Genomic DNA, 57,671 nt, shown 5'->3' on the forward strand with positions numbered 1-57,671 from the left:
CCCGCTGTCGCCGAGCCAGTTCGGGCCGTCGACGCCGACCAGCCGCAGCAGGGCGTTGACCAGTCCGGCCTCCGGGTCGAGCACCAGCCGCCAGACCACCGCGATCGCCACGATGCTGGTCACCACCGGCAGGTAGAAGCCGACCCGGAACAGCCCGCGCAGCCGGATCAGCCCCGAGTTGAGCGCACTGGCGGCGGCGAGCCCGAGCACCATCGTCAACGGCACCCCGACCAGTACGAAGACTCCGGTGTTGAGCGCGGCCCGCAGGAACAGGTCGTCACTGAAGAGCCGGACGTAGTTCGCCAGGCCGACGAAGTCGACGCTCAGCGGCGTACGCAGATCGGTCGAGCGCAGGTCGGTCAGGCTCATCACCAGCGACGCGACCACCGGAATCGCCAGGAAGAGCCCGAACAGCACGGTGAACGGTGCGGCGAAGGCCCAGCCGGTCAACGCCCGACGTCGGCGCTGGCCCCGGGCAGTCGTCGCCGTGGCCGTCCTGCCGGTCTGGGACCTGCCGGTCGGCGCGGCCGGTCCCGTTCCCGGCGTCGTCACGGGAGCCGTCGCCATCGTCAGCCCCCGGTGCCGACGCTGCCGGCCCGCTCCTGCATCGCCTTGACCGCCGCACCCGGGTCCGTGCCGGACTTCGCCACCCGCTCCACCTCGGCGTCGATCACGGCCGCGATCTGCTCCCAGGTGGCCATCGGCGGCGGCGACTTGGCATCCTTGAGCTGCTCACCGAAGGCGGACAGGAACGGGTCACCGGCCAGGCCCGGGTCCTGCCAGCTCTGCTGCACCGCCGGCAGGTCCTTGACGGTCTGGTACCACTTGACCTGCACCTGCGGCCGGCTGAGCCAGGAGACGAACTTCCAGGCGCCGTCGCGGTTCTTCGCGTCCTTGAATACGGCGAGGTCGCTGCCGCCGATGAACGAGGTCGCCGACTTGCGGCGCGGCATCGGCAGTACGCCGAACTTCTCGGTGAAGCCGGCGCCGCCCTGTTCGGCGAGGAGCCCGATGTGCCAGGGGCCGGAAATGAACGCAGCGGTCTTGCCGTCGACGAAGCTCTGCTCCAGCGAGCCCTGTAGGCCGAGGTCGATGGTGGTGGAGAGCTTGTCGGCAAAGAACGACCGGTAGTACGCGGCTGCCTCGGTCAGCTCCGGGGTGTCCAGGGTGAGCCGGTCGCCGTCGACCAGGTTGGCCCCGTTGGACCAGGCGAACGGCAGGAACGACTGCCAGCTTCCGGTGCCACCCGGCTGGAGGTAGAGGCCCGACTCGGCGCCGGCCTTCTGCTTCATTGCCGTGGCGAAGGCGGTCAGCTCCTCCCAACTGCGTGGCAGTTCGGTGATGCCGGCCCGCTGGGCGAGGTCCTTGCGGTAGAAGATCAGCCGGGTCTCGACGTACCAGGGGACGCCGTAGGAGGTGCCGTCCACGACGGTGGTGTCCCAGGCGCCGGGGAAGAAGCTGGCCTTGTCGACCAGGTCGGTCGGGGTGGGATCGAGCGTTCCGGTCTTGGCGAACTCGCCCATCCAGGTGGTGCCGACCATCGACACGTCCGGGGTCTGCTTGCCGGCGATGGCGCTGGCGATCTTCTGGTGCGCGGCGTCCCACGGCACCGCCGTCACGGTCACCTTCGCGTCGGGGTTCTCGGCCATGAAGTCCTGGGCGAAGGCGCCGAGCTTCTCGCCCTCGGTACCCATGGCCCAGACGGTGATCTCGCCGGTGGCCTTGCCGTCGCTGACGGACCGGGCCTCGTCCTGGCCGCCGCCCGAGTCCCGGCCGCAGCCGGCGAGCGCGATCAGTGTCGCGGCCGTGACCGCCACGGCGAGCCGCCGTTGGCTTCTCATCTCGTACCTCCGGGGGGGTGGTTGCGGGTGGTGGGGGTGTCGTCTCAGGAGTCCGGGCAGCCGCAGCTGCGCCGGACGACGAGGCGGGTGGGCAGGACCCGGCGTCGGGCCGGGACGGGCGTGGCGTCCGTGGTTCGTTCGGTGATCCGCTGGTGCAGCCAGCGGGCGGCGACGGCGCCGAGGTCGCGCATCGGCTGCCGGACGGTGGTCAGGCCGGTGAACCGGGCGGCGAGCACGTCGTCCCAACCGGTCACCGCCAGATCCTCGGGTACGCGCAGCCCGGCGGCCTCGGCGGCGAGCCGCGCGCCGAGCGCCACCTCGTCGTTGGCGCAGACGATGGCGTCGGGACGATCGGGTCCGGCGAGCAGTTCGGTGGCGGTGGCCTCGCCGGCCGCCACGTCGAGCGCACACCGCACCGACGCCGGTTCGGGCAGCCCGGCGGTGCGCAGGCCGGTACGGAGCCCGGCGAACCGACCGGCGACGTCATAGGAGCGGTCCGGGTCGCCGAGGAAGGTGAGCCGCCGGTGGCCGTGCGCGGCGAGGTGCGCGGCGAGTTCGGCGGCGGTCCGGTCGTTGCGGGTCCGGATCGTGTCGACGCCCTTGACCGGCTGGCGGGCCAGCAGCACCACGGGCGGCCCGGTGGCGGCGATGTCGCTCACCACGTCGTCCGGCACCGTGTTGCCCATGATCGCCATGCCGTCGACCCGGCGGGCGAGGTCGAGCACCGCCCCGGTGGCGTCGCGACGCCCGGAGGTGGCCAGGATCAGCACGCTGCGGCCGAGTTCGGAGGCGATCTCCTCGTAGCCCAGGACCACTTCGGCGTAGTAGGGGCCGACCAGGTCCGGGAAGACGATCCCGTTGGCCGCGTGCCGGCCCTCGGCAAGGGACCGGCCGAGCTGGTTCGGGGTGAAGTTCAGCTCCTCGACCGCCGCCCTGACCCGGGCCCGGGTCGCCTCGGTGACGAGGCTGGAGTCGCGCAGCGCGCGGGAGACCGTCGCGATGGAGACGCCGGCGTGCCGGGCCACCTCGTAGATGGTGACCGACTTTGGCTTTGAAAGCGCTTTCATTGCCACGACGGCGGCGTTACCCACGCCGGATCGACCACAAACGATGGCGATCCCGCTTTTCTTCATCCGCGTCTTCGGGCATCCGACCACGGGGCAGCCGCGCGCGAGATCGAACAGTTCGATCCGTGGAGTCGGGACCGGCCAGTACGGCGGGCAGCCGTACTGGCCGGTCCCGATCCGGGTCTGACCCGGAGGTCGTCGCCCGGTGATCCGGCGCCGGGTGGTTACGGCTTGTCGGCGATGAGTACCTCGGTGGTGAGGAACAGCGCGGCGATCGAGGCGGCGTTCTGCAACGCCGAACGGGTCACCTTGGCCGGTTCGACGATGCCGGCCTTGATCATGTCGACGTACTCGCCCGTGCTGGCGTTGAGGCCGTGACCGGGGGCGAGTGAGCTGACCTTCGCCACCACCACGGCACCCTCAAGGCCGGCGTTGTCCGCGATCTGCCGCAGCGGCGCGGTCAGCGCGAGGCGCACGATGTTCGCACCGGTGGCCTCGTCATCGACGAGGTCGAGCTTGTCGAAGGCCGTGACGGCAGCGTTGGCCAGGGCCACGCCACCCCCGGGCAGGAGGCCCTCCTCGATGGCGGCCCGGGCGTTGCGGACGGCATCCTCGATGCGGTGCTTGCGCTCCTTGAGTTCCACTTCGGTCGCCGCGCCGACCTTGATCACCGCGATGCCGCCGGCCAGCTTGGCCAGCCGCTCCTGTAGCTTCTCCCGGTCGTAGTCGGAGTCGCTCTTGTCGATCTCGGTACGGAGCTGGGCGACCCGGCCGGCGATCTGCTCCGCGCCACCGGCGCCGTCGACGATGGTGGTCTCGTCCTTGGTGGCGACCACCCTGCGGGCCCGGCCGAGCATGTCGAGGGTGACGTTCTCCAGCGTGAGACCCACCGCGCTGCTGACGACCTGAGCGTCGGTGAGGACGGCGAGATCGGCCAGCATGGCCGTACGGCGGTCACCGAAGCCGGGCGCCTTGACGGCCAGCGACGTGAACGTGCCACGGACCTGGTTGACGATCAGGGTGGCGAGGGCCTCTGCCTCGACGTCCTCGGCGATGATCACCAGCGGCTTGCTCGCCTGACTGACCTTCTCCAGGATCGGGAGCAGGTCGGTCAGGTTTGAGATCTTGTTCTCGACGAGCAGGAGGTACGGATCGTCGAGGACCGTTTCCAGCCGTTCGGTGTCGGTGGCGAAGTACGGCGAGATGTAGCCCTTGTCGAAGCGCATTCCCTCGGTGAGCTCGAGCTCCAGACCGAAGGCGTTGCTCTCCTCGACGGTGACGACGCCTTCCTTACCGACCTTGTCCATCGCCTCCGCGATGAGTTCACCGACACTGGAGTCGCCGGCGGAGATGGACGCCGTGGCCGCGATCTGTTCCCTGGTCTCGACCTCCTGGGCCTGGCCGCGCAGCGCCTCGGTCACCGCGGCCACGGCCTGCTCGATGCCCCGCTTGAGCGCGATCGGGTTCGCCCCGGCGGCGACGTTGCGCAGCCCCTCGCGCACCAGGGCCTGGGCCAGGACGGTGGCGGTCGTGGTGCCGTCGCCGGCCACGTCGTCGGTCTTCTTGGCGACCTCCTTGACCAGTTCGGCACCGAGCTTCTCGTACGGGTCGTCGAGTTCGATCTCCTTGGCGATGCTGACACCGTCGTTGGTGATCGTGGGCGTGCCCCACTTGCTGTCCAGTACGACGTTGCGGCCCCTCGGGCCGAGCGTCACCTTCACCGTGTCGGCGAGGACGTTCATGCCACGCTCGAGCCCACGACGGGCGTCTTCACCGAACACGATCAATTTGGCCATCTGCGTCGTCCTCTATTCGTCGTGCCGGTGATCAGCACCGTTCGGACCGACCTGCGATGACGTACGCGTACGCCCCACCAGAGGGCTCATCCCATTCGGCTGGCACTCGCGCTAGGCGAGTGCTAACTACGGTGTAGCACCCGCCGCCGGAGAGTGCAAGAAAACGAAGATCATCCGTCCCGTCCTCCGCGCCCGGCGGCCCGTCGCCCCGGGGACCTGCCCCGATCGCGCCAGAAGTGCTATACATAGACGAAGCTCGATGAGACCGAGGTCGTGCCCACCGCCCCACCTGGATCGCACCCTCGGCCGGTACCTCGCGATCAGCCCGGTACCTCGTGATCATCTGACCGGACAGGACGGCCATGAAACAGACCACGCGCAGCGGCGCGATCCCTGTCGGGCTCGTGGCGATCCTGCTCGTCAGCGCCGGCCCGGCCCACGCCCACAGCACCGGGTCACCGAACACCGGGGCTCGCACGACCGCGGCCCAGACCGCAGCGCGGGCAGCCGAGGCCGGCAGCACCGCCCACGACACCCGGGGCGGTCCCCCGACGAGCGCGGCCGCGATCGTCCCGATCACGTTGACCGGCGCCAGTGCCACCAGCACCAGCAGCGACGTCACGATCGTCGGCGGCGCCATCACGATCACCGCACCCGGCGAGTACGAGATCACCGGCACCCTTAACGACGGTTACCTGAACGTCGACACCCCGGACCCCGGGGTCGTACGGCTGATCCTCAACGGCGCGTCCCTCGCCAACTCCACCAACTCCCCGCTCCAGGTCGCCGACGCGGAGGAGGTCGTCGTCGTACTGGCCGACGGCTCCAGCAACCGGCTGTCGGACGCGACCCGGTACGTCTACCCCGACCCGGAGACGGACGAGCCGAACGCCGCCCTGTTCAGCAAGGTCGACCTGACCATCACCGGAAACGGGTCCCTGGCCGTACGCGGTAACGCCAACGACGGCATCGCCAGCAAGGACGGCCTGGTCATCGACGCGGGCACGATCGTGGTGGACGCGGTCGACGACGGCATCCGGGGCAAGGACCAGCTGCGGGTCGACGGTGGCAACGTCACCGTGACGGCCGGCGGTGACGGCCTCAAGTCAGACGACACCGAAGCCCCCAACGGCGCGGTGTCGATCACGAACGGTTCGGTGCGGGTCGGCGCGGGCGACGACGCCATCCACGGCGAGAACGCGCTGGACATCTCGGGCGGCACCGTCACCGTCACCAACTCCTTCGAGGCCCTGGAGGCCCTGCGGGTCACGATCAGCGGCGGCACCGTCAACGTCACGGCGAGCGACGACGCGATCAACGCCGTCCAGGAGGGGATCGACGAGTTCGCCGTGGCCCCGAACGCCTCGATCGTGGTCAGCGGCGGCACCGTGCTGGTCAACTCCAGCATCGACGGCTTCGACTCCAACGGCTCGGTCACGTTCTCCGGCGGAACCGTCGTGGTCAACGGCCCGGTCAGCGGCAGTCCCGGTGAGGGTGCGATCGACTCCAACGGCCCGGTCCGGTTCAACGGCGGCACCGTCTTCGCCGCCGGTTCGACGTCGATGGCGGTGATGTCCGTGCCGCCGACCTCCGGCCAGGGCTGGGCCGCCCCCAGATTCAGTGCCAACCAGAGCGCCAACTCGATAGTCCATCTCGTCTCCAACGGCCAGGTACTCGTCTCGTACCGGGCACCGAAGGCGTTCCGGGAGATGGTCTTCTCCTCGAACCGGGTCACCAACGGCCAGAGCTACGAGGTCTACCGGGGCGGCAGCATCAGCGGAACGATCCTCGGTGGCATGTCGACCAGCGGCAGCATCTCCGGCGCGACCCGGGTCATGACCGTCCAGGCCGGTACGTACAGCGGCGGCCTGGTCGGCTGGCCTCCGCCGACCGGTGGCCCCACGCCGCCGCCGACCGGCCCGACCTCACCCCCGCCCACCGGACCTGCGCCCACCGGCGCACCGGCCCGGGGCTGTACGGCGACGTACACGGTCACCAGCCAGTGGTCCGGAGGCTTCCAGGGCGACGTCAGGATCGTGGCCGGCTCGTCGGCAATCAGCGGCTGGCGGGTGACCTGGACGTTCGCCAACGGTCAGACCGTCAGCCAGACCTGGAACGCGACCCTGACCACCAGCGGCTCGACGGTGACCGCCGGCAACGTGTCCCACAACGGCACGCTCGGCGCCGGCGCCAGCACCACCTTCGGCTTCCTCGGATCGTGGAACGGCACCAACACCGCACCCACCACCCTGACCTGCACCGCGTCCTGACGGACGCCCAGGTACGGCTTGACCAGCCGCCCTGGAGCTGATCGCGCGCCGGACCGCGTAGCCGCGGTCACCGGCGCACGGTCAGTGTCGCCCGCGCCGGGTTCCGACCCGGCTTCCGGAGGAGAAGGCCGCCGCGCCACGGGATGCCGCCGGGGCTTCGCCGCCTGCGCCGCCCTGGCCGCCCGAACGACCCGACGCGCCGCCGGCACCCGACGAGGCGGTTCCACGCCCGCCGCGTCCGCCACGGCCGCCCGCCGCCGCGGTCGCGGTACGCCGCTCGCCGGTCGCGGCACGCCGGTCACCGGTCGCCGCGTGACGCTCGCCGGTCGTGCCGCCACGACCCCCGGTCGTGGACCGCCGGCCACCGGCGGCGCGACCCGTCCCGGCGCGGCCACGCCCGTCGGTCGCGGGCGGCGTCGTCAACACCGGAGGTGCGGTGAAGGTGCGCTCGCCCGGAGCGAGTTCGGCGAGCAGCGAGTCACCGGGGCGCAACGGAGTGATCTTCGGGTTGATCCCCGCCTGCCTGGTCAGATCGCGTACGTCGGCCACCTGGTCGTCGGTCATCAGGGTGACGACGATGCCACTCGCGCCGGCCCGCGCGGTCCGCCCCGACCGGTGCAGGTAGGCCTTGTGCTCGGCCGGTGGGTCGGCGTGGATCACCAGCGCCACGTCGTCGACGTGGATTCCCCGTGCGGCGATGTCGGTCGCGACCAGCGTGCCGGCGTGACCGGACGAGAACGCCGCCAGGTTCCGGGTCCGGACGTTCTGCGCCAGGTTGCCGTGCAGTTCGACCGCGGGTACGCCGGAGGCGACCAGTTGGCTGGTCAGCTTCTTCGCACCCCGCTTGGTACGGGTGAACACCAGCGCCCGGCCGGGGGCGGCGGCCAGGTCGATCAGCACCGGCAGCCGGTCGTCGGGGCGTACCCGGAGCACGTGGTGGGTCATCGCGGCGGGCGGGGACGCCGCCGAGTCGACGCTGTGCGTGACCGGCTTGCTGAGGTAGCGACGTACCAGGACGTCGACACCGGAGTCGAGGGTCGCCGAGAAGAGCAGCCGCTGGGAGTCGGCCGGGGTCCGGTCGAGCAGCCGCTTGACCACGGGCAGGAAGCCCAGGTCGGCCATGTGGTCGGCCTCGTCGAGCACCGTGATCTCGATCGCGTCGAGCACGGCGTGGCCGGTCGACACGTGGTCGGCGAGCCGCCCCGGGCAGGCGATCAGGATGTCGACCCCGGCCCGCAGCGCGCTCACCTGTGGCCGGGCGCTCACCCCGCCGAAGACGGTCAGGGTACGCAGGGACAGCTCGGCGGCCAGCGGCGCGATCGTCGCCTCGATCTGGGTGGCCAGTTCCCGGGTGGGCGCCAGGATCAGCGCGCGCGGCCGACCGGGTCGGCGCGACGTCGGCGGGGTGGCCGCGAGCCGGGCGAGCACCGGAAGGGCGAACGCGTACGTCTTGCCCGAGCCGGTCCGGCCACGGCCGAGCAGGTCACGCCCGGCCAGCGCGTCCGGGAGCGTCGCGGCCTGGATCGGGAACGGCGCGTTGATGCCGACCCGGCCGAGCGCGGCGACGAGCGCGGCGGGTACGCCGAGATCGGCGAAACTGGCCACCGTCTGGTCCCCGGCCGCAGCCTGGTCCCCGGCCACCGGCTGGGTGGCGGAACCGTTCACCGGCGCGGTGGCGGAAGTGGTGGATGGGACAGAAGTCGTCTTGCGGGGGCGGCGTGCCGCCATCGGGTCTCCGAACCTGGAAGGGGTCGGTCCGTATCCGGCGCTGACCGTTCGGTCGCGGGCGCGGGGAGGCCGACATCAAACGCAGGCCGTGACCGGAGCCAGGGGCTGCGGAACCAAGTCTACCCGCACCCGATCTCCGCCCGTGCACCATAGTCAACCAACGGTTCGGGGTACGCTGGCGGCGCGATCGGAACCGAGGGTGTCCCGGCCACGGCCGGATCCAGCCCGGTCGCTTTCCGCCCCCGTTCGCGTCTGCCGGAGGGTGAGCGGCGCATCCGCGCAAATCCCTGAAGCAGACGCAGCCCTGGAGCAGATCTTGACCCATGTCACGGCGCCGCACTCGAACCTCTTCGTCGACCCTTCGAAGGTGGACCCGAACGAGGAAGAGCGGCCGACCACCGACGTGAGCCGGGCCGCCATGAGCCGACTCCGTACCCCGTTCGAGGTCGACAACACCGACCGGGAGACCCAACGGGGCGAATAGCGCCCACCGGTAGCCCTTTCCGGCGCCTGCCGACGGCGGCGCCGATCCGGCTCGGCCCGGCGGCCGGAGCAGCAGCACGAGCCGCCGGGCCCCGGTACGCGTACCTCGACCGGAGCCGGTCGGCCTACGGCAGGCGCACCTCGGCCGGGACCGATCAGCGAGGTCAGGTTGGCCGGAGGAGTCCCTGCTGCTCGTAGTAGCACAGCGACCGCTCGCTGACCCCGGTCCGCCGGGAGAACTCCCCGATCCGCATCTGACCTCCGAAATGACAAGCTGGCTCTGACACCGGTGTCAAGGTCTAACTTAGCCGGCATGACGACGCGATCGATCAAGGGCGATCCGGCCCCCGTGACGGTGCTCGGCCTGGGCCCGATGGGGCAGGCGCTGGCCGCCGCCTTCCTGGCCGGCGGACACGACACGACGGTGTGGAACCGGACCGCCGCCCGAGCCGAGATTCTCGCCACCCGTGGCGCGACGGCCGCGGCGACCCCGGCCGACGCGGCCGGCGCCAGCCCGCTGGTGGTCGTCTGCGTCCGCGACTACGCCGCCGTACGCGCGATCCTGGCCGACGCCGGAGACGCACTGAAGGGTCGAACCCTGGTCAACCTCACCGCCGACGCCCCGGACCGGGCTCGCGAGTTGGCGGACTGGGCCGCCGAACGGGGTGTCGACTACCTGGACGGGTCCATCATGAGTCCGGTCGAGACGATCGGCGGTCCCCAGGCGGTGGTGCTGTACAGCGGGCCGGAGCCGGTCTACCAGGCGCACCGGTCGAGCCTGGCGAGCCTCGGCGGCACCCCCAGCTACCTCGGCGCGGACCCCGGGCGGGCGGCGGCGTACGACGTGGCCCTGCTCGATCTCTTCTGGACCACCATGAGCGGCTACGCGCACGCCCTGGCGCTGGCCCGTACCCAGGGGATCGCGGCGCGGGATCTCGCGCCGTACGCCCTCGGGATCGTGGGGCTGATGGGCGGAATCATCCCCGAGTTCGCGGCCGAAGTGGACGAGAGCCGCCATCCCGGGGACGACGCCACGCTCGTCTCGGCCGTCGCCGGAATGGACCACGTCATCCACGCCGCGCGGGCCCAGCGCCTCGACGTCGGCGTGCTGGCCGCCGCCCGCGCGGTGGCCGGCCGGGCCCTCGCCGAGGGGTACGGCGAGGATTCCTTCTCCCGCCTCACCGACGTACTGCTCCGGTCGGCCGCCCACCGGTGAGCCGCCGGACGCGTCACCGGTGAGAGGTAGCCGTCGATGCGCATCGTGTTCGGTCGATGACAGGGCTACGCTGCCGTTCGTGACGGCTTCCGAGATGCCTCCCGTGGCCACCCCGAACGTCGCCGCCGGTGCCCTCTTCTTCGACGCCGAGGGCCGCGTGCTCCTCGTACGTCCCGCGTACCGGGAGCACTGGGACATCCCCGGCGGCTGCGCCGAGCCCGGCGAGTCGCCACGCGCCGCCTGCGTACGGGAGATCCAGGAGGAACTCGGCCTCACCGTCGACGTCGGCCCGATCCTGGTGGTCGACTGGGCGCCCGACGACGACAAGGAGGACTGGCTGCTCTTCGTCTTCGACGCGGGACCGCTCGACGGCGACAGTCAACGCCGGATCGCGTTCGTCGACGGCGAGATCACCGAATGGCGTTTCGTCGCCGCCGAGGACCTCGACGCGTACGGGCCCGGCCGGCTCGTCCGCCGGATTCTCACCGCCGTGGCGGCGAAGACCGGGGAGCGGTGCGCCTACGCCGAAAATGGAACAGCACCGGTCTGAATCCCGGCGGTAGGGTGCCGGCCATGCCGCTGCCACTCCGTCTGGAGAAGATCACCCCGGGCAATGTCCTCGCCGCATGCCAACTCAGGATCCGGCCCGAACAGGAAGGGCTGGCCGCTCCGGTCGCGCAGTCACTGGCCGAGGCGTACGCACAACCCGAGATCGCCTGGCCCCGGCTGATCGTCGACGGAGAAGAACCCGTCGGCTTCGTCATGGGATTCTTCATGGTCCGCCTCGATCCGGACGATCCGGCGGACCGGCTCCGCTCCGGGATCTGGCGACTGAACATCGCCGCCGACAAGCAGGGCCGGGGGTACGGCCGCTTCGCCGTACTGGCCGTGTCCGAGGAGATCCGGCGGCGTGGTCAGAGCCGTGCCACGGTGACCTGGGTCCCCGGTGAGCATGGGCCCGAACGGTTCTACCTGCGGCTCGGCTTCCGGTTGACCGGAGAGCAGATCGGCGACGAGGTCGTCGGCGAGCTGGACCTGCCCGAAGCCTGAGCGTATTCGTCGTTGGCCTGCTGTCACACCCGTTCCGGTGACGTCTCGCCGGCCGCCGCGCACTCACCCGGCCCGGGCCCTCGCCGGCAGATCAGAAGTTGAGTGCCTACGGTCACAGGAGCGATGGACGGTGGCCGGGTCACCCAGGCGCTACCCTCCGGCCACGGACCACCGGCGCGACGCCGGGCCACCCCACCGGGCTGCGCGTCGGGCCGGTCACCAGGCGTGACGCCCAGCCGCGAAACGAAAGGAACGGGCCATGCTTGTCGACTGGCCACTGGACCGGTTGCGCGACTACCTGCCCGATCGGGACGAGCCAACCGACTTCGACGACTTCTGGGCCGACACGCTGCACCAGGCACGGGACGCCGGCAGTGCCGCCGAGTTCACCCCGTACGACGCCGGGTTGTCCACAGTAGACGTGTTCGACGTCACGTTCTCCGGATTCGCCGGTCAACCCGTACGCGGCTGGTTCCTGCTCCCCCGGCACAGCACCGGCCCACTGCCCTGCGTCGTCGACTACATCGGGTACGGCGGCGGGCGCGGCCTCCCGCACGAGTGGCTGACCTGGAGCGCCGCCGGCTACGCCCATCTAGTGATGGACACCCGGGGCCAGGGCAGCAACGGTTACCTGGTCGGCGACACCCCCGATCCGGATCCCGTCGGCCTGCCCCAGACCCCCGGCTTCATGACCCGCGGGCTCACCCACCCCCGGGCGTACTACTACCGGCGGGTCTTCACCGACGCCGTCCGGGCCGTGGACACCGCCCGGGCCCATCCCCGGGTCGATCCGGACCGGGTGGTGGTGGCCGGTACCAGCCAGGGCGGCGGGATCAGCATCGCCGTCGCCGGCCTGGTCGACGGGCTCGCGGCGGTACTGCCCAACGTGCCGTTCCTCTGCCACTACCGGCGGGCCACCGAGATCACCGACGCGCTGCCGTACCAGGAACTGGTGACGTACCTGAAGACGCACCGGGGCGATGTCGAGCAGGCGTTCCGGACGCTGAGCTACTTCGACGGGGTGAACTTCGCCAGCCGGGCCACCGCCCCGGCACTCTTCTCCGTCGCCCTGATGGACGCCGTCTGCCCGCCGTCGACGGTCTTCGCCGCGTACAACCACTATGCGGTGGAGCAGAAGGAGATCACGGTGTGGCCGTACAACGGTCACGAGGGTGGCGCGGGATTCCAGTTCCCCCGGCAGGTCGAACTGCTCCGCCAACTGTTCGGCTGACCCGGCGTACGTCGGCCGCCGCCGGCCCTGTCGGCGGCGGCCGGGCAGCGGCGGCGGCGCCCGGACGGCGGCGGCCGGGCCGCACTCCGGGTCAGGGGTCGAGCCGGACTGTCAGATCCACGTCCGCCACTTCCCTCCGACCCCGGCTACGGAAACGATGGTCCAGAAGTCACGAAAGGGATTCCATGGACCAGGACAATGCCGACCCGGGGCGCCCGGCGGAGCCGCTGCCCGCCGAGTTCGGATCGGCCAAGCAGAACGCGTACGGCGGCGACCGGGCCGATCCGCTGTCGCCGGTACCCACCTCCCCCAGTCTGGTCACCGACTCGGTGATCGCCCGGCCCCTTCAGGAGCGGATGCGGGAGTCGGGCAACGAGCCGATCGGCGTGGTGATCGAGCTGCGTACCCGGCATCCGGGCGGGGTGCCACGGGCCCAGTCCCGGGTCCGCGAACTCATCGTGCAGGTCGCCGGCGCCAGCACTCCGGTCTGGCCGATCGGCTCGTACGTCAGCAGCGCCCTCACCGCCACCCAGATTCGGGCCCTGGTGGCCGCCGACGCCACCGACGCGGCCGACGCGGACGCCGATGCCGAGGCGGAGGCCGAAGTGGACGGTGGGACCGGCACCCGCCCGGGTCGGACCGTCGAGGAGGTGGCACCGCCGGCCGTCAGCGGTCCCGCCCAGCGCTGGTCCATCCACCGGATCTGGCCCAACTTCGAGGTCCAGCCGCTGATCCACCGCTCGGTGGTGACCACCAAGTGCCAGGCGGCGCACCGCGCCTTCAACGCGTACGGCCAGGACCTGGTCTGGGCGGTGCTCGACTCCGGCATCGACGCCGCCCATCCGCACTTCCACCGGCACGACAACCTGGGTCTGGCCGCGCCGCTGGCCCACCGGTCCTTCATCTTCGGTACCAGCGATGACCAGGCGGTCGTCGATCTCGCCGGTCACGGCACCCACGTGGCCGGGATCCTGGCCGGTGAGCAGATCGTCGACGACTCCGCCCCGCCGCTGACGGCGGCCACCTGGTACCAACCGGACGCCGGGGACACCCGCTGCGAGCGGGTCCACCTGCGGACGATCAGCGGGATGGCACCGCGCTGCAAGCTGCTCTCCTGCAAGATCCTCCGGGACGACGGCTCCGGGGACATGGCCGCCGTGCTGGCGGCACTGGAGTACATCCAGGAACTCAACGATCATGGCCGTGAGCTGCTCGTACACGGGGTGAACCTGTCGGTCGGCTACCCGTTCGACCCGACCTGGTTCGCCACCGGACTCAGCCCGATCTGCCGCGAGGTCGACCGGTTGGTGCAGTCCGGCGTCGTCGTGGTGGTCGCGGCCGGCAACACCGGGTACGGCTACGTCATCGACGCCGGCGGACGGCGGATGCGGACGGCGTTCGACCTGACCATCAACGATCCGGGCAACGCCGAACTGGCCATCACGGTGGGCGCGACGTCCTGCCGGCCACACGCCTCGGGCGTCTCCTACTTCTCCTCGAAGGGGCCCACCGGCGACGGCCGGGCCAAGCCGGACCTGGTGGCGCCGGGCGAGCGGGTGATCAGCGCCGGTACCGGCAGGTTGCTGGAGCGTGCGCTGGCCGGTGTCCCCGAGGCGACGTACGTGGAGAACTCCGGCACCTCGATGGCCGCTCCGCACGTGTCCGGGGTCGCGGCGGCCTTCATGTCGGTGCACCAGGAGTTCATCGGACAACCACACCGGGTCAAACGCGCACTGCTCGAGTCCGCGACCAGCCTCGGCCGGGACCGCTCGTTCCAGGGCTACGGACTCGTCGACGCGATGCGCGCCCTGCAATCGGTCTGATCCATTCGGGATGGAGTACTGAGATGCAGTTTCCGTACGCGGAGGTGGAGATCGAGTCCACCGGAGCGATCCATGACGAGAACCAGCGGCGGGCGGCGTTGGACCTGGTCGCCGCCGCGGGGGTGACCGACGTCCTCGTCCTCTGCCACGGCTGGAACAACGACATACCGCAGGCCCGACGGCTCTACGTCCGGCTGACCGACAACATGGCGGCGGTACGCTCCGCGGTCCCGTCGGCGGCGTCCCGGTCCCTGGCCGTGATCGGCGTACTCTGGCCGTCGATCCGCTGGTCCGACGAGGACGAGGTGGCCGGCGGCGGTGCCGGGTTCGGCGACGAGGCCGCCGCGCTGACCGGGGCGATCGCGGAACGGATCGAGGATCCGGCCAGGGCGGCACTGCTCAGCCGGCTCGTGCCGAAGCTGAGCGAATCCGCCCAGGCCCGGCGGGAGTTCCTCGACGCCCTGCGCGAGCAGCTGCCGAGCGCGGCGGCCACCCCGAGCACCGGAGGCGGTGCCGAGGTGGACGAGGATCCGCCGCCGGAAGCGTTCCTCGACGGCGACCCGGAGGAGGTCTTCGCGGAGGCGGGCGGCCCCGAGGTCGACTTCGGCCTGCCCGAGCGGTCCGGCGGGGCGGCCGGGTTCGACGTCGTACCGGGCGGGGTCGACGTCGTACCGGGCGGGGTCGACGTCGTACCGGGCGGGGTCGGGGTGCCGTCCGGTGGGGCGGCCGGGTTCGACTTCGGCCTCGACGACATGCTGCGTCGGGCGCGCGGCCTGCTGAACATCACCACCTACTACACGATGAAGGACAGGGCCGGGCAGGTCGGCTCCGGCGGCATCGCCGCACTGCTGTCCGCGCTGGCCGCGGCGGCTCCGCAGGCCCGGCTGCACCTGGCCGGCCATTCGTTCGGCGCCCGGGCGGTCTCGGCCGCCGCCGTACGGCACCCGAGCCTGCACTCGTGCACCCTGTTGCAGGGCGCGTTCAGCCACCACGGCTTCGCCGTCAACTTCAACGGCCGGGGCGAGAACGGCTTCTTCCGGCCGCTGCTGGCCAGCGGAAAGTTGACCGGGCCGCTGCTGATCACGCACACCGTCAACGACCGCGCGATCGGCCTGGCGTACGCCGCCGCCTCCCGGCTGGCCCGGCACGCGGGTGCCGGGCTGGGTGACGCGAACGACCCGTACGGCGGGCTGGGCCGCAACGGTGCGCTGAAGACACCGGAGGTGGTCCAGCCGCAGGGTGAACTCCTGGACGTCGGGGGCGCCTACCATTTCCAGGCCGGCCGGGTGCACAACCTGCGGGCGGACTCCTTCGTCCGGTCGCACGGCGATGTCAGCGGCCGACAGACTGCTTACGCACTGTTGAGTGCTATTAACACTGCGTAGTCATCGGCGTCGGTGACCGGTCACCGAGGGTGGGAATCGGTCGCCGACCCAGGATGGCCCGGCCGTACGCGGTTGACATCGCCGCCGCTGGGTACCGTCCGCTGTACCCTGACGGGTCCGGTGACCTTGGAGGCGCCATGACGGACGGTCCGTTGCACGATCAACGGACGGATACTCAGCATGGCCCGATGTTGTTCCAGGACGACTTTGACGGCGTGCGGGTCGCCGACGTACGCCGGACACTCACCGAGTGTCTCCACGCGGCCGGATTGGGCGGGCCCCGGCTCGACGACTTCGTGACCGCGATCAACGAGGCGATGACCAACGCCGTACGGCATGGCGGCGGCTGGGGCGAGGTGCGGCTGTGGCGGGCGGAGCACCTGGTGTGCGAGGTCCGGGACCGTGGCCCCGGCCTCGCCGATCCGTTGACCGTTCCCCGCGCCCGTCCCCGGCCGTCCGCGAACGGCGGGATGGGGCTCTGGCTGGCCCGGGAACTCGCCGACTCGATCGATGTCCGGAGCGATGCCGAGGGCGTCCGGGTACGCCTCACCATGACTCCCGAGCCCAGCACCGACGCCGACCCGAGCTGACCGGTACGGACGGGGTCGGGTAACCGGGCGGCCAGCCGATGTTCGTTTGACCTCGATCATCTCCGGCGGAAGTCTGACGGGTGTTTCCCGTTCCGTCCCGTCCGGAGGCGATGGCCTTGCTGTTCCAGATGAATCGTTCGAAGCGACCCCGTCGAGCCCTGGCCTCGTCGGCGCTCGGCCTGGTACTGGCCGTCCTGACGACGGCGAACCCGGCGGTTGCGGCGCCGAACCCGACCGGCACGGCCACGAACCCGGCGACAGCGGCAGCTCCCGGTGCCCTGGTGCCCGGTGCTCTCGCGCCCGGGGTGACGTACCGGGAGTTCAGCCGGGCCACTGCCGGCGGCACCGTACCCGGTCATCTCGTCGAGGTCGACCTGCGCAATCCCCTGGTGACCGTGGACCTGCTGACGCCGGGCGCGGTCGCGGCCCGGGCGCCGATCTCCCAGCAGGCGAACAACCGGCGGGCGGTCGCGGCGGTCAACGGCGACTTCTTCAACATCAGCAACGTCCAGGCCGGGGTCGAGGTGACCGGGTCCGCCGTCGGGCCGGCGATCGCCGGGCGCGACGACCTGAAGGCCGCCGTACCGAACGGGCAGCGGTTCGGGCCGGGGCTGCCGCCGGGTACGTCCACCTCCGACGTACTCGGTGTCGGGGTGGACCGGCGGGGTCGACTCGCCCGGGTGGACCTGCGCGGCAAGATCTCCGCCGGCCGGGACAAGTTCGCGGTCACCGGATTCAACCAGTACGCGCTGCCGGTGAACGGGCTCGGGGTGTTCGACAGCGACTGGGGCACGGTGTCCCGTAAGCGCCCCACCTGCGGCACCGACACCGACCGGGCCGCCGCCTGTAGCACCGACACCTACGAGGTGAGCGTGCGGCACGGCCGGGTCACCACGGTCGGCACCGAACCAGGAACCGGCGCGATCGCCCGGGACACGGTGGTGCTGGTCGGCCGGGAGCAGGGTGCCGAGACACTGCGCCAGTTCGAGGTCGGCGAGCGGGTACGCGTCGACTACGACCTCGTCCCCGACACCCGGATGCCGTTCACGTTCGCGGTCGGCGGGTTCCCGATCCTCCGCGACGGTGCGCCGCTGGCCGGGCTGGACGCGAGGACGGCTGCCGTCCGTACCGCGGCCGGGGTCAGCGCCGACGGCCGGCGACTGTATCTGGTGGCCGTCGACGGCGCCGGGCCCGGCCTCACGATTCTCGACCTCGCGCTGACGCTGCGGGATCTCGGCGCGGCCAGCGCGGTCAACCTCGACGGCGGTGGATCGTCGACCCTGGTCACCCGGACCGTCGCGGATCCCGCCGTCCAGGTACGCAACCATCCGTCCGGTGGCGCCGAGCGCCCGGTGCCGAACGGCATCGGGGTGTTCTCCCGACTCGGCTGACCGACGCCGCCAGGGTGGTGTTAAGAAGGGCCCCTTCCTATGCAAAAAGCGATAGGAAGGGGCCCTTCCTTACATCTCAGCTCGGCGCGGGGGTGTAGCCGGTGGCCCGGGTGGTGAAGGTGCCCCGGCCCTGGGTCCGGCTACGCAACCGGGTCGCGTAGCCGAACAGCTCGGCCAGCGGCACGGTCGCGGTGACCACGACGGTGCCGGCCCGGGTGGTCGAGCCGGAGACCCGGCCGCGTCGGGCCGCCAGGTCGCCCAGCACCCCGCCGACGGCGTCGTCGGGCACGGTCACCGTCACCTCGACCACCGGTTCCAGCAGAACCATCTCGCTGGCCCGGAGCGCCTCCCGGAGCGCGAGCCGGCCCGCCGTCCGGAACGCCAGCTCCGAGGAGTCCTTCGGATGCGTGGCGCCGTCGGCGAGGTTGACCCGCAGGCCGATCACCCGATGACCGCCGAGTGGACCCTCGGCGAGCGCGTCCCGGCAGCCGGCCTCGACCGCCCGGACGTACTCCTTGGGCACCCGGCCGCCGACGACGGTCGAGCCGAACGCGAAGTCCCGCGCGTCGCCGCCGCCGGAGCCGTTGCCGGTTCCGCCGTCGCCGGCCGGGTCCGGGTCGCTGGGTGCCAGCGGTTCCACATCGAGTACGACGTGCGCGTACTGGCCGGCGCCGCCGTCCTGCTTGACGTGCCGGTACAGCAGCCCGGTCACCCCGCGTACCACGGTCTCCCGGTAGGCCACCTGTGGCCGACCGACGTTCACCTCCAGCCCGTGGGCTCGACGGATCTTCTCCACCGCCACCTCCAGATGCAGTTCTCCCATCCCGGACAGCACGGTCTGGCCGGTCTCGGAGTCGGTCCGGATGGCCAGCGAGGGATCCTCCTCGACCAGCCGGGCCAACGCCGACGTCAGGCGCTCGCTGTCGGTGCCCCGCCGGGGCTCGACCGCCACCGAGACCACCGGATCGGCCACGCTCGGCGGTTCGAGGAGCAGCGGCGCCCCGGGCAGACACAGGGTCGCCCCGGTACGGGCGGCCTTGAGCCCGACCACCGCGACGATGTCGCCGGCCTCCGCCCGGTCCACCTCGGTGTGCCGGTCTGCCTGGACCCGCAGGATCCGCCCGATCCGTTCGGTACGCCGCGCGCCGGTGTCCAGCACCACGCCTCCCTTCCGGATCGTTCCCGAGTACACCCGCAGGTAGGTCAGTCGCCCGGTCGCGGTGGAGTTCACCTTGAACACCAGCGCGGCGAACGGCGCCGCCGGGTCGGCGGCCCGTTCCTGCGGCACGCCGTCCCGTACGCCGCGCACCGCCGGCACGTCCAGCGGCGAGGGCAGGTACGCCACCGCCGCGTCGAGCAGCGGTTCCACGCCCCGGTTCCGGTACGCCGAGCCGCAGAGCACGACCAGGCCGTCGCCGGTACGGGTCAGGTCCCGCAACGCGGCGGCCAGCGTCGCCGCGGACAGTGTCGAGTGGGCACAGAACTCCTCCAGCGCGGTCGGATGCAGTTCGGCCACCGCCTCCTCCAGTACCCGGCGCCGTCGTTCCGCCTCCGGCCGCAGGTCGTCCGGTACCGGCCCCTCGGTGAACGTGTCGCCGTCGGCCCAGACCAGCGCGCGCATCCGGAGCAGGTCGACCACGCCGGTGAAGTCGTCCTCCCGCCCGATCGGCAGTTGGACCACCAGCGGCGTCACCCGGAGCCGTTCCCGGATCGACCGGACCGCGTCGTCCAGGTCGGCGCCGGCCCGGTCCAGCTTGTTGACGAAGGCGATCCGGGGTACCCGGTGCCGGTCGGCCTGCCGCCAGACCGACTCGCTCTGCGGTTCGACGCCCGCGACGCCGTCGAAGACCGCGATCGCGCCGTCGAGCACCCGCAGGGCCCGTTCGACCTCGTCGGCGAAGTCGACGTGTCCCGGGGTGTCGATCAGGTTGATCCGGTGACCGGCCCAGTCGCAGCTGACGGCGGCGGCGAAAATGGTGATGCCACGGTCACGCTCCTGGGAGTCGAAGTCGGTGACGGTCGTCCCGTCGTGCACCTCGCCGCGCTTGTAGGTGGCGCCGGTGACGTACAGGATTCGTTCGGTGGTGGTGGTCTTGCCGGCATCGACGTGGGCGAGGATGCCCAGGTTGCGGATGCGGGTCAGGGCGTCGTTGGCATGGTGGTGCAGGTCGGTACGCACGGCCGATGGCCTTCCTGGGTGAACCGAACGGGGACGGCGCGATTGGCGTGACAGGGCGAGCCGGCCGGCCCCGCAGAGGGCGGCGGGCAGGCAGGAACCCCGTGGATCGTCCGGAGCGCGATCGGGGGTACGCCTTCGATCGGCTCGGATCAGGGATGTGTCACGCCATCCGGGGTGGCCGCGCGGGCCGACACCCGGAGGTCAGGAAGACGTCAGAATCACCCGGTGCCGGGACTGGGGAATGGTCACAGCGGTGCGGTACTGCACGGCCGGCTCCCCTCGCTCGTCGTCCCGCGCGTTCGTCATGAAGTGACAAGATCGCGCTCGGTTCGTGCTGAGTGTACTGAAACCCGGGCCCGTACATAACCCGGTTTCCGGCCGGCTACTTCACCGCCCCGGCGGTCAGTCCCTGGACCAGGAACCGTTGCAGCATAAGGAATCCGGCCGCCACCGGCACGCTGACCACCAACGAGGCCGCCATCACCTGGTTCCAGTAGACGCCGGCCTGGGTCGAGTAGAGCTGTAGTCCGACCGGCAGCGTACGGCTCTGTTCGGTGGTCATGATCGAGGCGAACAGCACCTCGCTCCAGGCGGTCACGAAGGCGTAGATGGCGACCGCGACGATGCCGGGCAGGGCGACCGGCACCACCACCCGGAGCAGCGCGCCGACGGGTCCGGCCCCGTCGACCAACGCGGCCTCGTCCAGCTCCCGGGGGATCGAGTTGAAGTAGCCGACCAGCATCCAGATCGAGAACGGCAGCGAGAAGGTCAGATAGGTGATGACCAGACCGAACCGGGAGCCGTACAGGGTGATGCCGGTGAGCTGGTCGATGTTGACGTAGATCAGGAACAGCGGCAGCAGGAACAGGATGCCCGGGAACATCTGGGTGGAGAGCACCGTGACCGAGAAGAGTCCACGTCCGGGGAACCGGAACCGGCTGATGGCGTACGCGGCGAAGACGGCGACCACGACGGAGAGCAGCGCGGCGGTCGAGGCGACGATCACACTGTTCACGAAGTACCGGCCGAGCGGGATCGTCCGCCAGATGTCGGCGAACGGCCGCAACGTCAGCCCGCTCGGGATCCAGCGAAAATCGCTCTGTACGTCGCGCAGCGGCTTGGCGGCGGAGGTCGCCATCACGTACAACGGCAGCAGGACGAGGCCGGCGAAGAAGGTCAGGCCCACCCAGCGGACCCAGCGGAACCAGCGGGGCTCAAACAGCACGGCGGCGCCTCCTGGAGGTCAGCAGCAGGTACCCGGCGGTGAGCAGGAGCAGGAAGAGCAGCAGCAGTACGGACATCGCCGAACCGAGCCCGAAGTTCCAGGTCACGAACGAGCTCTGGTAGATGTGCACCGAGATCAGGTCGGCCTGCTCCGGTGTCGCCGCGCCGAACAGCACGAACGGGGTGGTGAAGTCGTTGAACGTCCAGAGGAAGAGCACCAGGATCAGCACCAGGCTGACCGGCCGCAGCATCGGCAGGGTCACCCGGCGGATCTGCTGGCCGGGGCCGGCACCGTCGATCGCGGCAGCCTCGTAGAGGTCGGTCGGGATGTTCTGCATCCCCGCCATGATGATCAGGAACGCGAACGGCCAGTGCCGCCAGATCGACACCAGGACGATCGCGACGAAGCTACGATCGCCGAGCAGCCAGAACGCCCGGTCGTCGGTCAGGTGCAGGTTGTCCACCAGTAGGTGGTTGATCATCCCGGTGTCCCGCTGCAACATGAAGTTCCAGGCGATCACCGCCGCGTAGGCGGGCAGCGCGTACGGGACGAGGAAGAGGGTACGAAGCAGTCCCCGGTTGCGCATCGGCCGCTGGAGCAGCAGTGCCGCGACGAAGCCGAGCAGCCAGGAGCCGACGACCACTAGCAGCGCGTACGCCAGGGTGATCCAGAGTGAGCGGAGCAGCGCGGCGCCGATCGCCGAGTCGACGTCGACCGCCACCTTGTAGTTGCGCAGCCCGGCCCAGGGTGCCGCCGACCAGTTCCGGATGAAGAACTGGGTCAGCTCGCGGAAGCTCATCCAGACCCCGACAGCCATCGGCACCAGGTGGACGAGCAACTCCAGGAGCAGCGCCGGCAGCAACAGCAGGTACGCCAGGCCGGGCCGGCGCCAACCGGCACCGGCCCGACGACGCGCCCCGGTCGACCCGGGGCGGTCAGCCACCGGTGCCCATCTCCTGCTGGGCCTTGGTGAGCGCCGCCGCGACCTCTGCCTCACCGACCGGTTGTCCGCTCGCGATCTTGGCGAAGAGGTCCCGCATCCCGCTGCCCACCGTGGTCTCGAACTTGCTCTCCTCGGGCACCTGTGGCAGCGGCCCGGCGGTGTTGGCGAGTACGTCCTGGAAGACCTTGATCACCGGGGTCTCGAAGGCAGGATCGGAGTAGGCGTCCTTGACCACCGGCAGTGACCCGAGCGCCTTGTTGAGGATCTGCTGCTCGCCGCTGCTGGTCAGGAACTTCACCAGCTCCAGGGCGCCGTCCCGGTTCTCGGTGTTCTTGAAGACCGAGATGTTGATCCCGGCCACGTGGCTGTTCACCCGCTTGCCGCCCGGCGGGAGCGGGTCGGCGATCGGGATCGGCGCGACGCCGTACTCGTCGGGTTTCATTCCGGCGGCGGCGAGCAGGCTGATCGCGTTGCTCTGCCAGAGCAGCATCGCGGCCTTGCCCTTGGCGAAGTCGCCGATCGGCTGGTTCGGCGTGCTGTACTCGGCGTTGCTGGGGTTGGCGATCTTGTCGGTCGCCATGAAGTCGAGGTACTGCTTCACCGCCATGACGTGGTGCGGCCCGGTGAACTGCGGCTTGCCCGCGCCGTCGAAGAAGTCCGCGCCGTGCTGCTGGCCGAAGATGAAGGCGTGGTGCGCGTTCTCGGTGTAGCTCGCTCCCTCGACCGCCAGGCCCCACTGGCCGCCCTTGGTCAGCCTCTTGCCGGCGGCGACGAACTCGGTCCAGTTCTTCGGCGGGGTGGTGATGCCCGCCTCGGCGAAGAGCCGCTTGTGGTAGAACAGCCCGTACGCCAGGCCGTAGAGCGGCATCGACGTCGGTGGCTGACCGGTCGCTCCGGTGGCGGCGAAGCTCGGGCCGAGGAAGCGGTCCTTGCCGCCGAGAGTGTCGATCTCGGCCGACTCGAAGGGCAGGAAGGCGCCGGTGGCCTGGAGCGAGGCCGACCAGGTGTTGCCGATGTTGAGTACGTCCGGCCCCTGCCCGGAGGCGGTGGCCGCCAGGATCCGGTTGAGCAGGTCGGGCCAGCCGATCACCTCCAGCTCGACCTTGATGCCGGTCTGCTGGGTGAACTTGTCGAGTTCCGGTTGCAGGACCTGCCGGTCCGCGTCCAGGCTGGGCCCCTGGTTGCTGGCCCAGTAGGTGAGGGTCTTCTCCCCTCCCCCGCCGCCGTCGTCCCCGCAGGCCGCCAGCGACATCAGCAACAGCACGGACGCTGCGGTCGCACCGATCTTCCGAACACGCATGTCAGCCCCCAGGACAGCCGTGGGAAGCGACCGGCGAGCCGCCCATCGCCATTGATCTATCGAAATCCATCTACTGATGGATGTCAATCGTCGCTGCCCTGACGGGCAACGCGGTGATGTTGCCTGCTCCTCTGCAGGTCCGTGGAACGCCCGGGTTGAACTCGGGGACTTCCCCGATCGTGGCCGAGAGGCCGGACCTTCAGGCTGATCTTGCTACTTGCCAGGGAGGCACATCAGAGTGTGGAAAATCGGATCGGCCAGCGTCCGGGCACGACTGGGCGCCTTCGTCGGTGCCTGGCTGGCGCTGACTCTCGGGGTTGCGCTGGTGGCCGCGTGCGGGCTGTTGCTGGCCGCCACGTCGCGGGCGGACGCGGGCGCGCAGGCGGAGCAACTCGCCAGCGCCCTCGCGATGCTGGCGATGATCGCTGTCTTCGCCTCGGTGTTCGTGGTCGGGAGCACGTTCTCGTATGTGGTTGCCCAACGGTGGCGTGAATTCGCGCTGTTGCGGCTCGGCGGCGCCAGCACCTGGCAGGTACGCGCGAGCGTGCTGATGGAGGCGGCGGTCGTCGGAGTCGCCGGCTCGTTGACGGGATGCATGATCGGGGTCGGTGGCGGGCAGGCACTGGCCTGGGCCGCGCTCCGCCATGGCCTGGTCGACGAACGGCTGGTTGTGCGGGTCAGCGTGGCACCCCTGGTGCTCGCGGTCACCCTTGGTGTGGCAGTCACTCTGATTGGCGCGAATGCGGCGGCCCGACGAGCGAGTCGGGTCCGCCCGATCGAGGCACTGCGGACGGCCTCCTACGAGCAACCGACGATGACCGGTGGGCGGTGGATCTGGGCGGCGCTGCTGCTCTTCGGCGCCTTCGCGACGATCCATTGGACACCGGTCACCGAACCAGAGGACGGCGTCAGCGCAGCGGTGCTGGCAACGTTCCTGCTCATCGGAGCCGGCACGGCACTCAGCCCGGTACTGGTGCCCCCGCTGGTGTGGACGCTCGCGGCGCCCACCCGGCTCGGTGGAGCGACCGGGCTGCTGGCCCGCCGCAATACCGGGGGCGCGGTCCGGCGCACCGCGAGCACCGCCGCCCCGGTGCTGGTGACGATGGCGCTGACCGTCGGCGTGGTGGGCGCGGCGACCACCGGTGATGTCGCCCAGATGCAGCGGCTACGCCAGGAGACCGGGTACGAACATGTGGTACTGCCGAACGGTGTGCCAGGGCTGACGCCGGCCGTGGTCGGGGCGCTTGGCGGGGTGCCGGGGGCACGAGTGACCGCACCGCTGCCGACCACCGCCCTGGTCGGCGATCCAGACAGCGGGCTGCTCACCGATCCCCTAGGCGCAGCCGGCGTCGACCCGGACCTGCGCGAGGTGCTCCGACTGCGGCCGGTGGCCGGCACCCTCGACGACCTCGACGACACGCAGACCGTCGCCGTCGGCCAGGACGCGGCCGAGGCGCGTGGCTGGCGGGTCGGCGGCCACATCGAGGTCGGGCTGGAAGACGGGGTGGTCATCCGGCCGCGCATCGTCGCGATCGTCGCGGATCCCGCCAGCCCTGCCGACCTGCTGCTCCCCCGGGACCTGGTGGCCGCGCTCGCACCTGTGCCGCTCGCGCCGGCGGCGTACATCACGCTCGACGTCGGGGCCGAGCCGGCGGGCACCCTGGACGCCCTGCGGCAGGCGGCGGGTGCGAGTGGACGTCTCCAGGCCAGCGACCAATGGCTGGCGGACCGGGAACGGGCCCTCGACCACCGCCGTCAGCTCGGTCTGCTGTTCCTGCTCGGCCTGCCGATGCTCTACACCGGCATCGCGGTCGCGAACACGTTGATCATGGCAACCCGGCACCGGGCACGGGAGTTCGCGCTGACCCGGCTCGTCGGTGCCACCCGCGCCCGGGTCATCGGCATGGTCGCGGTCGAGGCGCTGCTCACCGTAGGGGTCGGCGCCGTTCTGGCCGCCTGCGTGGTCACGGTCACCCTCATGGCGGTGTCACGCGCCGTAGGGACCGCGCCAGTCGTGCCATGGGCCGTGGCCGGCGCTGTCGTGGCCGGCTGCCTGGCGCTGGCACTGGCGGCAACCGTCGTGCCAACCCACCTGCTGCTACGTCGCGAACGGCCGATCCAACTCGTCGTCGGCCGCGAATAGTAACGGCCGAAGCACGGTCAAGAACCTCATCGGCCGCCGTCGCGCTCATCGCTCGCGTCGTGGGCGAGCAGCGCGAGCTGGATCCGGTTGGACAGGTCGAGCTTGGCCAGGGCGCTGGAGACGTGCGCCTTGACCGTACCCACCGACATGAACAGCCGATCCGCGATCTCGCCGTTCGACAGCCCTTCCGCCACCGCAACCGCCACGGACCGCTCCCGGTCGGAGAGCCGACCGAACCGCTCCCGGGCCTGCCGGTGCCGCTGGTCGGGGCGACGGTGCGGGGCGACGCCCGCGACATGGTCGATCAGGGTACGGGCGACCGTCGGCGAGAGGACCGGCTCACCGGCGGCGGCCCGGCGTACCGCGTCGACGATCTGCTCCGGCGGGGTGTGCTTGACCAGGAACCCGGCCGCCCCGTTGCGGAGCGCGTCGAGGATCGTCGCGTCGGCGTCGAAGGTGGTCAGCACGATGACCTCGGGAGAGTCCCCGGATCGGGCCGTGATCGCCCGGGTCGCCGCGATACCGTCGAGCAGCGGCATCCGGACGTCCATCAGCACCACGTCCGGGCGCAGCCGGGTCACCGCGTCGGCGACGTCCACCCCGTCCGCCGCCTCACCGACGACCTCGATGTCGGGTGCCCCGCCGAGCATCAGTCGCAGACCGGTACGGACCAGCGCGTCGTCGTCCACGAGCAGGACGCGGATCACGTCACCACCCGAGGTCATGCGGGCCACGGTAGCCGAGTGGTGAGCCGGAACGTTCCGCCGATCACGCCGTGCTCGATGGTGCCGCCGTCGATGGTCAGCCGCTCGGCAAGCCCGGTCAGCCCGGCCCCGGCACCCGGCATCTCCTCGACGGTACGTCGCTCCTGCGGCAGCGGGTTGCTGACCGTCGCGACGATCCCGGTGGCCGGGGTCGCCTCCACCCGTACCGCCACCTCGGCCGCCTGGCCGGCGTGCTTCCGGGCGTTGGTCAGGCCCTCCTGGACGGTGCGGTAGACCGTACGCTGCACCGCCGGACGCAACGAATCGGCGGCGCCGGGTGCGCAGACCATCTCGAACGTCACCCGCTGACCTGCCTCCTGCGCCTCCCGGACCAGGCGGGCGATGTCGGCGAGCCGGGGCTGTGGGGCGGCCCGGTCGGCCGCCGTACCCGAGGCGGAGCCGCCGGCCTGGCGCCGGCTGCCGACGGCGTCGTCCGGATCGGCGTCGGGCTCGCGGGGATCGCCGTCGGCGTCGTCCGGATCGGCGTCGGCGGCGGTGTCGGCGGGGCGAAGGACCGCGAGTACGTCGCCCAGCTCGACGAGCGCCTGTCGGGCGTTGTCCCGGATGACCTCGATCGCGCCGCCCACCTCCCCGGCGTCCAGCGGAGCGCCGACACCCGCGTCGGCCTGCTTCGTGCGGTACGCCAACGCGCCGGCATGCACCGTGATCAGCGAGATCCGATGGGCCAGTACGTCGTGCATCTCCCGTGCGATCCGTTCACGCTCGGCACGGCGGGCACCGGAGAGCCGGTGCCGGTGTTCACGGCGTTCCCGCTCGGCATCCCGGTGCAGGTTCGCGATGAGCTGTCGACGGGCCCGTACCGCGATCCCCCAACCGAGCGGCGTCAGGTACATCAGACAGATCAGCGTGATGTACGCCCACCGGGTGACGCCGGACGGCGGGTTCTCGTACCCGAACAACAGGGACGGCAGCAGGTGGAGCGCGGTGACCAGCGTGGCCGGCTGCCAGTTCCGGTGTACCGCCACGGTGAGGACCACGATCAACACCGCGGCGAGTCCGGTCGCCGCCAGCGCCATCACCAGGACCATGGCGATGCCGATGCCGATCGGGTACCGGCGCCGCCACCACAGGGCCAGGCAGCCGAGGCCGCTGACCCAGGGATCGATCGTGTGCATCCAGTCGGGGATCGCGTCGACGTAGTGCAGCGGCGCACTCTGCCAGGTCCACGCCCAGAACAGCACCGCCAGGCCGAACAGCACGGCGTCGACGATCCAGTCCCGGAGGGTACGGCGGTGGCGCAACGTACCGTCGGAAACCGCCGGCCGTCGGGCCGGCATCACGTCGCCCGCCCAGCGGCGGAACCAGCGGATATCCGGGGCCCAACCCATGCCGCGAGCCTACAAACGGTCAGCTACCCGGCGGTCCGGTCAACCGGCCAATACGGCTGGCCAGCCGACCAGAACCATGGCCGGCGGCAGATGCCCAGCCCTCCGATCGACTCACCTGCCCGTGTCGACGCGCCACCAGTCCCGCGCGTCGGTCGCTTCTTCGGACCAGAATTCCAGGAGGTCTCCGGGCGCGAGTCCGAGGGCCCGTTCGATCTCGCTGGGAGTGAGGCTGCGCAGGGAGTCGGACAGCGACCGGGTCAGGTCGAGCCAGTAGCCACGCAGCGTGGACTCGCTCACGAACAGTTGCTTGGCAATCTGGGCGTAGCTCAGTCCGCGGGCACGGCCGTGGAGAAGCTGGCGCTGACGCTCGCTGAGCAGGGTGATGGAGCCCCGCCGGACCAGAACCTCGAGTATCCCGACGACCGACTGTGGTACGACGGTGCCACCGGAAGCGACCTCGAGGAGGAGTTGCTCGGCCCGGCCGGTCGGCAGCGCCTTGGAGACGGCCCCGCTCGCACCTGCCGCTATACATGCCGCAAGGACGAAGCGGCGCTCCTCCTGGCTGTAGATGCAGACCCGGTAGCCACGGCCCGTCAGAGCCCGGATCGCGGCGACGCCCTGCCGGACGTCAGGCTGCTGTTCGAGGTTCGTCAAGTGCAGGTCGAGCAGGACCACGTCTACCACCGGGCGACGGCGCATCAGTTCCTCCACCGTCGCGACCGCAGCGACGACGTCGAGGCCCGGCATGAGCAGGCCGATCGACTCGCGTATCAGCGATGCGTCGTCGACGACCGCCACCGTGGGCCTCATGCCGCGTCCGTGGAGGCGTTCCGGTTTGCACGCGCCGCTGCCGGCCCGGGCCCGGACGAGATCGTCACTGTCGTCCCCTCGTCCACTGCGGACTCGATATCGACATCGAGCCCGTGCAGCCGTAGCTCGCCCACGACGACCTCGCGCAGGCCGATTCCGGTGGTCACCGACGCCGGGTCGAAGCCGATACCGTCGTCGCGCACGGTCAGTGTCCAGCTCCCGTCCGTACCCTGGTCCAGGTGGACCACGACGGCATCTGCCCGGGCGTGCACGCGTACGTTGAGCAGCAGGCTTTCGAGCGCGCGTTCGAGGGCCTCGGCGTGCGCGGTGGGAAGTTCCAGGTCAGCGCCGAGGTCGAGCAGTGCGTCGACGTTCAGGTCGGCGAACCGGTCGCAGACCCGCTCGATCAGCGCAGCGAGCACCACGGTGGGGTGGGAATCGCCCGCCGCGTCGGCGACGGCCCCGCCCCCGTCCGGCGCTTGGCCTCGCAGGTAGGTCCGCATTCTCCGCAGTTCCACCTCAGCCTGGTCGATGAGGCGGGAGCGTGACGCGTCGGTCCCCGGCTCGGTGAGCAGGCGCATGAGGGCGACGCCGTTGTGCATCATCACCTGGGCACGTCGTTCCTCCTCGCGCCGCGCCAGCTCCGCGGCGCGGGCCCGCGAGGCGTCGGCGTCATGCGCGATGCGGCGCGTGAATCCGAAGAACATGCGGGCGACCAGCGCGTACACCACATAGCTGATGACGTTGCCGATCGCGGTCGAGGTCATGTTCCCCCCGGCCTCGGCGCCGAGATAAACCACGTAGCAGACGACAACGCCGAGGAGGCCGCCCGCCCAGAGGGTGAGGCTGCGGACACCGCTGGCCGTGTAGAGGACCGACAGCGCGTAGCCCGGCTGGTAGGCGACCCAGGTCCCGAAGCGGTCGCCCGGCGTAAGCACCAGCGGCCCCAGCACGAGCAAGAGACAGGCCAGCGCGAAGTCCACTGCGGAACCCGCCGCGCCCAGGGGTCGACGGCGCACCAGCGCCACCGCGCTGACCGTGACGGCCGCGCACGCCGCAGCAACCCAGCACGCGAGGTAGGCAACGCCATGCGGTGACGTCGTCACGCCGATGTACACCGCCGGGATCATCTGCGCGACCGTGCCCAAGCGGACACCCGTGATGAAGTACGAGAACGCCCGCTCGACGCCGGCCTTGGTCGTCGGCAGATCCGCGACGCGCCACAGCCGGATCCGACCGCTCATGGTCCTCCCTCGGGTGGCCGACGGTCCAGGCCGACAGAAGTTCGCGGATTCGTTGGGTCACAACGATCGCGCGAGACGCAACGATCAGGCTACTTCAGCGAACGGAGCTGGATATCACCAGTTTTTTCCGAAAGGACACAATAGATGCGCCGAGCACTGACCCTGCTCACCTCGCTGGCGATCACCGCCGGCCTGACACTGGTCGTGGCAGCTCCCGCCCCGGCAGCCCCCGCCCCTGGCAACACCGAGGAAGCGGCGATTTTCGAGCCTGGGAACGTGCCGGTGCGGGCCGCGCCGACGTCGGCGGGCACCTTCCGGGTGACCGGGACGGGCCGGTCCGCACTGGCTCTGGATGACGCGGCGATGCAGGACCTGACCACGTACGCCAAGGAGAGCGGACGGGATCTGTCCGCCGTCGTCGCTGCGCACCAGGGCATCCACGAGTTCAGCGCCTTCACCACGCAACTGGAGGAGAGCAGCCCGGACGTGTTCGTGCGGGCCGGCCTGGCTACCGAGGGTGGGGCGGCCAGCCCCTGGATCCAGTTCACCGCCAAGCCGAGCGCAGACGTTGTCGCCGAACTGGAGCGCCTGCCGGTGGACACCGAGGTGCAGTACGGTGCGCCGGCCAGCTCGACGGAACTGGCCGACCTGGCCTACGCGCTCACCACGTCCTTGGCGGTGCGCTCCGACGTCATCCGGTCAGCCGGGACCCGCTACGACCACGAGCGACGCGTGCTGCGTCTTGAGTACGCGCCCGTCGGGGGCATCCAACAGAGCGCGCTCGACTCGGTCTTTCAGGGGGCGCTGACCGCAGGCACCATCGGGGGACAGCTTCCCATCGACGTCGTGCTCGAGCTCAATGTTGACCGGACCGGGGTCACCGAGCGAACCGTAGAAGGTGGAAGGGACCTCAACCTGACCAACGGCAGAGCCGAGTGCACTGCCGGGTTCACCGCGGTCCGCTCCGGCAACTGGGGTGTGCTGACCGCGCGGCACTGCGGCAACGCGCTCCGGTACGGCAACGCCGTGGGGCTCATCAGCACCAGCCCAAACCAGACCGCGAATGCCGCGATCGATCTCCAGTTCCACCGGACCCTGACCGAGAACGGCCACGCGACGAACAAGCAGTTCCGGGCGACCAACCGGCAGGCAGCCGGAGACCGGCAGGTGCTGGCCGTCGCCAACGCACCGATCAACTCGACCGTGTGCCATTGGGGCCGGACCAGCGGTTACCGCTGCACCTCCATCGTCGACACCAACAACTGCGAGACGTACGACGATGGCCAACGGCGGTGCGGTCTGGATACCACCGATTCGGATGTCTCGGAGGGTGGTGACAGCGGCGGGCCGTGGTTCTTCGGGAGCACTGCCCGGGGCATCCACAACGGCGCCTGGGACGGCGTGGCAAGCTACTTCACCCGGATCAGCCTGGTGAATCAACACCTCGCTGCCACGGTAGTGCAGAACTAGTGCCTCGTCTTCGACATGCCTAGTCTTCGAAAGTTGATCGGGTAATCCGTCGGTTCTGAGGATGTGCCACGCACGCCGTCTCCCAACGGTTCGCCGTTGGGAGACGGTCGCTGGTGGGGCAGACGCCGGCGACCCGGTCGACGGGCCAATAGGGCTGGCCAGCCGACCAGAACCATGGCCGGGCGGCAGATGCGGCCGGTCGGGCCAATGGCGGACCGTACGAGGATGGCCCCGAAGGGAAGCATGTCGACGCATCGCCTGACCCGGACACTGCTCGGCTGCGGGGCGGTCGCTCCGGGTCTGTTCATCCTGGTGTTCCTGGTCGACGGCGCCACCCGGGCCGGATACGACCCCACCTACCACCCGGTGAGTGCGCTGAGCCTCGGCCCACGCGGGTGGATCCAGATCACCAACTTCGTCCTGACCGGACTGCTGCTCCTCGGCTTCGCCGTCGGACTCCGCCGCGCCCTCCACCCCGGCCGCGCCAGCCGATGGGGACCGCTCATGATCAGCGGGTACGGCCTCAGCCTGCTGCTCTCCGGCACCTTCGTGATGGACCCGACGCGCGGCTATCCACCCGGCACCACAGGCGACAGCAGCGCGGGCACCAGTTGGCACGGCGTCCTGCACGACAACCTCGGCATCGTGGTCTTCCTCTCGGTGCCGATCGCCTGCTTCATCCTCGCCCGCCGGTCCGTCACCCGGCCGTACGGTCACGCCTGGGCCGGGTACGACATCCTGACCGGAATCGCCGGCCTGGCCCTACTCGTCGCATTCGGTTCAGCGTGGGAAACCGACCATCCGTCGACCGGCCTGATCCAACGAGTGATGATCGCCGTCGACTGGACCTGGATCACCCTGCTCGCACTCCGACTGCTCGCCGAGATCCCGCCCCCGCAGAGCCCAGCGGTCGGGGGCGGCGCCGATGGCCTCGCCGGTCCGGATCCGGCGAGGCCATCGGCGCTCTAGGTCTACGTCACGGGACCGTAGCGGTACGCGCGGATGATGGTCTGCTCCACGGTGTTGCCGACGCTGTCAGCCGCTCTGGCCCGCAGGGACACGAAGCCACGCCCCGTCGGCTGGGCCACGAGGACGCTGTCGCCCCTCACCGGTACGGGTCGCCAGTCGGCGCCGTCGTTGAACGACGCCTCGACCGTGAGGCTGACCAGCTTGCCGCTGTCCGAGCCGGGTTGGGGCGTGACCGACACCGGCACGGTCTGGACCGTACCGCCGGGTGTGCTGTTGTACGGGTCGACCCGGGGACTGAAACCGACTATCCACAGGGGAAGGGCGGCGGGCGTTTCCGGGTCGGCGTGACCGGAGCGGAACGTCCAGGCGAGGTCGGTCCTGGTGGACAGGGCGAACGGCTCACCCCGCTCGGCGTGCAGTTCCAACCGGTACGACGCCTCGGCGGACGGAACCTCGAAGGCGGCCCATCGGGCGGCATCGGTGCTGCCGATCTTCGTGCCCTCGCGGAACAGACTGGCGCCGAAGCTGTCCGCCACCGTTCCGCCGGGATGGCCGACGCCGTCTCCGTACATCGGCACGTCGAGCCCAATGGTGTTCCCGGCCCGTCGGACACCCTCCCAGGAGTCCAGGGACACCGCCGGCAGTGACGGCGCTAAGACAGCCCTGTTCCACTGTTCCTGGTACGGCCGGCCGGCACCGTACTCGATATTGGGTACCGAGGCGGTGGCGGCCAGCAGCTGGTCGCCGGACAGCTCCTCGAACTGGCCCGTCGCGCCCACCCCCGGCGTGCCGTTGTAGAACTCGGTACGGCTGAACGGCAGCTGGAAGCTGTGGAACTCGCCGTAGAAGCCGGACTTCGTACGGCTCAGCCCCGCACCGATGCGCTTCTGGCCGGTGGTGCCCGTCCGGCTGGCCGCGAAGTCGGCCCGTACCGCGACCAGATCCCGGTCGGCCACGGTGCGCTGGTACCCGGTCACCAACCGTCCCGCCTCGGGAAACATCAGCGAGTAGAAGTACGGGCTGTTGTCCGTGCTGCCGTCCGCGTTGCCCTGTGCCCACTGGCCGCCGATCAGCGACGTGAAGCTGTCGTCATCGGTGTCGGGGCCGAGCTGGGCGGTGTAGATGTTCGCGAAGGACCAGGCCAGGATGTAGTTGCCCATCCCCACCGTGCCGCCGGTCTGGCTCGGCACGATGGTCTGCGCCGACACGAATGCGCGAACCTGCTGGGCCGAGGAGCGTGGCACGGTGACCGAGATCGGTTTTCCGCGCTGGGCGTCGAGTTCGACGGTCATGCTCCGATCGACGTTCAGATCGGGCTGCGCGAGCAGGGTCTTGGCAACGATCGGTACCGGCTTCCCGCCGGAGTCGTCGGTGCCGAGCAGGGTGTCGACCGTACTGGTCAGGGTGTAGTGGCCCTTCGGCACCCGGAATGTCACGCTGTCGCCCGGGTCGGGGCCTATCCAGCTGAACCAGTCCCGGTCGCTGCCGCGCTTGTTGAGACTGCTGGCGAAGGACCACGGGGTGGCGCCGTTGCGGTCGGTGTGGGTCAGGGTCACGTCGTAGCTCTCCACCTCCTTCTGCACCGTCAACGGCGTCTGGACCATCTGGTTTCCGCTGGTGGCGGTCAGCCAGCCGCCGAGGTAGCCGTCCGGACCCGATGTCCGGGTGTCGGCGGTGACGGTGACCTTCGCGTCGCCACCGGCCGGAACGACCACCGAAGTCCGGTCGACGCTGAACATGCCATCCGGGGTGGGAGCGCCGTCCGGGCTGGACGTGCTCATCGTCAGTTCGAGCGGCATGTCGGTCGGACCGCCGTTGTGGTAGGTGACGTCCCTGGTCAGCACCTCGTCGTCCTGGTGCGGCCAGAGCTGCCTGCCGAAGCTGACACCGGTCGGAGCGGTGGACAGCTGCTGCCCGATCGCGCGGGCGATGTCGAGCTGGCCGGCGCCCTGGGCATGTGCCCCGTACCCCGGATTGGGTTTGGCCGAGGCCGTCAGCGTCGCCTTGATCTGCCGGCCGGGCCAGTCGGGGTGCTGTTGGGCCAGGATCGCCGCGGCGCCGGCCACGTGCGGCGCCGCCATCGACGTGCCGGACAACCTGGTGTACGCGTCACCCCGGTTGCCGGGAACGCGCACAGCGTCCCTGCCGCGCGCCGCGGTGATGTCCACTCCGGGCGCGGTGATGTCCGGCTTCAGCCTGCCGTCGGTGGTCGGGCCCCGCCGGGAGAAGCCCGGCACCTCGTTCCTGTCGTTCACCGCGCCCACCGTCAGGGCCATGTCGGCGCTACCGGGTGACGAGATCGCACCTTCGACAACGCCACCGTCGGTGTTGCCCGCCGAGATCACGAACAGCGTGCCGTACCGGTCGCTGAGAGTCTGCACCGCCTCTTCCAGCGGATCCACGACCGTGGGGTCGTCGTCACCGCCGAGGCTCATGTTGACCACCTTGGCGTGCTGGTCGGCCGCCGCCCAGGTCATCCCGGCCAGAATCCACGAATCCGCGCATCCGCCCGCGACGCAGACCTTGCCATCCAGCAGTTTCGCGCCCGGCGCCACACCCTGGTATCTCCCACCCGAGGCCGCACCGGTGCCGGCGATCGTGGCGGCCACATGCGTACCGTGCCCGGAAACATCGTTGTCGGGCTCGACGTCCTCGGTGAAGTTCTGCCGACCGACCACCTGGCCGGTCAGGTCCGGATGGGTGTCGTCAATGCCGGAGTCCAGCACCGCGACCGTGGTGCCCCTACCGGTGATGCCCGCCCGCCAGGCAACCGGTGCACCGGTCTGCGGAACGCTGACGTCCAACGTCGGCTGGCGCATCCCATCGAGCCACAACTTCCCCACACCGGACCGGAGAGTACGCGCCGATGGCGCACCGCCGGTCAGCCCGTGCCAGGAATCGGCCGCCTTGCCGCGCGACTGGCGTACCGCCATCCCGTTGATTACCGGCAGGTCCCGTTCCTTGGTGAAACCGTCGACGCCCTTCCGGGTACCCGTCACGATCAACGGCAGATGGTCCCTGCGGTCGTACCCGGCCTCGATCAACCCGGTCACGTCGAACAGCCGTCGGTCCAACCGCCCTGCGGCCAGCAACGGACCGGCATCGCTCGGGACAACCCGCACCCGACCGCCGGCCGTCGTGATGTCGAACGAGATCGCCTTACGTCCGGGGCCAGCCTGCGCCGACACCTGCCCCGCACCGGACACCGTCACCCGATCACCGGTCACCAACGTCACCGTGTGCTCAGCGGCCCGGTCGACCACCGGTCGAGCCAGCACCGGCCCTGGCACCGCCAGAGGCGCCGATGACAGCCCCGCCACCGCGCTGCCCGGCGCGGCCGTACCCGCCGCCACCACCACTGCGGTGGCCGTGACGCCCAGCCGCAGTCGTCTTGAGAGACGCACGTCGTGTGTTCCTTCCCTTGTACGAAGACAGGGCTGCCCGCGGCCCAAGGGACGCGGGCAGCCCGGTTATGGAGAGCGAGAGGTCGAACGGGTACGCCTTACTTGACGACGACCACGCGGGTCGGCTTGGCTACCTCTACCGCCGTGCCATATTCGGACAGCTCCACATTGACTGCCCAGGTGCTGGTAGACGTCGTGCCGTCCTTCTCGTGCCGGGTGGTCCGCTCATAGGCGACCTTCGCGATCCGCTTGTCCGCGTTCAGGGTTACATCGCCGATCATGATGTCGCTGATGGTCGCGCTGGATTTGCTCTTCAACGACACTTCGAAGTGATAGCTGCCGGCACCGGCCGGGGTAATTTTCGCGCCGGACTCCCGCAACACCGCGAACAGCTGCTGCGGATCCGCCGACGCGCCCACGGCACCGCTCAGCGCGCGATCATAGGCCAGCCGGTCATGCTCACCCGGATACTGCTTCCACGTGTCGTCACAACCCGAACAACCCGTGAACCGGACCCCATTTGCCAGCCGCTCCTGATAGACATTCCCGCCCTCCCGCGATGACGAGTTGAGATAGCCCGTCGCCGTGTCGGGATCGAAGGCACCCACCGTCGTGACCTCGACCGGGTCGCCCTTGAGCCCGGCCGTCACCTTCACCTTGTAACTGATGCCCTCGCTCTCCGCGACGGCCGCCACCAGGGTCAACTGCGGCGACTGCACCTCCGCCGACGCAACGCTCGACGGGCTCGTCGTCGCTGGCTGGGTGACCGTGGTCGCCACCAACGCACCCACCGCCAGCACAGCGAACGACCCGGTCAGCACCCCCACCATCCTCCGACGACGGCGTCCTCGTCGCCCCCTGAGCAGCATGGACTGCACCGGCGGCGCCGAGCCCGGCTCAGCGTCGACCACCTCGTGCAGGCGGGCAGCCACCTGCTCGTCGATAGAACTCATCGGATTCCCCTCGCCTGCTCGTAATTACGCTCATGCACCAGATGCCGCAGCTTCTCCAGTGCACGGGCGTACTGACTTTTTACGGTGCCGAGCGGGCACCCCAACGTCTCCGCGACCCGCCGTTCTGACAGGTCCTCATAAAGACGCAGCACCACCACCGCCCGCTGTCGGGGCGGCAGCGCCATCAGCGCACGTTTGACCTCAGCGCCGGAGTCCGCCTCTACCGGGCTTGGGCGGTCCGGAACATCGGCTACGAGATTTTCCCGCCGGCGCCGCCGCCACATCGACGTGTTGTTGTTCGCCAGTGCCCGCCGCAGATATGCGTGCAGATCACTGTGTCGCGACAGCTTGCCCCACCGCTCATACATCTTGACCAAGCTGTCCTGCAACAACTCCTCGCCCCGCCACCGGTCCCCGGTCAGCAGAATCGCCAGCCGCAGATGCCGTTCCCAGGCCGACTCCATAAAAGCCACAAACGATTCGTCGGCCGCCGTCAGCGGCTTCGCTCGGTCCGTCACGCCTCTACCACGGCACACCGCCGGGAAAGGTTCCATCCCTCGGCGAAAAGCTCATAGATACACACGCTGAAATCCACCACATACAGATCGTGACCATAACGGCGGAATCCGCACCTCTCCGTCCTGGTGGCGGCCTCATGCCTGCCGAGGAGGCTGCCACAGCGCAGCATGGGTCGGCGTCCGCCAGGACGACGTCATAGCCGCTGGCTGATCGCCGCAATGTGGATCGCCGCTGGGTAGCGCACCCTGATTCTGTCGAACCGGGTGGCGACGCCACGACGCTGTTTGAGCTGGTCGACGCATCGCCTGACCAGGACACTGCTCGGCTGCGGGGCGGTCGCCCCGGGTCTGTTCATCCTGGTGTTCCTGGTCGACGGCGCCACCCGGGCCGGATACGACCCCACCTACCACCCGGTGAGTGCACTGAGCCTCGGCCCACGCGGGTGGATCCAGATCACCAACTTCGTCCTGACCGGACTGCTGCTCCTCGGCTTCGCCGTGTCCTCTATCCCGGTCGCGCAAGCCGCTGACGGCCACTCATGATCGGCGGGTACGGCCTCTGCCTGCTGCTCTCCGGCACCTTCGTGATGGACCCGACGCGTGGCTACCCGCCCTGGGCCGCCCGATGACGGCAGCGCGATCCCAAGTTGGCATCACGTACTGCACGACAATCTCGGGCTGGTGGTGTTCCTTTCGGTGCCGGTCGGCTGCTTCGACCTCGCCCGCTGGTCCGTCATCCGGCCGTACGGTCGCATCTGGTCCGGCTACAACATCCTGACCGGGACTGCCGGCCTGGCCCTGCTCGTCGCGTTCGGTACGGCGTGGGAGACGGCTCATCCGTCGGCCGGCCTGATCAAACGAGTGAGGATCGCCGTCGATTGGGCCTGGATCACGTTGCTCGCACTCCGGCTCCTCGCCCAGACCCGCACTCGGTCCGACGAGCCGCCGCAGGTCCGCACCACGGGCGAGCGCGACCAGACAGGGCGAGGTCAATACCGCCGGGACCGCCACCTTTGTGGAGGTGATGGCGTGATCGGAGCCCGTGTCTCAGGGGCTGCGAAACCTGTGACTAAAAGCTGGACTTGTCTCTTGCCAGTAGGCCGTGTGCAACCTTCAATCGCGGGCTGGCCGAGGTCAAGGCCCGATTCAGGATGATCAGGCGAATCCTCCACGAAATTGAACGAACCCACCGCAAGACGGCAATGCCCTTCACTGCCGCCCATGCGGCGCTGGACGCCTATCGAGTGCGATATCCGCGCGGAACGCGATGAACCACTTCAGACCAGATCAATCTCTGCTCGGCGAAGACAGAAGAAAGCGCGCACTGCCTGCCCTTTCACCCCCGAACCGGTAAGCATTGACCGGGGCTGCCGCGATGGTCCTCCTAGTGTCGCCGGACGGCGCCTGGCAGGTGCACGGATCCACCATGGCTACTGGCCCCCTCTTCCCCGGACCTCCACCGTCCGCTATTTTGTCAGCACAGCGTGTAGGGGGGTTCGTGAGCAGCCACGACGAATTTTTCAACACGAAGCAAGCGGAGGCCGTCTTCAAGCACGGAATCCTCAAGCGTTACCCCGTCGTCTTCGCCTCCAAGACGGGCTCGGCCGTGGACGGCGGCCGGGTCGTGTTCCTTGACGGCTATGCCGGCCGCGGTGAGTACAAGGACGGATCGCCTGGCTCACCATTGCTGCTATCGCAGGCTGCTGAGTTCCTGCAGAGCACCCGCGATGTCCTGGGGTACTTCGTCGAACAAGACGACGATAGCTTCGACAACCTTGAACGGGTTCTGCGCGACAAGGGCGGCCCGACGAACTTCGAGGTCCGCCACGGCTCAGTGGACGATCACCTACCCGAACTACTCACCCTCGCTCGCAGCGCTTCGTTGTTCGCCTTCCTTGACCCGTTCGGCCCAGCACTGGACTTCAACATCATCAAGGGTTCGCTGCTCGGACGGTCGAAGTGGCCGCCCACCGAGGTCCTGCTGCATTTCAGCGTGCTCAGCGTCGCCCGCATGGGCCGAGCGGTCCACATCGCTCGCCAGTCGAGCGGTGGGCTATCGGAAGATGACGGCAAGACGGCAGCGCGCCTGGACCGATTCCTCGACGGTGGCTGGTGGAAAGACTACTTCGCCCAAGTCCACGACGACGGCGACGAACAGAAAGCCACTGACGTCGCTATGCGAGTCTGCGCCGAGTACCAGCAGAGGCTGATCGCCGGAACCAGATACACGGCGATCAGCATGCCCGTGCGTCCGCGCCCCGACCTGGCGCCCAAGTACGTGCTGATGTTGCTGACCGCCGACAGCGAAGGCGCCTGGTGCTTCGCCGACGCGCTGGGCAGAGCCGGACGGGACTGGACTGCGGCCTGGTTCACTGAGCGGATGAACCGAGAGGGACCCGCCGGACAGGGATCACTGTTCGGCGAAGCGCCGGTCTTCGACCACAACCAGTACGAGGTGGACAACCGGGCTACGTGGATACAAACCATCGCCGCGAACATCGACGGCCTGCTTACCGGTGTCGGCCCTTTCAAACTCGTCGACCGGGTACCAGAGGTCTACGGCATGGTACTGGGTCAGGCATGGGAGCGACATGTCAAAGCGGCGGTCAAGCTGCTGCATAACAGCCGCAAGATCGACCACGACGGCAAAGGCAAGTACTTCTTCAGAGACGTACTACGTCGCATGTAGACGCACGCCATCTACGCCAGCCCGATCGGCGGCCGCGCAGCATCCCCCTACCGCACCGTGGCCAACCGCTGACCGGATGGCATCTCGTCCCACGTCCGGCCGTCGAGTAGCCGGCCCCCCGCCTTCGGCGTCCGTCCACCCCACTGCTTGAAGAAAAACGCCGTCCCAGCCGCGTTGCACTGGTCCCGAAGTTCTCGTACCCACTGTGGGTTCATGGGGCGACAGTTCTGCCCGGACTCACCGCCGGCAATGAGCCAGTCAATACCGCTCAGTTTCAAGCCGGTAAGCGAACCAAGTAGCGGCTCCGCCGAAACGAACCGCACCGCGGCCGGAACCTGGCGTAGCTCATCGATGCGAGCCACCTCGTCGGCGTTCTCGACGCTGACACCCATCCACACGTTCGCTGGCCAGTCGAGCTGCGGCGCTAACTTCGCCAGCCTCGCAGCTCGCTTGGTGAGCAACTGATAGGTGTGCCGGGGCGTCTCGTGCATGACGCCGAACACGCGCCGCACGTACTCTAGCGGCACCCGAGCATGGAACAGGTCGGACATCGAGTTGACAAACACGACCCGTGGATCCCGCCACCGTCGCGGGATATCCAAGGTGTCCTCATGGACGGCCACACCGAAGCCGGGTCCGGAGGTGCGTGGGTCGCCATCGGTCTGGTACTTCGCCGATCCCATGGCCTTCAGTCGCTTCGACAGCGCGAGAGCATAGCAGTTATCGCAGCCGGACGAGATGCGGTCGCACCCTGTTGTCGGGTTCCACGTCGCCTCGGTCCACTCGATGGTGCTGTGGTCCGCCACCAAATCACCTCCCTGAGATCAACCATCTTGTCGAACATCCGTACGGTACGGAAGGGTTCACAGGCTGTCGTACCCAACCGATTACCTGCCGGGTATGTCATCGGGTACAACGCCACGGGCTTCCTCACGTCGTTGGCACCAGCAGCCGGACCGTGCACATGTGCGATCGGCCGGGAACATCGCACAAGTCAGGCTGCCGATCCGCCGCAGGTACCTGGCCAAACAGGAGGTATGGCGAAACGAGCGGCTCGTCCAAGCAAAGGCCGGTCGCGTGCTTGGGCGCGACAACACCCAAGATGCTGTTCCAGCAGGTCGGGGCCGCAACTCGCCTCGTCACGACATCCTGCCGCCCACGTGATCCCCAGCAGCGAATCCGGGGCTAGGGTCCGTCGTCGACCTGCCGCTGGTGCGGCCGATGCTTCCGGATGTACTCCTCGACGTCGCTCCTAAGCCAAATCGCTCCAGCGGTCAGCACCTGGTACGGCTTCGGAAACTTCGGGTTCGCGGTGATCTGCTTCAACCGCGATCGGCTGACGCCGCCCAACAACTCCATCACCTCAGCCGGCCCCGCGAGCGGGCCGGGCGGACGGTCGGCGGGCATGCCCAAGATGGTCCCCACGCCTAGGCCTCCCCATGTTGGGACTGCCCATGCATGGCTCCCCATATTGACAGGGGGATGAGGCTCGGGGACGATCCAGGACAGGCCCCCTGCCTGGTCGCACATGCCGGCGCCGGGCGGGGGTGCCGCATTCTCAGTCGAGCCGGGGAGGACCTTTGCTGCATCACGCGTTCCATCCGCCCGAGCAACCCTCGCTAACGCCCGAGCAGCGGACGGAGCGTCTGAAGGCTGAACTTGCCTCCTGCCAACAAGCCCTGTGCGCGCTCCAGTCCGAGCTGACGGAGGCCAAAAGCAGGCTTGGGATGATCAGCCGGATAGCGCGAGACGTCGAGCGGACCCGTCGAGCCCCCGGAGTTTCGTGGGCCGCAGTCCGAGCAGCGTTGTACGCCCGGCCAGGGAAACCCCCGGACCGCGGGCCGGACTTACCGATCTTGTGACCGCAACAAGGCCCGAGGCCGCACCTGGACCCATTTCCCCCGCATATCGGGGAAATACATCCTTGAGGATGTCGCTCATGCCCCTGGTCAACGCGCTCCCCTTGGCGCTTTGCGCCCAGTGGGTGCCCCAGCGAGTACCCCGGCCGGCGCGTCGAGCAGGATCCAGCGTACGACGTTCAGGCCGAGGCGCGTACGCAGTCGGGGCAGGAACCGATTCGGCAGGTACGCCATCCCCGGCATATCGCCGTACCCGACGGTCTGGCTGCGGCGGGCGACGTCACCGCCGAGCAGCAGGTGCTCAATCATGCCCTGCGCGCACACCGCCTCGATCAGCTCGATCAACGCGCTGTCCGGCCGCTCCCGGCGCCGTGCCATCCCGCCATAGCCCAGGTACGCGCCCCGCTGGGTGCGAGTTCCACGTACAGCCCCGGATCAGGGGCACGGTCGGCATGCGCGCAGCACGACCCGTCCCGCAGCAGCCCCATCAGCCTCCAGCAGGTCGGGACCTCGGCGCGGGCCGGCGCCGTACCCCAAGTCCGCCAGCGCCCAGGGACGCGACACCAGGGCCGCCCGGCGGACCCGGCGCATGACGGCATTTTTGACATTGACGCTGGACGATAGCCAAGGATAATTCCTCGAGGAAAGCGCTTTCCGAAGACATGCCGGGGCGGCAGGGATGACGTTTGCGCCTGCCTGCGCGCTCGGCCACGAGAGGAGACCGCGTGAGACCCAGACTGCTCGCTTCCGTGACCGCGACGATCCGCACCGCCGCGATCACGGCAACCGGTGGCGCCGGTAAGAACTCCACCGTCCGCAGAGTCCTGGGGGCACTGGTGATACTCCCGCTGGTGGCCGTCGCCCTGGCCGTCGCCCAGCCCGCTCAGGCCGAGCCCGGCTTCACCACGACACCGCCCGAGGGCTGCCACCTATACCACTACGTGCACCAGGGCTTCACCTACGCCTCGGAGACCTATTGCGTCAGAACAGGCGGTTTGCACCGCGCGGCGGCACGCTGCGCCGATGGCCGGGTCGTCTATGGCTGGACCGAGGAGATGGCCTACTTCCTGATGTCCAAGGCCGAGTGCCGTTCCGGCGGCGGATGGGACGGCGGCACTCCGATTCCGGCCGTCGAGATCTGGGGCGAGTTCTGGCTCGACTGGTAAGCGGGTTCAACACGCTGACTCCGTCGACCGTCACCTCCGCTGCGAGTGACGGTCGACTGGTGGCTGAACTCGGGCCGTCGTCACACCGTGACCCAGCCGGCTTGGACCCGACGGTCAGCCGCTGGTGCCCCAAGCAAGTACCCGGTCCGGCGCGTCAACCAGGATCCGGTGGGCAGACGCCCGGCGGTGTTCGTCCGGCAGGTGGTCCACGCGTTCAACGAGCGCCTGTCGGGCATTGTCCCGAATAACCTCGATCGCGCCGCCCACCTTCCCCCGCGTCCAGGGGAGCGCCGGAACGGCAGGGCCGGCAGCAGATGGATCGCCGTGACCGGCGTGGCCGGGTGCCAGGTGCGGTGTACCTCCCCGGTGAGGACCGCGATCATCGCCGCGCCGAGTCCGGTCGCCGCCAGTCCCGGCACCACGGCATGCCATCGGCTGCCCGAGGGGTGTCGAGTCCCGCCTAGTCTCCGCAGGTCCGACGAGTGGACCGGGCCCGACGTGTCCATCGCTGCCATCCGAGCGGCGCTCTACGCCCGACCAGACCGGCTCGGCGATCTCGGGGCCGACCTACACGTCTCGTAAGCCCAGCGGCGGACGCTTTCATGAAACTCTTGAGCTCTTGCACGATCCCCTCGCTGCTGGACGGTCACCGCAATTTTCGTGTTGCAATCGGGGCATGTCCCTGGACGAGCTTCGCGACCTGCTGGAACGACATGTACGTCCTGATTTGACCACTGTCATCGACGGTGTCCGGGTCTGCAAGGTCGACGACAGCGCTTCGCCGGTGTCGTCGATGTCCGGCACGGTGCTGGCGGTCATCGCCCGGGGTGGCAAGCGTCTCGCCCTGGGGGACCGGGTGTTCGAGTACGGCGTCGGTCAGTACCTCGTCGCCTCGATCGACCTCCCGGTGACGGGGCACGTCATCGACGCCGCTCCGGGCCACCCCGCGCTCGGTTTCGGGATGACCCTGGAACCTGCTGCCATCGCGGAATTGCTGCTGCAGGTCGGGCCGGGGGATCTGCCACGGTCCCCCGCTACCGCACGGCCGGGAATCACGGTCAGTGACGCCCCAGACGAGTTGCTCGACGCCATCGTGCGGCTGCTGCGCCTACTCGACCGGCCACGGGACCGGAAGGCACTGGTCCCGTTGTACAAGCGCGAGATCCTCTGGCGGTTGATGACCGGGGAACAAGGTGACGTCGTCCGTCAGCTCGGCCTCGCGGACAGCAGCCTGAGCCACATCACGAGGGCGGTACGGTGGATTCGGGAGAACTACACCCGGCCGTTCCGGGTCGAGGAAGTAGCACAGCTCTCGGGGTTGAGTGTCTCCGCGTTCCACCGGAATTTCCAGGCGGTGACGGCAATGAGCCCGATCCAGTTCCAAAAGCACATCCGGCTACAGGCGGCGAGATTGCTGCTGGCGAACAATCCTAACGACATCACCGGCGTCGGCAATCGCGTCGGATACGACAATCCGTCCCAGTTCAGCCGTGAGTATCGGCGCCTGTTCGGTGCTCCGCCCAGCCTTGATGCGGTACGCATGCGTGATGGAGTCGATCCCGCTGCTACGGCGCTGCCCTGACGTCGCCTGGGCGAAGAGGAATGTGCAGCCAAACGAGACGATTTCGCTAGCACGGCGGTTGCGGCTCTGTTTTCCTGGAGTTACCGGAACGTGCCACGGATTCCGAGGCAGTCACCAGGAAGCAGGAGGCGGGCAATGAAGGTCACCGAACAGACACCGACCGCCTCCAGGGGGAGAAGTATGAAGTACCGCACGCTGGGCCGGGCCGGAATTGAGGGTGGCGGCCTGCCCCTCGACGACGAGCGGCCGACCGGACTGTGACCGTGGACAATGCCGTCGCGCACGCCCTCGCCATCGGACCGGACTCTTCGGCGGCTGAGCGCACCATCGATATCACAACGCTGGGCGCACGCAGCGGCATTCCGCGCCGCATCGAAATCTGGTTCCACCGCGTTGACAACCGCTGGTACCTGAGCGGCATGCCCGGACCCCGCAGTTGGTACGCGAACGTGCGCGCTCATCCGCGGTTCATGGTGCACCTGAAGCATGGGGTCAAGGCCGACCTGCCCGCGACCGCGGTGCCGGTCGACGAGCCGACACGACGGCGGGTTATCGCCGCAGTACTCGACCTACAGAACCGGCCCGAGTTCGCGGCGCGGGTAAACCAGCGCCAGGAGTTCGACGACTGGTTCGCGCGTAGCCCGCTGGTCGAGATCGTGTTCGACGACGAGGCGTTGCGGACGGCGTCCTCGGCGCAGTCCGGATAGTCCGAACCTCCGGAGGGATCACGTCGACAGAGCGACCAGACGGGGGTACTGGTCGGCGGCGGGGCAAGGCACCGGCACGGCACCGACCACTCACCAGTCACTCAACAAACGCCTCCAAAGGGGAGAATGATGAAGTACCGCTCGCTGGGCCGGACCGGAATCGAGGTCAGCCCCTATTGTCTGGGAGCCATGATGTTCGGCGCCATGGGAAATCCCGACCACGACGACTCGATCCGGATCATCCACAGGGCCCTGGACGCAGGGATCAACTTTATCGACACCGCCGACGTGTACTCCCAGGGCGAATCCGAGGAAATCGTCGGCAAGGCGCTCAAGGGCCGCCGCGACGACGTCGTGCTCGCCAGCAAGGTGCACTACCCGATGGGCAATGATCCGAACCACCGGGGAAACTCACGGCGCTGGATCATGACTGCAGTCGAGAATTCCCTGCGCCGCCTGCAGACCGATCACCTCGATCTCTACCAGGTCCACCGCCCCGACCCGACGGTCGACGTAGAGGAGACGCTGTCTGCCCTGTCCGACCTGATCCACAGCGGCAAGGTCCGCGCGATCGGTGCGTCGGGCTTCCCAGCTCCGGAAATCGTCGAGGCGCAGTGGGTCGCCGAGCGACGCGGCCTCGAGCGCTTCCGTACCGAGCAGCCGCCGTATTCGATCGTCAACAGGAGCATCGAACGCGAGGTCCTGCCGGTCTGTCAGCGCTACGGGATGGGCACGCTGGTCTGGAGCCCGCTGGGCCAGGGCCTGCTCACCGGCCGGTACCGCAAGGGGAAGCAGACGGACAGCCACCGGTCCGGCGGCATGCCGCAGCACTTCAGCGACGAGCGCAAGCTCGACGTGGTCGAACAGCTCATCCCGCTCGCCGAGAGGGCCGGCCTGCCGCTGACCCACCTCGCGATGGCGTTCGCCATCGCCCACCCGGGCGTGACCTCGGCGATCATCGGGCCGCGCACCATGGAACAACTCGACGACCTGCTCGCCGGCGCCGACACCACCCTGGACGACGAGATCCTCGACCGGATCGACGAGATCGCTCCGCCCGGTACCGACGCCGCCCCCAACGACGTGGCCTACACACCGCCGGCCGTCTCGAACGTGAGCCTGCGCCGCCTGCCAGTCGCCGAGCGCTCCGCCGCCTGACCGAGGGGTACGGCGCCAGGGGCGCGCCCGGCGGCGGCACCCCGATCCCGGCCGTCGAAATCTGGGGCGAGTTCTGGCTCGAATACTGAGCGGATTCAACGCTGACTCCGTCGACCGTCACATCCGCAGCGAGTGACGGTCGACTGGTGCCCGGCTTGAGCACAAGGGGCCGGTCCGAACGACGAGCCGGCTCCCGATGCCGCGCCATCCCGTCGTAACCCAGGTACGCACCCCGCTGGGCGAGTTCCACGTGCAGCCCCGGATCAGGATCACGGTCGACATGCGCGAGCACGGCCCGTCCCGCAGCAACCCGGCCGGCGCCCAACAGGTTGAGGACTTCGGGGCCGGCGCCGTACCTCCAAGCTCGACCATCACACCACGCCACTCGCAAACTGGCATTGCAGGACTAGGCTCGTGGCCATCGATGGGCGTCCGATCCTGCGGTCGGGCGCGTCGCCGTATCGGACCCTGGAAGCGCTGTGCGGGAAGAGCCACGGTACGACTTCGTCGGTGGCCTGGTCGTCGCCCTGATCGGTGCCGCCGCCGGTGGCCTCATCGGGCTGCTCGGCGGAAACCTGCTGGCGGTGCTGCTCCTGGCGTCCTACGGTGCGATACCCGGCGTTTTCTGGGCGTTCGCCCCACCCGAGGAGCGCGGCCGGCCGGCCCGCCCGAGGGTGCTCAGCCCACGGCAGCAGAAGGCGCGGGAGCGGCAGTTGCGCCGCCACGAGCGGCGGCTGGCCCGGCGGGAGCGGCGTCGTCAACGCCGGCAAAAGACGGCTGACACGACCGCTCGCCTGCTGACGTCCGCCTGGTTCGGCGGCGCGACCGGCTGGTTTGCCTCGGTCCCGCTGCTGCTGGTCGCCGCCGCGTGCGGGCTCGCCCCGGGGATCAGCCCCCCGCTCGCCATGCTGCCCCTGCCGCTACTGACCGCGGCGGTGGCCGGGGTGGTACAAGGGTTCGCGGGACGGACGGGCGGGTGGTGGAACACCGCCTGGGATCTCGTGCGGCGGAGCCTGCCGGCCGCGTTGCTCGTACTGAGCGTTCCTGGGCTCGCGCTCGGCTGGACACTGGCGATGCCGCTGGCCGGGGCGGCCGTCTGGCTCGGGCTGGCGCGTACCACCGCCTGGATCTGGGTGGTGCTCCCGGTCACCCTGCTCGGCTACTTCGCCGCCACGGTCGTTTGGCGCCGGGTCCTGCTACGTACCGATCGCCGCCCTGGCAGTGGCGGTGGAGGCCGACCGCGCTCCATCGGCGGCGGATCCTGGGACGACGTCGACGGCAGCACCTGGGAAGGCTGACCGGCAAGTCGCGGCGCCCACACCGCCGTACCGAGCAGCCGTTACATCACCTGCGGGTCTGTGCGCACGGCGGACCCGGCGGATGACGGCATTTTTGACATTGACGCTGTCCGATAGCCAGAGATAATCATGCAGGAAAGCGCTTTCCATTGATCTGCCTGGGCGGCAGGGATGACGCATGCGCCTGCCTGCACGCTCGACCACGAGAGGAGACCGCGTGAGACCCAGACCGCTCGCTTCCGTGACCGCAATGATCCGCGCCGCCGCGATCACCGCAACCGGTGCCGCCGGCAAGAACTCCAACATGCGCAAAATCCTGCGGGCACTAGTGATCGTTCCGCTGGTGGCCGGCGCCCTGGCCGTCGCCCAGCCCGCTCAGGCCGACCCCGGCTACACCACGACCCCGCCCCAGGGCTGCTACCTGGGCCACTACGTGCACCAGGGCTTCACCTACGCCTCGCAGACCTATTGCACGAGAATGGGCGGCTTGCATCGCGCGGTGGCACGCTGTTCCGATGGCCGGGTCGTCTACGGCTATGTCGAGGAGATGGACTACTTCCTGATGTCCAGGGCCGAGTGCCGTACCGGCGTCGGATGGGACGGCGGCCCCCCGATTCCGGCCGTAGAAATTTGGGGCGAATTCTGGTCCGATTACTGAGCGGGTTCAGCACACCGACTCCGTCGACCGTCACCTCCGCTGCGAGTGACGGTCGACTGGTGTCTGAACCAGCCGTCGTCACACCGTGGCCCAGCCGGCTCGGACCCGACGGTCAGCCGCTGGTGCCCCAGGCGAGCACCCGGGCCGGCGCGTCGACCAGGATCCGGCGTACGACGTCCGGGCCGAGGTGCGTACGCAGCCGGGGCAGGAACCGGTTGGGCAGGTACGCCATCCCCGGCATCCCGCCGTACCCGACGTACCGGCTGCGGCGGGCGACGTCACCGCCGAGCAGCAGATGGTCGGTCATCCCCTGTCCACACACCGCTTCGATCAGCTCGATCAACGCGCTGTCCGGCCGATCCCGATGCCGCGCCATCCCGTCATAACCCAGGTACGCACCCCGCTGGGCGAGTTCCACGTGCAGCCCCGGATCAGGATTACGGTCGGCATGGGCGAGCACCACCCGTCCCGCAGCAACCGCATCCGCAGCCAGCAGGTCAAGAACCTCGTGCGCAGCGCTGCCATGCTCCAGGTGCACCATCACGGGAGCACCGGACGAGCGATGCGCGGCAGCCACCGCCCCCAGCACCCGACGCTCGAACGGACCGATCGACCAGTACCCAAGTCCCGCCTTCAACAGCCCGGCCCGCACCGGCCGCCCCGACGGATCCAGCGCGACCGCCGTACCCCTGCCGTGGTCTTCGGAAGCGGTGCCGACGTCGCGGGCCGGACACCCGTCGACCAGATCGGCAAGGAAGCGTGCCGCAAGCTGCGCCTCCGACCAGGAGGCCAGCGGATGGTCCGGGCCGTAGTGCGCGGCCCGGTGCGCCCCGGTCGTCGCCACCACCCGCATCCCGGTGGCCGCGCTGATCCGGGCGACCGCCGCCGGGTCGCGGCCGAGCCCAACCGGGGTCGCCTCCACCATCGCAGTGATGCCGGCCTCGAACAGCAACGCCGTCTCGGCCTGGCTCGACGGCTCGTCGTCCAGCTCGTCCCCGGCCAGCAGCGGGCTGGCCTGGAACAGGTGCTCGTGATAGTCGGTCGGTCCGAGGTCCGAGGGTGACACGTCACCGAGCACGGTCCGGACGAAGCTCACCGCACCGCCTCGGCCGCCGCCGACAGCCGCTGCACCGTCGCGGGATCCATCGGTACGTCGAAGATTTCGGCGATCGCCTGGCTCCACCCGTGGATGAAGTACCGCCATCCGTCGACCACGGTCAGGCCACGCTCGTCGGCCTGGGCTCGGGCCTGGTGCAGGAACTCCAGGCTGCCCCGGTAGTTGAACTCCCAGACGTAGCCCTGCCGGGGCAGCCTGGCCCCGGGCGGCAGTGGCGAGCCCGGCCGGTCCTTGCCGAGCCCGGTCGCGTTGACCACCAGACTCCAGTCCGGGGCCGTGTGGAGCAGGTCGAGGACGGCCCGTGGATCGGCCGCCGGCACGTACTCGACGAGTTCGGCCGATACGCCGCCGCGCTGGGCAACCGCGCGGAGGTGGGCGAGCCGATCCGGATCGGTGTCCGTGCAGACGATCCGCCGCGGCCGGTCCTTCCGCTGGCTCAGGTACCAGACCAGGGCGGTACCGGCACCACCCGCGCCCAGGCAGACGACCTCGGCACCGGTTGCCGTGAAGTGGTCGTCGGGCAGGAACTCCTCGGCGGCCAGGCCGGCGGTCAGCGGGTCCTTGGCGTGTCCCAGCAGCTTGCCGTCCCGCTTCGCGATGCTGGAGATCTCGCCGCAGAGCCGGGCGAAGTCGTCCACCTCGTCGAACAGGTCGTGCGCCGCCTGGTAGAGCCGGAGCTTGTGCGTGGTAACCAGCGCGCCCAGGTGCGCCGGGTCGTCCCGGATCTGTCGTACGAGGTCGCGGTACTGCTCGTCGTCCGCGTCCAACGGCAGGTCGTGTCCGACCAGTCGCTGGGTCGGCAGCCCGAGGATCTCGGCCCAGCTCGGAAAGACCTGGTTGATCGACGAGCTGCCGGTGGTGACCCCGACGAATCCCATGTAGTTGGCCCGATCCACCGTCTCACCCGCCTCCAGCCGTCGGTGCCGTCCGCTCATCGGGAACCACCTACCCGTACCGGATGGGTCGGGGTGCCGCCGTCGAGCACGGCGAGCAGGTCGGCCACCGCCAGCGAGCCCATCCGGTCGATCGCCTCCACGGTCTGCGCCCCGAGATGAGGCGTCACCACCACCTTGTCAGCCAGGTCTTCGGCAAGCAGCGGCGAGGTACCCCCGGTCGACTCCGTGTCGAGCGTGTCGGCGGCGTACCCGGCGACCCGACCGCTGCGCAGTGCGGCGGCGAGGGCCGGCTCGTCGACGAGGTCGGCGCGGGCGCTGTTGACCAGGATCAGGCCGTCCCGGGCCCCCGCCAGCCAGTCGGCGTCGACCAGCGGCCGGCCACCCCCGGGCGCGTGCAGCGAGATTGCCGTACAGCGGGCCGGCAGTTCAGCCAGCTCCACCGGTTCGGCGCCGGCCGCCCGGATCGCCTCGGCGTCCAGCATCGGGTCGTACGCCAGGACCGTGGCACCGAACCCGGACAGCCGGCGCCCGACCGCGCGACCGATCCGGCCGAAGCCGACGATCCCGACGGTCAGTGCGCCGAGTTCCCGGCCCCGCGAGATCGTCCAACTGCCGGACCGGACCCGCCGGTCCCCGGCCGGGATACCGCGCAACGCGGCGAGCAGCAGCCCGATGGTGAGGTCGGCGACCGCCTCGGTGTTCGCCCCCGGTGTGTTGGTGACCACGACACCGCGCGCCGCCGCCGCTTCCAGGTCCACCGCGTCGACCCCGACGCCGTACCGGGCCAGCACCGTCAGGCGGGGCGCGGCGGACAGGTGCGCCTCGGTCACCGGGCCGGTGCCGGCGATCCAGCCGACGGTGCCGGCGAGCAGCGGGCGCAGCGCGTCGAGCCGGTGGTCGGCTGGTCCGCGTACGACGGTCAGGCCGGCCTCCGCCAGCTCGCCGAGCAGGTCCCGGGAACCGGAGGAGAACGACCGCGACGTGACGAGCACACTGCGCCCGCCGGCCGGGCCGATCCGTTCGGTCACGCTCATCGCGTACCACCGCCGCCGCCCCGGCCCTCGAACCACGGCTCAAGCCGGCGGTACGCGTCGAGGAAGACCGCGTGCCGTTCCCGGTAGGCGGCGTGCCGCTCCGGATCGGGCGTGAACTCGGCGGTGACCTCGGACAACTCCCGGGCCACGCCGAAATCGTCGACCAGGCCGAGGCCCACGGCCGCCGTGACCGCCGCGCCGAGGCTGTTCGCCTCCTCCACGATGGAGCGACGGCGTACCGGGCAGCCCCAGACGTCGGCGAGGATCCGCAGCCAGACGTCGCTTGCCGCACCACCACCGATGGCGTCCACCCGGTCCACCGGCGCGCCATGTTCCCGGAAGGCGTCAACGCAGGTCAGCAGGTTGAACGCGACGCCCTCCAGCACGGCCCGGACCAGGTGTGGCCGGTCGTGGTGCCGGCGGATCCCGACGAACGCCCCGGCCGCGTCCGGATTCCAGTACGGCGACCGCTCGCCCAACAGGTGCGGCAGGAAGTACAGCCCGTCGCTGGACGCGTCGGCGGTCTCGGCCGCCTCGACCAGTCGACCGAACCGGTCCCCGGCCTCGCCCGGTTCCAGCACGTCGGCGATCCACTCCAGCGAGGCGCCGCCGGCCTGCATGGTGGCGGTCGGCACGTAGTGCCCGGGTACCACGTGGTCGAAGGTCATCGTCCGCATCGCCGGATCGTGCAGCGGGCGCGGCGCGGCCACCGAGACCCAGGACGAGGAGCCGAGATAGCAGTACGCGCCGTCGGCCGGCGACACCACCCCGGCACCGACCGCCGCCAGTGGGCCGTCCCCGCCGCCCATCACGATCGGGGTACCGGCGCGCAGGCCGGTGGCCCCCGCCGCCGCCGAAGTCAACGTGCCGACCACGGCGGTGGCGGGGACGATCTCCGGCAGGAGTGCCGGATCCAGCCCGGCCGCGCCGAGCACCACGTCCGACCAGGTCCCCCGCTCCTGGTCGTACGCGTTCGTGGAGGAGGCGTCGGACGGGTCGGTGGCGAGCCGGCCGGTGAGCCGGTACACCGCGTAGTCCTTCGCGAGGCAGACGTGTCGTACCTTCGCGAACACCTCCGGTTCGCGGTCCCGTACCCACATCACCTTCGTGATCGAGTACGTCGGATTCAGCCGGTGCCCCAACAGCTTGTACGCCCGCTCCGCGCCGATCCGCCCCACCAACTGGTCAGCCTGCTCGCCGCTGCGGGTGTCCGCCCAGATGATCGCCGGTCGGACCGGCCGGTACGCCGCGTCGAGCAGCACCGCGCCCATCATCTGGCCCGAGATCGCCAGTCCCCGGACATCGGCGGCGTCGACGTCGTGTCGGGCCAGGAGTTCCCGGGTCGCCTCGGTCAGCGCCCGCCACCAGTCCTCCGGGTCCTGTTCGGCGATCCCGCCCGGGGCGAACCTGGTCGGATAGGTCACGGTGACCGAGCCGATCAGGGCGCCGTTGTCGGAGTGCAGCGAGGCCTTGTTGCCGGTGGTGCCGAGGTCGTGGGCGATCAGCATCGTCACGCCCCCCGGCGGACGAGCCGCCGCCCCTGCAACTGGTCGACGCCGACCGCGACCAGGATCAGCGCGCCGATCGCGACCTGCAACCAGAACGGGTCGATGCCGAGCAGCGTGCCGCCGTTGTTGAGCAGCCCGACGATCAGCGCGCCGACAAGCGCACCGAGCGCCGATCCCCGGGCGCCGAACAGGCTCGCCCCGCCGATCACACACGCGGCGATCGCCTGGAGTTCGTATCCGGTGCCGGCGGTCGGTACGCCGTTGCCGAGCCGGGAGGCCAGCAGGATGCCGCCGAGCGCCGCCAGCATGCCGGAGAGGGCGTAGACGCTGAGCAGGACGGCGTTCACCGGTACCCCGGTCAGCCGGGCCGACTCCGGATTCGATCCGACCGCGTAGATGTAGCGGCCCCAGACCGTCCGCCGCAGCCCGAACCCGACCAGCAGCGCGATCAGTACGGTCAGCCAGATCAGGTTGGCGACGCCGAGGAACTCCCCGCCGGCTATCTGGGTGAACGAGCGCGGCAGCGGCTGGACGGTCCGGCCTTCGGTGTAGAGCAGGGTCAGGCCCCGGGCCATCCCGAGGGTGCCGAGGGTGACGATGAACGGCGGCATCTTCAGGATCGCCACGAGTACGCCGTTCAGCAGCCCGACCGCCGCCCCGACCAGCAGGGCGAGCACGACTGCGAGCAGCACCGATCCGCCACCGGCGGTGTCGAAGACCGCCTTCGCGGCGATCACCCCGGACAGCCCGACCACCGAGCCGACCGAGAGGTCGATGCCGGCGGTCAGGATCACCAGGAGCTGGCCGATCGCGATGATCGCGTAGATCGAGACCTGCCGGCCGAGGTTGTCCAGGTTGGTGCCGGTCAGGAAGGTGTCGGTGGCCAGGCTCAACCCGAGGACCAGCAACACGAGTACGGGCAGCCCGCCGAAGCCGCGCCCGAGCAGGGCGCCCAGCCCGAGCACCTCCTTCTCCGGCGGCGTACCCGGCTGCTCGCTCGTGGCCGGCTGTTCGTCGACGGCCGGATCGCTGGACTGTCCGGTGGCCGGGGTCGCGTTCTTGTCGAGGGTCATCGGGACTCCAGAGGGGCTTGCGCGGGCATCGGGGCCGACAGGTCCGCAGCCGACGTCAGTGGACTGGTCAGGCGGAGGATCTTCTCCTCGGTGGCCTCCCCCGCCGGAAGCTCACCGACGACCTCCCGCTCCCGTACGACGACGATGCGGTCGCAGAGGCCGAGCAGCTCGGGCAGGTACGAGGAGACGACCAGTACGGCGAGCCCGTTGCGGGCCATCTCCGCGATCGCCTGGTAGATGTCGGCCTTGGCGCCGACGTCGACGCCCTTGGTCGGCTCGTCCAGCAGCAGCACCTTCGCGCCGGTGGCGAGCCAGCGGGCGAGCAGGACCTTCTGCTGGTTGCCGCCGGAGAGCGAGGTCACCGGGTCGTCGAACGAGCCGTACTTCAGGCGTAGGCCCTGGACGGACTGTTGGACGTGCCGGCGTTCGCGGCTTCCGCGTAGCACCGATCCGCTGGAGACCTGGCCGAGGCTGGCGATGGAGACGTTCGCCTCGATCGAGAGCTGGAGCAGCAGCCCCGACTCCTTCCGGTCCTCGGTCACCAGGGCGACGCCGTGCCGGGCTGCGGCCCGGGGCGAGCCACCGGGCACCGCCACCCCGTCGACCTTGACCTGCCCGCCCTCGACCGGATCGGCGCCGAAGACCGCCCGGACGATCTCCGACCGGCCGGCGCCGAGCAGCCCGGCCAGCCCGACGATCTCGCCCCGACCAACGGTCAGGTCGACCGGGGCGGCGAAGCCGGCGATCCGCAGGCCGCGTACCTCCAGCCGGGGCGGGCCGATCTCGTGTCGTACGCCGGGATAGAGGTTCTGGACCGGGCGGCCGACCATCGCCTGGATCAGCGAATCGTGGTCGTACTCGGCGACCGGCCGGGTCGCGACCACCTTGCCGTCGCGGAGCACGGTGACCCGGTCCCCGACCGCGAACATCTCCTCCAGCCGGTGGGTCACGTAGAGCACGGTGTGGCCGGCGTCCCGCAGCGCGCCGACCCGGTCCAGCAGCGCCGCCGCCTCCCGCTCCGACAGCGCGGTGGTCGGCTCGTCGAAGATCACCAGCTTGGCGTCGGTGCCGAGGACCCGGGCGATCTCGACGAGCTGCCGGGTCGCGGTCGGCAGCGCCCGGACCGGCTGGTCCAGGTCGAGGTCGCCCAGGCCGACCCGGTCCAGGTGGCCCAGCGCGGTCCGGCGCTGCGCGGCCCGGTCGATGATGCCGAACAGCCGGCGCGGAAACCGGCCCATGGTGAGGTTGTCCAGCACGCTGAGGTCCGGCAGCAGGCTCAGTTCCTGGTAGACGACGCCGATCCCGGCGTCGCGGGTCTCGACCGGCGACGGGCGCGGCCCGAGAGCCCCACCCGACACCTGGTAGTCGCCCCGGTCCCGGGCCACCGCGCCGGTCAACACCTTGATCAGGGTCGACTTGCCGGCCCCGTTCTCCCCGGCGAGGCAGTGCACCTCGCCGGGAAGCAGGTCCAGGTCGACGTCCTCCAGCGCCGTCACCGGCCCGTACGCCTTGGTGACGCCGCGCAGCCGCACCACGGGTACGTCGCTCATGACACCTCCCTCGGGTCGGCTCAGCCCTTGGTCTTCGGCGGGTTCAGCAGCGCCTTGAGTTCCTCGGCGTCGACGTTGCCCTTGTCCACCAGTACCGCACCCGGGTCGAGCCGCTGCGGTGCGTTGCTGCCGGCGACCGCCATCGCCGCCTCCACCACTCCCTGGTACCCGAAGAAGAACGGGTTCTGTACGACGATCGCGTCGATTCCGCCGGACCGTACCGCCTCGACCTCGGCCGGGTCGGAGTCGAACGCCACCACGGCGACCCGGTCGCCGACGCCCTTCTCCTGGACCGCCTTGGCGGTGCCGACCCCGGAGGTGTTGTTGTCGGCGAAGATGCCGGCGAGGTCGGGTACCCGGGTCAGCGCGTCGTTGACCTGGCCGACCGCCTTGTTCAGGTCATTGTCGTTGACCAGCGTCTGCACGATCGTCGCCTGCGGGCACTTCTCCGCCAGGCCCTGCTTGAAGCCCTCGAACCGGTCGATCAGCACCTGTATGCCGGAGACCGCCGACTCGTGCAGTACCTTGCCGTTCGGCTTGCCGGCCTGGGTGATCAGCTCACAGAGCCGCTGACCCGCCTGGGCGCCGGCCTTGACGTTGTCGGTACCGATGAAGCCGTCGCTCTTGGTCTGCACCGCGTTGTCGACGATCACCACCTTGATCCCGGTGGACCGGGCCCGGTCGATCACGCCGTTCAGCGCGGTGGAGGAGTTCGGCGCCAGGACGATCCCCTTGGCGCCTCGGGAGATGGCGTCCTCGACCAGCCGTACCTGCGGTTCGATGTCGGCTTCCGAGGTGGGGCCGAACAGGTCCAGTTCGATCCCGAGGTCGGTGCCGGCCTTCTTCGCGCCGGCGAGCATGGACTGCCAGAACTCGGATTCGGTCGCCTTGACGATGACGTCGATCTTCGTACCGGCGATCGCCGCCGTCGCGGCGTCACCGCCACCGTCGTCCGATCCGGAACCGGAGCTGAAGGCCCGGCCGGCGACGACGCCGACGGCCAGGGTGACGACCGCGGCGAGCCCGGCCGCGGCGAGTGAGACGCTCTTCGTTGCCATGGGGTCTCCTGTCAGTGGGAGCGGGCGGTGGGTCCGGCGGTACCTGCCGGGGTGCCGAACGGGACGAGTTCGACCCGGTCTGCGGAGCGGCGGGCCCGCAGACCCATGCCGTGGGTGAGCACCCAGCCGTAGTCGTGTCCGGCGCTGCCGGGATAGACGGCGAGGAACCGGTACGGCTCGTCGCCGACGTTGACGCTGCGGTGCGCCCAGCCCGGCGGGATGTAACCGATCACTCCGGGGCTGATGTCCAGCCATTCGGCCCGCTCGCCGTCGAAGAGCAGCAGGCCGCCGTGACCCTCCAACCCGAGGTAGATCTCGCCCTGCGGGTCGGGGTGCTGGTGTCCCTTGGTCATCCAGAACTCGCCGCCGGTGTCCCCCGGAAAGATCGTGGTGATCGACTGCGGCAGCTCCCGGGCGGTCTCCGGCACCGGTGAGGAGACGACCGTGTAGACCACGGGGTCGCCGTCCGCGACCGCCTGTTCCCAGGCGCGGCGGTCCGCGAACAACCCCTCAAGGTCGGACATCCGCCGCTGGAGGGTCGGCCCCTGCGGTTCCAGCGTGGCGTTGTCGGCGCCGAACCGGATCGCGAAGGGCTGGAGCGGCGGGGTGGCGCTTGTACTCACGTCAGCTCCCGTTTCGGTCGTGTTTCGGGACACTGTCGTCCTGTCATTACAGGATGTCAAGAGATCCACCGAGATTTCCGCAGGTCCGAGGGCCGCACGGGCCGGAATCGACTCCGGGTCGGAGCCGGAGGTCAGGACGTGACGAGTACGAGCGGAGTGCCGGCCCGGCCACTGGCGGCGGCGCGGTTCAACTCGACCTGGAACCGGCTGCGGTCGCCCCGGTGCAGCGCGAGGAAGCTCTCTACCGGGCGCCCCGACTCACCGATGCTCACACTGCGCAGCACCAGCACCGGATCACCTCGCCGGATCCCGAGCAGTCTCGCCTGGGCCGCACTCGCCACCGACGCCTCGACGGACCGGACACCCCGGACCAGCCGTACCCCGTAGGAGGCTTCGAGCACCTGGTAGAGCGAGCGGTCGGTGAGGTCCTCGTCGACCAGGCCCGGGGCGAGTGCCGCCGGAAGGTGGGTCACCGTCCAGACCCAGGGTTCGTTGTCGACGAACCGCAGCCGCTCCAGGTGGATCACCGGATCACCGGGTGACATCTCCAGGT

At 69.9% G+C, this 57,671-nt stretch carries 49 protein-coding genes and 2 pseudogenes (2 of these 51 cut by a window edge); 22 read left to right on the forward strand and 29 right to left on the reverse strand.

What is annotated here, in order from left to right; genetic code table 11:
• The 4 genes from H4W31_RS00215 to groL form a co-directional block, all read right to left on the reverse strand.
• A protein-coding gene (locus H4W31_RS00215) for a carbohydrate ABC transporter permease (protein ID WP_192764773.1) crosses the window boundary here: on the reverse strand, window positions 1-567 show its 5' portion. The gene continues 408 nt to the left of window position 1, outside the view; the window shows 567 of its 975 coding nt (coding positions 1-567); its start codon is at window positions 565-567; its stop codon lies beyond the left edge, outside the window.
• A gap of 2 nt (window positions 568-569) precedes the next feature.
• On the reverse strand, window positions 570-1,841 hold the full coding sequence (locus H4W31_RS00220; RefSeq protein ID WP_192764774.1) for a sugar ABC transporter substrate-binding protein: 1,272 nt from the start codon (window positions 1,839-1,841) through the stop codon (window positions 570-572).
• A gap of 44 nt (window positions 1,842-1,885) precedes the next feature.
• The gene (locus H4W31_RS00225; RefSeq protein WP_192764775.1) at window positions 1,886-2,908 is read right to left on the reverse strand and encodes a LacI family DNA-binding transcriptional regulator; all 1,023 of its coding nucleotides are present in this window, start codon (window positions 2,906-2,908) and stop codon (window positions 1,886-1,888) included.
• A gap of 224 nt (window positions 2,909-3,132) precedes the next feature.
• Complete coding sequence (groL, locus tag H4W31_RS00230; protein WP_192764776.1) at window positions 3,133-4,704, reverse strand: chaperonin GroEL; 1,572 nt, start codon at window positions 4,702-4,704, stop codon at window positions 3,133-3,135.
• A gap of 362 nt (window positions 4,705-5,066) precedes the next feature.
• On the opposite strand from groL, the gene H4W31_RS44070 reads away from it, so the two are divergent.
• Window positions 5,067-6,974, forward strand: coding sequence for a carbohydrate-binding domain-containing protein (locus H4W31_RS44070; RefSeq protein WP_192764777.1), 1,908 nt, complete (start codon window positions 5,067-5,069; stop codon window positions 6,972-6,974).
• An 81-nt stretch (window positions 6,975-7,055) separates the two neighbouring features.
• On the opposite strand, the gene H4W31_RS00240 is transcribed toward H4W31_RS44070, so the two are convergent.
• A complete protein-coding gene (locus H4W31_RS00240) occupies window positions 7,056-8,579 on the reverse strand; it encodes a DEAD/DEAH box helicase (protein ID WP_318783693.1) in 1,524 nt (507 codons plus the stop codon).
• A gap of 439 nt (window positions 8,580-9,018) precedes the next feature.
• Between H4W31_RS00240 and H4W31_RS00245 the strand changes: the two genes are divergently transcribed.
• A complete protein-coding gene (locus tag H4W31_RS00245; protein WP_192764779.1) occupies window positions 9,019-9,186 on the forward strand; it encodes a hypothetical protein in 168 nt (55 codons plus the stop codon).
• 163 nt (window positions 9,187-9,349) lie between these two features.
• On the opposite strand, the gene H4W31_RS00250 is transcribed toward H4W31_RS00245, so the two are convergent.
• Window positions 9,350-9,439 (reverse strand): MerR family DNA-binding transcriptional regulator, encoded by a 90-nt coding sequence (locus tag H4W31_RS00250; RefSeq protein WP_225945327.1) that lies wholly within the window; start codon window positions 9,437-9,439, stop codon window positions 9,350-9,352.
• A gap of 59 nt (window positions 9,440-9,498) precedes the next feature.
• Here H4W31_RS00250 and H4W31_RS00255 point away from each other — a divergent pair, with 59 nt between their 5' ends.
• From H4W31_RS00255 to H4W31_RS00290, 8 genes are all read left to right on the forward strand, one after another.
• Window positions 9,499-10,401, forward strand: a complete 903-nt coding sequence (locus H4W31_RS00255) for an NAD(P)-dependent oxidoreductase (protein WP_192764780.1) — start codon at window positions 9,499-9,501, stop codon at window positions 10,399-10,401.
• Between the two features lie 79 nt (window positions 10,402-10,480).
• Window positions 10,481-10,951, forward strand: a complete 471-nt coding sequence (locus H4W31_RS00260; RefSeq protein ID WP_318782948.1) for an NUDIX hydrolase — start codon at window positions 10,481-10,483, stop codon at window positions 10,949-10,951.
• Window positions 10,952-10,974: 23 nt separating this feature from the next.
• Window positions 10,975-11,451 (forward strand): GNAT family N-acetyltransferase, encoded by a 477-nt coding sequence (locus tag H4W31_RS00265; protein WP_192764781.1) that lies wholly within the window; start codon window positions 10,975-10,977, stop codon window positions 11,449-11,451.
• A gap of 259 nt (window positions 11,452-11,710) precedes the next feature.
• Entirely contained in the window at window positions 11,711-12,682 is a 972-nt protein-coding gene (locus H4W31_RS00270; RefSeq protein ID WP_192764782.1) for an acetylxylan esterase, read from the forward strand.
• A 185-nt stretch (window positions 12,683-12,867) separates the two neighbouring features.
• Window positions 12,868-14,505 carry a S8 family peptidase gene (locus tag H4W31_RS00275; protein ID WP_192764783.1) on the forward strand — a complete coding sequence of 546 codons (1,638 nt, stop codon included), beginning with the start codon at window positions 12,868-12,870 and terminating at the stop codon, window positions 14,503-14,505.
• Between the two features lie 23 nt (window positions 14,506-14,528).
• The gene (locus tag H4W31_RS00280; RefSeq protein WP_192764784.1) at window positions 14,529-15,890 is read left to right on the forward strand and encodes a hypothetical protein; all 1,362 of its coding nucleotides are present in this window, start codon (window positions 14,529-14,531) and stop codon (window positions 15,888-15,890) included.
• Between the two features lie 188 nt (window positions 15,891-16,078).
• Window positions 16,079-16,480, forward strand: coding sequence for an ATP-binding protein (locus H4W31_RS00285; protein ID WP_225945328.1), 402 nt, complete (start codon window positions 16,079-16,081; stop codon window positions 16,478-16,480).
• Between the two features lie 128 nt (window positions 16,481-16,608).
• The gene (locus H4W31_RS00290) at window positions 16,609-17,871 is read left to right on the forward strand and encodes a phosphodiester glycosidase family protein (RefSeq protein ID WP_192764786.1); all 1,263 of its coding nucleotides are present in this window, start codon (window positions 16,609-16,611) and stop codon (window positions 17,869-17,871) included.
• A gap of 76 nt (window positions 17,872-17,947) precedes the next feature.
• On the opposite strand, the gene fusA is transcribed toward H4W31_RS00290, so the two are convergent.
• The 4 genes from fusA to H4W31_RS00310 all read right to left on the reverse strand — a co-directional run bounded on the left by fusA (window position 17,948) and on the right by H4W31_RS00310 (window position 23,518).
• Complete coding sequence (gene fusA, locus H4W31_RS00295) at window positions 17,948-20,050, reverse strand: elongation factor G (RefSeq protein ID WP_192764787.1); 2,103 nt, start codon at window positions 20,048-20,050, stop codon at window positions 17,948-17,950.
• A 382-nt stretch (window positions 20,051-20,432) separates the two neighbouring features.
• Window positions 20,433-21,275, reverse strand: a complete 843-nt coding sequence (locus H4W31_RS00300) for a carbohydrate ABC transporter permease (RefSeq protein ID WP_318782949.1) — start codon at window positions 21,273-21,275, stop codon at window positions 20,433-20,435.
• Window positions 21,265-22,218 (reverse strand): carbohydrate ABC transporter permease, encoded by a 954-nt coding sequence (locus tag H4W31_RS00305; RefSeq protein WP_318782950.1) that lies wholly within the window; start codon window positions 22,216-22,218, stop codon window positions 21,265-21,267. Before H4W31_RS00305 ends, H4W31_RS00300 begins: the two co-directional genes overlap by 11 nt.
• Window positions 22,211-23,518, reverse strand: a complete 1,308-nt coding sequence (locus H4W31_RS00310; RefSeq protein ID WP_192764789.1) for a sugar ABC transporter substrate-binding protein — start codon at window positions 23,516-23,518, stop codon at window positions 22,211-22,213. The genes H4W31_RS00305 and H4W31_RS00310 overlap by 8 nt, the downstream gene beginning before the upstream one ends.
• A gap of 238 nt (window positions 23,519-23,756) precedes the next feature.
• On the opposite strand from H4W31_RS00310, the gene H4W31_RS00315 reads away from it, so the two are divergent.
• Entirely contained in the window at window positions 23,757-25,661 is a 1,905-nt protein-coding gene (locus H4W31_RS00315) for an FtsX-like permease family protein (protein ID WP_192764790.1), read from the forward strand.
• A gap of 26 nt (window positions 25,662-25,687) precedes the next feature.
• On the opposite strand, the gene H4W31_RS00320 is transcribed toward H4W31_RS00315, so the two are convergent.
• From H4W31_RS00320 to H4W31_RS00335, 4 genes are all read right to left on the reverse strand, one after another.
• Window positions 25,688-26,386: a response regulator gene (locus H4W31_RS00320; protein WP_192764791.1), complete on the reverse strand. Its 699-nt coding sequence runs from the start codon at window positions 26,384-26,386 to the stop codon at window positions 25,688-25,690.
• Window positions 26,383-27,774 carry a sensor histidine kinase gene (locus H4W31_RS00325; RefSeq protein ID WP_192764792.1) on the reverse strand — a complete coding sequence of 464 codons (1,392 nt, stop codon included), beginning with the start codon at window positions 27,772-27,774 and terminating at the stop codon, window positions 26,383-26,385. Before H4W31_RS00325 ends, H4W31_RS00320 begins: the two co-directional genes overlap by 4 nt.
• A gap of 111 nt (window positions 27,775-27,885) precedes the next feature.
• Window positions 27,886-28,572: a response regulator transcription factor gene (locus tag H4W31_RS00330; RefSeq protein ID WP_318782951.1), complete on the reverse strand. Its 687-nt coding sequence runs from the start codon at window positions 28,570-28,572 to the stop codon at window positions 27,886-27,888.
• Window positions 28,573-28,580: 8 nt separating this feature from the next.
• Window positions 28,581-29,828 carry a sensor histidine kinase gene (locus tag H4W31_RS00335; RefSeq protein ID WP_225945329.1) on the reverse strand — a complete coding sequence of 416 codons (1,248 nt, stop codon included), beginning with the start codon at window positions 29,826-29,828 and terminating at the stop codon, window positions 28,581-28,583.
• 144 nt (window positions 29,829-29,972) lie between these two features.
• On the opposite strand from H4W31_RS00335, the gene H4W31_RS00340 reads away from it, so the two are divergent.
• A complete protein-coding gene (locus H4W31_RS00340; protein ID WP_192764794.1) occupies window positions 29,973-31,298 on the forward strand; it encodes a S1 family peptidase in 1,326 nt (441 codons plus the stop codon).
• A 243-nt stretch (window positions 31,299-31,541) separates the two neighbouring features.
• Window positions 31,542-32,267 carry a DUF998 domain-containing protein gene (locus H4W31_RS00345; protein ID WP_192764795.1) on the forward strand — a complete coding sequence of 242 codons (726 nt, stop codon included), beginning with the start codon at window positions 31,542-31,544 and terminating at the stop codon, window positions 32,265-32,267.
• A gap of 2 nt (window positions 32,268-32,269) precedes the next feature.
• Here the strand turns inward: H4W31_RS00345 and H4W31_RS00350 are convergent, their stop codons facing one another.
• The 3 genes from H4W31_RS00350 to H4W31_RS00360 form a co-directional block, all read right to left on the reverse strand.
• The gene (locus tag H4W31_RS00350) at window positions 32,270-35,671 is read right to left on the reverse strand and encodes a S8 family serine peptidase (RefSeq protein WP_192764796.1); all 3,402 of its coding nucleotides are present in this window, start codon (window positions 35,669-35,671) and stop codon (window positions 32,270-32,272) included.
• A 98-nt stretch (window positions 35,672-35,769) separates the two neighbouring features.
• Window positions 35,770-36,624, reverse strand: a complete 855-nt coding sequence (locus H4W31_RS00355; RefSeq protein WP_192764797.1) for a hypothetical protein — start codon at window positions 36,622-36,624, stop codon at window positions 35,770-35,772.
• The gene (locus tag H4W31_RS00360) at window positions 36,621-37,142 is read right to left on the reverse strand and encodes a SigE family RNA polymerase sigma factor (protein ID WP_318782952.1); all 522 of its coding nucleotides are present in this window, start codon (window positions 37,140-37,142) and stop codon (window positions 36,621-36,623) included. The genes H4W31_RS00355 and H4W31_RS00360 overlap by 4 nt, the downstream gene beginning before the upstream one ends.
• 285 nt (window positions 37,143-37,427) lie before the next feature.
• Between H4W31_RS00360 and H4W31_RS00365 the strand changes: the two are divergent.
• A pseudogene (locus H4W31_RS00365) lies at window positions 37,428-38,297 on the forward strand (DUF998 domain-containing protein).
• 343 nt (window positions 38,298-38,640) lie between these two features.
• Window positions 38,641-39,831, forward strand: coding sequence for a three-Cys-motif partner protein TcmP (gene tcmP, locus H4W31_RS00370; protein WP_318782953.1), 1,191 nt, complete (start codon window positions 38,641-38,643; stop codon window positions 39,829-39,831).
• Window positions 39,832-39,878: 47 nt separating this feature from the next.
• Here the strand turns inward: tcmP and H4W31_RS00375 are convergent, their stop codons facing one another.
• The 3 genes and pseudogenes from H4W31_RS00375 to H4W31_RS00385 form a co-directional block, all read right to left on the reverse strand.
• On the reverse strand, window positions 39,879-40,637 hold the full coding sequence (locus H4W31_RS00375; protein ID WP_192764800.1) for a DUF5131 family protein: 759 nt from the start codon (window positions 40,635-40,637) through the stop codon (window positions 39,879-39,881).
• A gap of 379 nt (window positions 40,638-41,016) precedes the next feature.
• Window positions 41,017-41,238: a helix-turn-helix transcriptional regulator gene (locus H4W31_RS00380; RefSeq protein WP_192764801.1), complete on the reverse strand. Its 222-nt coding sequence runs from the start codon at window positions 41,236-41,238 to the stop codon at window positions 41,017-41,019.
• A gap of 542 nt (window positions 41,239-41,780) precedes the next feature.
• A pseudogene (locus tag H4W31_RS00385) lies at window positions 41,781-42,086 on the reverse strand (hypothetical protein); the annotation flags it as partial.
• 329 nt (window positions 42,087-42,415) lie between these two features.
• Between H4W31_RS00385 and H4W31_RS00390 the strand changes: the two are divergent.
• From H4W31_RS00390 to H4W31_RS00415, 7 genes are all read left to right on the forward strand, one after another.
• Window positions 42,416-42,856 carry a hypothetical protein gene (locus tag H4W31_RS00390; protein WP_192764803.1) on the forward strand — a complete coding sequence of 147 codons (441 nt, stop codon included), beginning with the start codon at window positions 42,416-42,418 and terminating at the stop codon, window positions 42,854-42,856.
• A gap of 676 nt (window positions 42,857-43,532) precedes the next feature.
• Entirely contained in the window at window positions 43,533-44,438 is a 906-nt protein-coding gene (locus tag H4W31_RS00395; protein WP_192764804.1) for an AraC family transcriptional regulator, read from the forward strand.
• Between the two features lie 135 nt (window positions 44,439-44,573).
• A complete protein-coding gene (locus tag H4W31_RS43610; protein WP_264084051.1) occupies window positions 44,574-44,699 on the forward strand; it encodes a hypothetical protein in 126 nt (41 codons plus the stop codon).
• 2 nt (window positions 44,700-44,701) lie between these two features.
• A complete protein-coding gene (locus tag H4W31_RS00400; protein WP_192764805.1) occupies window positions 44,702-45,145 on the forward strand; it encodes a nitroreductase/quinone reductase family protein in 444 nt (147 codons plus the stop codon).
• A gap of 129 nt (window positions 45,146-45,274) precedes the next feature.
• Window positions 45,275-46,303, forward strand: a complete 1,029-nt coding sequence (locus H4W31_RS00405) for an aldo/keto reductase (protein ID WP_192771739.1) — start codon at window positions 45,275-45,277, stop codon at window positions 46,301-46,303.
• A 479-nt stretch (window positions 46,304-46,782) separates the two neighbouring features.
• Window positions 46,783-47,601, forward strand: coding sequence for a hypothetical protein (locus tag H4W31_RS00410; protein WP_192764806.1), 819 nt, complete (start codon window positions 46,783-46,785; stop codon window positions 47,599-47,601).
• A 241-nt stretch (window positions 47,602-47,842) separates the two neighbouring features.
• Window positions 47,843-48,259 carry a hypothetical protein gene (locus H4W31_RS00415; protein ID WP_192764807.1) on the forward strand — a complete coding sequence of 139 codons (417 nt, stop codon included), beginning with the start codon at window positions 47,843-47,845 and terminating at the stop codon, window positions 48,257-48,259.
• Window positions 48,260-48,371: 112 nt separating this feature from the next.
• Here the strand turns inward: H4W31_RS00415 and H4W31_RS00420 are convergent, their stop codons facing one another.
• From H4W31_RS00420 to H4W31_RS00460, 9 genes are all read right to left on the reverse strand, one after another.
• The gene (locus H4W31_RS00420; RefSeq protein WP_318782954.1) at window positions 48,372-49,355 is read right to left on the reverse strand and encodes a phosphotriesterase family protein; all 984 of its coding nucleotides are present in this window, start codon (window positions 49,353-49,355) and stop codon (window positions 48,372-48,374) included.
• Window positions 49,352-50,311 carry a shikimate dehydrogenase family protein gene (locus H4W31_RS00425; protein ID WP_192764809.1) on the reverse strand — a complete coding sequence of 320 codons (960 nt, stop codon included), beginning with the start codon at window positions 50,309-50,311 and terminating at the stop codon, window positions 49,352-49,354. Before H4W31_RS00425 ends, H4W31_RS00420 begins: the two co-directional genes overlap by 4 nt.
• Window positions 50,308-51,306: a phosphoglycerate dehydrogenase gene (locus tag H4W31_RS00430; RefSeq protein ID WP_192764810.1), complete on the reverse strand. Its 999-nt coding sequence runs from the start codon at window positions 51,304-51,306 to the stop codon at window positions 50,308-50,310. Before H4W31_RS00430 ends, H4W31_RS00425 begins: the two co-directional genes overlap by 4 nt.
• Window positions 51,303-52,814 carry a xylulokinase gene (xylB, locus tag H4W31_RS00435; protein ID WP_192771740.1) on the reverse strand — a complete coding sequence of 504 codons (1,512 nt, stop codon included), beginning with the start codon at window positions 52,812-52,814 and terminating at the stop codon, window positions 51,303-51,305. Before xylB ends, H4W31_RS00430 begins: the two co-directional genes overlap by 4 nt.
• A gap of 2 nt (window positions 52,815-52,816) precedes the next feature.
• Window positions 52,817-53,887: an ABC transporter permease gene (locus H4W31_RS00440; protein ID WP_192764811.1), complete on the reverse strand. Its 1,071-nt coding sequence runs from the start codon at window positions 53,885-53,887 to the stop codon at window positions 52,817-52,819.
• Window positions 53,884-55,437 carry a sugar ABC transporter ATP-binding protein gene (locus H4W31_RS00445; protein WP_192764812.1) on the reverse strand — a complete coding sequence of 518 codons (1,554 nt, stop codon included), beginning with the start codon at window positions 55,435-55,437 and terminating at the stop codon, window positions 53,884-53,886. Before H4W31_RS00445 ends, H4W31_RS00440 begins: the two co-directional genes overlap by 4 nt.
• Window positions 55,438-55,457: 20 nt before the next feature.
• Window positions 55,458-56,495, reverse strand: coding sequence for an ABC transporter substrate-binding protein (locus tag H4W31_RS00450; protein ID WP_192764813.1), 1,038 nt, complete (start codon window positions 56,493-56,495; stop codon window positions 55,458-55,460).
• A gap of 11 nt (window positions 56,496-56,506) precedes the next feature.
• The gene (locus tag H4W31_RS00455; protein ID WP_192764814.1) at window positions 56,507-57,118 is read right to left on the reverse strand and encodes a glucose-6-phosphate isomerase family protein; all 612 of its coding nucleotides are present in this window, start codon (window positions 57,116-57,118) and stop codon (window positions 56,507-56,509) included.
• Window positions 57,119-57,249: 131 nt separating this feature from the next.
• Window positions 57,250-57,671: the 3' portion of a GntR family transcriptional regulator gene (locus H4W31_RS00460; RefSeq protein ID WP_192764815.1), read on the reverse strand. It continues 370 nt past the right edge of the window; 422 of the gene's 792 nt are visible here — the last part of the coding sequence; the start codon falls outside the window, past its right edge; the stop codon is at window positions 57,250-57,252.

The sequence above is a fragment of the Plantactinospora soyae genome, assembly GCF_014874095.1.
Classification (GTDB): domain Bacteria; phylum Actinomycetota; class Actinomycetes; order Mycobacteriales; family Micromonosporaceae; genus Plantactinospora; species Plantactinospora soyae.

What these genes read in the sequence shown, in the direction of transcription:
- H4W31_RS00355 (WP_192764797.1), bottom strand. Translation starts at nt 36,624, where the DNA reads ATGAGTTCTATCGACGAGCAGGTGGCTGCCCGCCTGCACGAGGTGGTC.
- H4W31_RS44070 (WP_192764777.1), top strand. Translation starts at nt 5,067, where the DNA reads ATGAAACAGACCACGCGCAGCGGCGCGATCCCTGTCGGGCTCGTGGCG.
- H4W31_RS00450 (WP_192764813.1), bottom strand. Translation starts at nt 56,495, where the DNA reads ATGGCAACGAAGAGCGTCTCACTCGCCGCGGCCGGGCTCGCCGCGGTC.
- H4W31_RS00405 (WP_192771739.1), top strand. Translation starts at nt 45,275, where the DNA reads ATGAAGTACCGCTCGCTGGGCCGGACCGGAATCGAGGTCAGCCCCTAT.
- H4W31_RS00380 (WP_192764801.1), bottom strand. Translation starts at nt 41,238, where the DNA reads ATGCCCGCCGACCGTCCGCCCGGCCCGCTCGCGGGGCCGGCTGAGGTG.
- H4W31_RS00285 (WP_225945328.1), top strand. Translation starts at nt 16,079, where the DNA reads ATGTTGTTCCAGGACGACTTTGACGGCGTGCGGGTCGCCGACGTACGC.
- H4W31_RS00265 (WP_192764781.1), top strand. Translation starts at nt 10,975, where the DNA reads ATGCCGCTGCCACTCCGTCTGGAGAAGATCACCCCGGGCAATGTCCTC.
- H4W31_RS00445 (WP_192764812.1), bottom strand. Translation starts at nt 55,437, where the DNA reads ATGAGCGACGTACCCGTGGTGCGGCTGCGCGGCGTCACCAAGGCGTAC.
- H4W31_RS43610 (WP_264084051.1), top strand. Translation starts at nt 44,574, where the DNA reads ATGAAGGTCACCGAACAGACACCGACCGCCTCCAGGGGGAGAAGTATG.
- H4W31_RS00425 (WP_192764809.1), bottom strand. Translation starts at nt 50,311, where the DNA reads ATGAGCGGACGGCACCGACGGCTGGAGGCGGGTGAGACGGTGGATCGG.
- H4W31_RS00225 (WP_192764775.1), bottom strand. Translation starts at nt 2,908, where the DNA reads ATGAAAGCGCTTTCAAAGCCAAAGTCGGTCACCATCTACGAGGTGGCC.
- H4W31_RS00250 (WP_225945327.1), bottom strand. Translation starts at nt 9,439, where the DNA reads ATGCGGATCGGGGAGTTCTCCCGGCGGACCGGGGTCAGCGAGCGGTCG.
- H4W31_RS00345 (WP_192764795.1), top strand. Translation starts at nt 31,542, where the DNA reads ATGTCGACGCATCGCCTGACCCGGACACTGCTCGGCTGCGGGGCGGTC.
- H4W31_RS00280 (WP_192764784.1), top strand. Translation starts at nt 14,529, where the DNA reads ATGCAGTTTCCGTACGCGGAGGTGGAGATCGAGTCCACCGGAGCGATC.
- H4W31_RS00290 (WP_192764786.1), top strand. Translation starts at nt 16,609, where the DNA reads ATGAATCGTTCGAAGCGACCCCGTCGAGCCCTGGCCTCGTCGGCGCTC.
- H4W31_RS00320 (WP_192764791.1), bottom strand. Translation starts at nt 26,386, where the DNA reads ATGACCTCGGGTGGTGACGTGATCCGCGTCCTGCTCGTGGACGACGAC.
- H4W31_RS00340 (WP_192764794.1), top strand. Translation starts at nt 29,973, where the DNA reads ATGCGCCGAGCACTGACCCTGCTCACCTCGCTGGCGATCACCGCCGGC.
- H4W31_RS00310 (WP_192764789.1), bottom strand. Translation starts at nt 23,518, where the DNA reads ATGCGTGTTCGGAAGATCGGTGCGACCGCAGCGTCCGTGCTGTTGCTG.
- H4W31_RS00325 (WP_192764792.1), bottom strand. Translation starts at nt 27,774, where the DNA reads ATGGGTTGGGCCCCGGATATCCGCTGGTTCCGCCGCTGGGCGGGCGAC.
- H4W31_RS00440 (WP_192764811.1), bottom strand. Translation starts at nt 53,887, where the DNA reads ATGACCCTCGACAAGAACGCGACCCCGGCCACCGGACAGTCCAGCGAT.
- H4W31_RS00220 (WP_192764774.1), bottom strand. Translation starts at nt 1,841, where the DNA reads ATGAGAAGCCAACGGCGGCTCGCCGTGGCGGTCACGGCCGCGACACTG.
- H4W31_RS00335 (WP_225945329.1), bottom strand. Translation starts at nt 29,828, where the DNA reads ATGAGCGGTCGGATCCGGCTGTGGCGCGTCGCGGATCTGCCGACGACC.
- H4W31_RS00275 (WP_192764783.1), top strand. Translation starts at nt 12,868, where the DNA reads ATGGACCAGGACAATGCCGACCCGGGGCGCCCGGCGGAGCCGCTGCCC.
- H4W31_RS00395 (WP_192764804.1), top strand. Translation starts at nt 43,533, where the DNA reads ATGTCCCTGGACGAGCTTCGCGACCTGCTGGAACGACATGTACGTCCT.
- H4W31_RS00430 (WP_192764810.1), bottom strand. Translation starts at nt 51,306, where the DNA reads ATGAGCGTGACCGAACGGATCGGCCCGGCCGGCGGGCGCAGTGTGCTC.
- xylB (WP_192771740.1), bottom strand. Translation starts at nt 52,814, where the DNA reads ATGCTGATCGCCCACGACCTCGGCACCACCGGCAACAAGGCCTCGCTG.
- groL (WP_192764776.1), bottom strand. Translation starts at nt 4,704, where the DNA reads ATGGCCAAATTGATCGTGTTCGGTGAAGACGCCCGTCGTGGGCTCGAG.
- H4W31_RS00255 (WP_192764780.1), top strand. Translation starts at nt 9,499, where the DNA reads ATGACGACGCGATCGATCAAGGGCGATCCGGCCCCCGTGACGGTGCTC.
- H4W31_RS00270 (WP_192764782.1), top strand. Translation starts at nt 11,711, where the DNA reads ATGCTTGTCGACTGGCCACTGGACCGGTTGCGCGACTACCTGCCCGAT.